This window comes from Bombilactobacillus sp. ESL1097 (assembly GCF_058107205.1).
Genome location: NZ_JBYLUB010000002.1, coordinates 692,058 through 749,728 on the forward strand (window position 1 = coordinate 692,058; position 57,671 = coordinate 749,728).

At 37.2% G+C, this 57,671-nt stretch carries 58 protein-coding genes (2 of these 58 cut by a window edge); 48 read left to right on the forward strand and 10 right to left on the reverse strand.

The genetic code is table 11. The features are described 5' to 3' along the window. From AC3B6D_RS07300 to AC3B6D_RS07360, 13 genes are all read left to right on the forward strand, one after another. Positions 1 to 1,383, forward strand: the 3' portion of a protein-coding gene (locus AC3B6D_RS07300; protein WP_489775278.1) for a penicillin-binding transpeptidase domain-containing protein. It extends 786 nt beyond the left edge of the window; only the last 1,383 of its 2,169 coding nucleotides appear in the window; its start codon lies off the left edge, out of view; its stop codon occupies positions 1,381 to 1,383. Positions 1,384 to 1,398: 15 nt separating this feature from the next. Then, positions 1,399 to 2,364 (forward strand): phospho-N-acetylmuramoyl-pentapeptide-transferase, encoded by a 966-nt coding sequence (mraY, locus tag AC3B6D_RS07305; protein WP_489775279.1) that lies wholly within the window; start codon positions 1,399 to 1,401, stop codon positions 2,362 to 2,364. Positions 2,365 to 2,374: 10 nt separating this feature from the next. Next, positions 2,375 to 3,724, forward strand: a complete 1,350-nt coding sequence (gene murD / locus AC3B6D_RS07310; protein ID WP_489775280.1) for a UDP-N-acetylmuramoyl-L-alanine--D-glutamate ligase — start codon at positions 2,375 to 2,377, stop codon at positions 3,722 to 3,724. Positions 3,725 to 3,735: 11 nt separating this feature from the next. Further along, positions 3,736 to 4,836 (forward strand): undecaprenyldiphospho-muramoylpentapeptide beta-N-acetylglucosaminyltransferase, encoded by a 1,101-nt coding sequence (gene murG, locus AC3B6D_RS07315; protein ID WP_489757821.1) that lies wholly within the window; start codon positions 3,736 to 3,738, stop codon positions 4,834 to 4,836. 4 nt (positions 4,837 to 4,840) lie between these two features. Continuing rightward, positions 4,841 to 5,644 carry a cell division protein FtsQ/DivIB gene (locus AC3B6D_RS07320; protein WP_489775281.1) on the forward strand — a complete coding sequence of 268 codons (804 nt, stop codon included), beginning with the start codon at positions 4,841 to 4,843 and terminating at the stop codon, positions 5,642 to 5,644. 77 nt (positions 5,645 to 5,721) lie between these two features. Further along, on the forward strand, positions 5,722 to 7,029 hold the full coding sequence (gene ftsA / locus AC3B6D_RS07325; protein ID WP_489757823.1) for a cell division protein FtsA: 1,308 nt from the start codon (positions 5,722 to 5,724) through the stop codon (positions 7,027 to 7,029). Positions 7,030 to 7,064: 35 nt separating this feature from the next. Continuing rightward, positions 7,065 to 8,264 (forward strand): cell division protein FtsZ, encoded by a 1,200-nt coding sequence (gene ftsZ / locus AC3B6D_RS07330; protein ID WP_489757824.1) that lies wholly within the window; start codon positions 7,065 to 7,067, stop codon positions 8,262 to 8,264. A gap of 14 nt (positions 8,265 to 8,278) precedes the next feature. Further along, the gene (locus AC3B6D_RS07335; protein WP_489757825.1) at positions 8,279 to 8,665 is read left to right on the forward strand and encodes a cell division protein SepF; all 387 of its coding nucleotides are present in this window, start codon (positions 8,279 to 8,281) and stop codon (positions 8,663 to 8,665) included. Positions 8,666 to 8,682: 17 nt separating this feature from the next. Beyond that, positions 8,683 to 8,946, forward strand: coding sequence for a YggT family protein (locus AC3B6D_RS07340; RefSeq protein ID WP_489757826.1), 264 nt, complete (start codon positions 8,683 to 8,685; stop codon positions 8,944 to 8,946). Continuing rightward, complete coding sequence (locus AC3B6D_RS07345) at positions 8,946 to 9,707, forward strand: YlmH family RNA-binding protein (protein WP_489757827.1); 762 nt, start codon at positions 8,946 to 8,948, stop codon at positions 9,705 to 9,707. Before AC3B6D_RS07340 ends, AC3B6D_RS07345 begins: the two co-directional genes overlap by 1 nt. Before the next feature lie 29 nt (positions 9,708 to 9,736). Next, a complete protein-coding gene (locus AC3B6D_RS07350) occupies positions 9,737 to 10,402 on the forward strand; it encodes a DivIVA domain-containing protein (RefSeq protein WP_489757828.1) in 666 nt (221 codons plus the stop codon). A 201-nt stretch (positions 10,403 to 10,603) separates the two neighbouring features. After that, positions 10,604 to 13,384: an isoleucine--tRNA ligase gene (ileS, locus tag AC3B6D_RS07355; RefSeq protein WP_489775282.1), complete on the forward strand. Its 2,781-nt coding sequence runs from the start codon at positions 10,604 to 10,606 to the stop codon at positions 13,382 to 13,384. After that, complete coding sequence (locus AC3B6D_RS07360; protein WP_489757830.1) at positions 13,381 to 13,599, forward strand: cold-shock protein; 219 nt, start codon at positions 13,381 to 13,383, stop codon at positions 13,597 to 13,599. Before ileS ends, AC3B6D_RS07360 begins: the two co-directional genes overlap by 4 nt. 177 nt (positions 13,600 to 13,776) lie before the next feature. Here the strand turns inward: AC3B6D_RS07360 and AC3B6D_RS07365 are convergent, their stop codons facing one another. After that, the gene (locus AC3B6D_RS07365) at positions 13,777 to 14,415 is read right to left on the reverse strand and encodes a DUF421 domain-containing protein (protein WP_489757831.1); all 639 of its coding nucleotides are present in this window, start codon (positions 14,413 to 14,415) and stop codon (positions 13,777 to 13,779) included. A 10-nt stretch (positions 14,416 to 14,425) separates the two neighbouring features. After that, positions 14,426 to 14,875, reverse strand: a complete 450-nt coding sequence (locus AC3B6D_RS07370; RefSeq protein ID WP_489757832.1) for a DUF3290 family protein — start codon at positions 14,873 to 14,875, stop codon at positions 14,426 to 14,428. Positions 14,876 to 14,962: 87 nt separating this feature from the next. On the opposite strand from AC3B6D_RS07370, the gene AC3B6D_RS07375 reads away from it, so the two are divergent. The 9 genes from AC3B6D_RS07375 to recD2 all read left to right on the forward strand — a co-directional run bounded on the left by AC3B6D_RS07375 (position 14,963) and on the right by recD2 (position 23,068). Further along, on the forward strand, positions 14,963 to 15,505 hold the full coding sequence (locus AC3B6D_RS07375; RefSeq protein WP_489775283.1) for an NUDIX hydrolase: 543 nt from the start codon (positions 14,963 to 14,965) through the stop codon (positions 15,503 to 15,505). 5 nt (positions 15,506 to 15,510) lie between these two features. After that, positions 15,511 to 15,684, forward strand: coding sequence for a hypothetical protein (locus AC3B6D_RS07380; protein WP_489757834.1), 174 nt, complete (start codon positions 15,511 to 15,513; stop codon positions 15,682 to 15,684). A 20-nt stretch (positions 15,685 to 15,704) separates the two neighbouring features. After that, complete coding sequence (locus AC3B6D_RS07385; RefSeq protein ID WP_489757835.1) at positions 15,705 to 16,394, forward strand: 5'-methylthioadenosine/adenosylhomocysteine nucleosidase; 690 nt, start codon at positions 15,705 to 15,707, stop codon at positions 16,392 to 16,394. A gap of 16 nt (positions 16,395 to 16,410) precedes the next feature. After that, positions 16,411 to 17,556, forward strand: coding sequence for a cysteine desulfurase family protein (locus tag AC3B6D_RS07390; protein WP_489775284.1), 1,146 nt, complete (start codon positions 16,411 to 16,413; stop codon positions 17,554 to 17,556). Positions 17,557 to 17,567: 11 nt separating this feature from the next. Continuing rightward, positions 17,568 to 17,912, forward strand: coding sequence for a cysteine desulfurase (locus AC3B6D_RS07395; protein WP_489757837.1), 345 nt, complete (start codon positions 17,568 to 17,570; stop codon positions 17,910 to 17,912). A 14-nt stretch (positions 17,913 to 17,926) separates the two neighbouring features. Beyond that, positions 17,927 to 19,036, forward strand: a complete 1,110-nt coding sequence (gene mnmA, locus AC3B6D_RS07400) for a tRNA 2-thiouridine(34) synthase MnmA (protein WP_489775285.1) — start codon at positions 17,927 to 17,929, stop codon at positions 19,034 to 19,036. Between the two features lie 303 nt (positions 19,037 to 19,339). Beyond that, positions 19,340 to 20,002 (forward strand): histidine phosphatase family protein, encoded by a 663-nt coding sequence (locus tag AC3B6D_RS07405; RefSeq protein WP_489757839.1) that lies wholly within the window; start codon positions 19,340 to 19,342, stop codon positions 20,000 to 20,002. A gap of 16 nt (positions 20,003 to 20,018) precedes the next feature. Continuing rightward, positions 20,019 to 20,690: a tetratricopeptide repeat protein gene (locus AC3B6D_RS07410; protein WP_489775286.1), complete on the forward strand. Its 672-nt coding sequence runs from the start codon at positions 20,019 to 20,021 to the stop codon at positions 20,688 to 20,690. Then, positions 20,687 to 23,068: an SF1B family DNA helicase RecD2 gene (gene recD2, locus AC3B6D_RS07415; protein ID WP_489775287.1), complete on the forward strand. Its 2,382-nt coding sequence runs from the start codon at positions 20,687 to 20,689 to the stop codon at positions 23,066 to 23,068. Before AC3B6D_RS07410 ends, recD2 begins: the two co-directional genes overlap by 4 nt. A gap of 14 nt (positions 23,069 to 23,082) precedes the next feature. Here recD2 and AC3B6D_RS07420 read toward each other — a convergent pair whose 3' ends face one another. The 4 genes from AC3B6D_RS07420 to def all read right to left on the reverse strand — a co-directional run bounded on the left by AC3B6D_RS07420 (position 23,083) and on the right by def (position 26,744). Then, positions 23,083 to 24,021 carry a diacylglycerol/lipid kinase family protein gene (locus AC3B6D_RS07420; protein WP_489757842.1) on the reverse strand — a complete coding sequence of 313 codons (939 nt, stop codon included), beginning with the start codon at positions 24,019 to 24,021 and terminating at the stop codon, positions 23,083 to 23,085. 101 nt (positions 24,022 to 24,122) lie between these two features. Then, entirely contained in the window at positions 24,123 to 25,811 is a 1,689-nt protein-coding gene (gene rnjA / locus AC3B6D_RS07425; RefSeq protein ID WP_489757843.1) for a ribonuclease J1, read from the reverse strand. 3 nt (positions 25,812 to 25,814) lie between these two features. After that, positions 25,815 to 26,036 carry a DNA-directed RNA polymerase subunit epsilon gene (locus AC3B6D_RS07430; RefSeq protein WP_489757844.1) on the reverse strand — a complete coding sequence of 74 codons (222 nt, stop codon included), beginning with the start codon at positions 26,034 to 26,036 and terminating at the stop codon, positions 25,815 to 25,817. 141 nt (positions 26,037 to 26,177) lie between these two features. Continuing rightward, the gene (gene def, locus AC3B6D_RS07435) at positions 26,178 to 26,744 is read right to left on the reverse strand and encodes a peptide deformylase (protein WP_489757845.1); all 567 of its coding nucleotides are present in this window, start codon (positions 26,742 to 26,744) and stop codon (positions 26,178 to 26,180) included. A 197-nt stretch (positions 26,745 to 26,941) separates the two neighbouring features. On the opposite strand from def, the gene AC3B6D_RS07440 reads away from it, so the two are divergent. From AC3B6D_RS07440 to holA, 14 genes are all read left to right on the forward strand, one after another. Then, positions 26,942 to 28,042 (forward strand): thiamine pyrophosphate-dependent enzyme, encoded by a 1,101-nt coding sequence (locus tag AC3B6D_RS07440; RefSeq protein WP_489775288.1) that lies wholly within the window; start codon positions 26,942 to 26,944, stop codon positions 28,040 to 28,042. Position 28,043: 1 nt separating this feature from the next. Continuing rightward, positions 28,044 to 29,021 (forward strand): alpha-ketoacid dehydrogenase subunit beta, encoded by a 978-nt coding sequence (locus tag AC3B6D_RS07445; RefSeq protein ID WP_489757847.1) that lies wholly within the window; start codon positions 28,044 to 28,046, stop codon positions 29,019 to 29,021. A gap of 26 nt (positions 29,022 to 29,047) precedes the next feature. After that, positions 29,048 to 30,319 carry a 2-oxo acid dehydrogenase subunit E2 gene (locus AC3B6D_RS07450; protein WP_489757848.1) on the forward strand — a complete coding sequence of 424 codons (1,272 nt, stop codon included), beginning with the start codon at positions 29,048 to 29,050 and terminating at the stop codon, positions 30,317 to 30,319. Positions 30,320 to 30,326: 7 nt separating this feature from the next. Next, a complete protein-coding gene (lpdA, locus tag AC3B6D_RS07455; RefSeq protein ID WP_489757849.1) occupies positions 30,327 to 31,748 on the forward strand; it encodes a dihydrolipoyl dehydrogenase in 1,422 nt (473 codons plus the stop codon). A gap of 117 nt (positions 31,749 to 31,865) precedes the next feature. Further along, positions 31,866 to 32,627: an inositol monophosphatase family protein gene (locus tag AC3B6D_RS07460; RefSeq protein ID WP_489757850.1), complete on the forward strand. Its 762-nt coding sequence runs from the start codon at positions 31,866 to 31,868 to the stop codon at positions 32,625 to 32,627. A 69-nt stretch (positions 32,628 to 32,696) separates the two neighbouring features. After that, positions 32,697 to 34,538: a translational GTPase TypA gene (gene typA / locus AC3B6D_RS07465; RefSeq protein ID WP_489757851.1), complete on the forward strand. Its 1,842-nt coding sequence runs from the start codon at positions 32,697 to 32,699 to the stop codon at positions 34,536 to 34,538. Positions 34,539 to 34,724: 186 nt separating this feature from the next. Continuing rightward, positions 34,725 to 35,897 carry an FtsW/RodA/SpoVE family cell cycle protein gene (locus tag AC3B6D_RS07470; RefSeq protein WP_489775289.1) on the forward strand — a complete coding sequence of 391 codons (1,173 nt, stop codon included), beginning with the start codon at positions 34,725 to 34,727 and terminating at the stop codon, positions 35,895 to 35,897. Between the two features lie 7 nt (positions 35,898 to 35,904). Beyond that, positions 35,905 to 36,213: a YlbG family protein gene (locus AC3B6D_RS07475; RefSeq protein WP_489757853.1), complete on the forward strand. Its 309-nt coding sequence runs from the start codon at positions 35,905 to 35,907 to the stop codon at positions 36,211 to 36,213. Continuing rightward, positions 36,213 to 36,764, forward strand: coding sequence for a 16S rRNA (guanine(966)-N(2))-methyltransferase RsmD (rsmD, locus tag AC3B6D_RS07480; protein WP_489775290.1), 552 nt, complete (start codon positions 36,213 to 36,215; stop codon positions 36,762 to 36,764). The genes AC3B6D_RS07475 and rsmD overlap by 1 nt, the downstream gene beginning before the upstream one ends. 16 nt (positions 36,765 to 36,780) lie before the next feature. Then, a complete protein-coding gene (gene coaD, locus AC3B6D_RS07485) occupies positions 36,781 to 37,281 on the forward strand; it encodes a pantetheine-phosphate adenylyltransferase (RefSeq protein WP_489757855.1) in 501 nt (166 codons plus the stop codon). Continuing rightward, positions 37,278 to 38,306: a SepM family pheromone-processing serine protease gene (locus AC3B6D_RS07490; protein WP_489775291.1), complete on the forward strand. Its 1,029-nt coding sequence runs from the start codon at positions 37,278 to 37,280 to the stop codon at positions 38,304 to 38,306. Before coaD ends, AC3B6D_RS07490 begins: the two co-directional genes overlap by 4 nt. Before the next feature lie 45 nt (positions 38,307 to 38,351). After that, complete coding sequence (locus AC3B6D_RS07495; RefSeq protein WP_489757857.1) at positions 38,352 to 38,957, forward strand: ComEA family DNA-binding protein; 606 nt, start codon at positions 38,352 to 38,354, stop codon at positions 38,955 to 38,957. After that, positions 38,950 to 41,154 (forward strand): DNA internalization-related competence protein ComEC/Rec2, encoded by a 2,205-nt coding sequence (locus AC3B6D_RS07500; protein WP_489757858.1) that lies wholly within the window; start codon positions 38,950 to 38,952, stop codon positions 41,152 to 41,154. Before AC3B6D_RS07495 ends, AC3B6D_RS07500 begins: the two co-directional genes overlap by 8 nt. Beyond that, the gene (holA, locus tag AC3B6D_RS07505; protein ID WP_489769718.1) at positions 41,141 to 42,172 is read left to right on the forward strand and encodes a DNA polymerase III subunit delta; all 1,032 of its coding nucleotides are present in this window, start codon (positions 41,141 to 41,143) and stop codon (positions 42,170 to 42,172) included. The genes AC3B6D_RS07500 and holA overlap by 14 nt, the downstream gene beginning before the upstream one ends. A gap of 22 nt (positions 42,173 to 42,194) precedes the next feature. Here holA and rpsT read toward each other — a convergent pair whose 3' ends face one another. Next, complete coding sequence (gene rpsT / locus AC3B6D_RS07510; RefSeq protein WP_489757860.1) at positions 42,195 to 42,446, reverse strand: 30S ribosomal protein S20; 252 nt, start codon at positions 42,444 to 42,446, stop codon at positions 42,195 to 42,197. Between the two features lie 200 nt (positions 42,447 to 42,646). On the opposite strand from rpsT, the gene rpsO reads away from it, so the two are divergent. The 5 genes from rpsO to tig all read left to right on the forward strand — a co-directional run bounded on the left by rpsO (position 42,647) and on the right by tig (position 48,662). Further along, the gene (rpsO, locus tag AC3B6D_RS07515) at positions 42,647 to 42,916 is read left to right on the forward strand and encodes a 30S ribosomal protein S15 (protein WP_489757861.1); all 270 of its coding nucleotides are present in this window, start codon (positions 42,647 to 42,649) and stop codon (positions 42,914 to 42,916) included. A gap of 254 nt (positions 42,917 to 43,170) precedes the next feature. Then, complete coding sequence (locus AC3B6D_RS07520; protein ID WP_489757862.1) at positions 43,171 to 44,868, forward strand: ribonuclease J; 1,698 nt, start codon at positions 43,171 to 43,173, stop codon at positions 44,866 to 44,868. An 88-nt stretch (positions 44,869 to 44,956) separates the two neighbouring features. Next, a complete protein-coding gene (locus tag AC3B6D_RS07525; protein WP_489775292.1) occupies positions 44,957 to 45,856 on the forward strand; it encodes a hypothetical protein in 900 nt (299 codons plus the stop codon). 183 nt (positions 45,857 to 46,039) lie between these two features. Further along, positions 46,040 to 47,230 carry an elongation factor Tu gene (tuf, locus tag AC3B6D_RS07530; protein WP_489757864.1) on the forward strand — a complete coding sequence of 397 codons (1,191 nt, stop codon included), beginning with the start codon at positions 46,040 to 46,042 and terminating at the stop codon, positions 47,228 to 47,230. A 142-nt stretch (positions 47,231 to 47,372) separates the two neighbouring features. Then, positions 47,373 to 48,662: a trigger factor gene (gene tig / locus AC3B6D_RS07535; RefSeq protein WP_489757865.1), complete on the forward strand. Its 1,290-nt coding sequence runs from the start codon at positions 47,373 to 47,375 to the stop codon at positions 48,660 to 48,662. A 100-nt stretch (positions 48,663 to 48,762) separates the two neighbouring features. On the opposite strand, the gene AC3B6D_RS07540 is transcribed toward tig, so the two are convergent. After that, complete coding sequence (locus AC3B6D_RS07540; RefSeq protein WP_489757866.1) at positions 48,763 to 49,686, reverse strand: lactate/malate family dehydrogenase; 924 nt, start codon at positions 49,684 to 49,686, stop codon at positions 48,763 to 48,765. 131 nt (positions 49,687 to 49,817) lie between these two features. Here AC3B6D_RS07540 and clpX point away from each other — a divergent pair, with 131 nt between their 5' ends. Beyond that, positions 49,818 to 51,071 (forward strand): ATP-dependent Clp protease ATP-binding subunit ClpX, encoded by a 1,254-nt coding sequence (gene clpX / locus AC3B6D_RS07545; RefSeq protein ID WP_489757867.1) that lies wholly within the window; start codon positions 49,818 to 49,820, stop codon positions 51,069 to 51,071. A 4-nt stretch (positions 51,072 to 51,075) separates the two neighbouring features. Next, positions 51,076 to 51,657 carry a ribosome biogenesis GTP-binding protein YihA/YsxC gene (yihA, locus tag AC3B6D_RS07550; protein WP_489757868.1) on the forward strand — a complete coding sequence of 194 codons (582 nt, stop codon included), beginning with the start codon at positions 51,076 to 51,078 and terminating at the stop codon, positions 51,655 to 51,657. Positions 51,658 to 51,735: 78 nt separating this feature from the next. Here yihA and AC3B6D_RS07555 read toward each other — a convergent pair whose 3' ends face one another. Next, a complete protein-coding gene (locus AC3B6D_RS07555; RefSeq protein WP_489775293.1) occupies positions 51,736 to 52,458 on the reverse strand; it encodes an SIR2 family NAD-dependent protein deacylase in 723 nt (240 codons plus the stop codon). An 85-nt stretch (positions 52,459 to 52,543) separates the two neighbouring features. On the opposite strand from AC3B6D_RS07555, the gene AC3B6D_RS07560 reads away from it, so the two are divergent. Both AC3B6D_RS07560 and galE read left to right on the forward strand, forming a co-directional pair. Further along, the gene (locus tag AC3B6D_RS07560; protein WP_489757870.1) at positions 52,544 to 52,951 is read left to right on the forward strand and encodes an iron-sulfur cluster biosynthesis family protein; all 408 of its coding nucleotides are present in this window, start codon (positions 52,544 to 52,546) and stop codon (positions 52,949 to 52,951) included. Positions 52,952 to 53,195: 244 nt separating this feature from the next. Then, entirely contained in the window at positions 53,196 to 54,185 is a 990-nt protein-coding gene (gene galE / locus AC3B6D_RS07565; protein WP_489775294.1) for a UDP-glucose 4-epimerase GalE, read from the forward strand. A gap of 89 nt (positions 54,186 to 54,274) precedes the next feature. On the opposite strand, the gene AC3B6D_RS07570 is transcribed toward galE, so the two are convergent. Continuing rightward, positions 54,275 to 54,421: an SPJ_0845 family protein gene (locus AC3B6D_RS07570; protein WP_489757872.1), complete on the reverse strand. Its 147-nt coding sequence runs from the start codon at positions 54,419 to 54,421 to the stop codon at positions 54,275 to 54,277. Positions 54,422 to 54,572: 151 nt separating this feature from the next. Here AC3B6D_RS07570 and uvrC point away from each other — a divergent pair, with 151 nt between their 5' ends. From uvrC to AC3B6D_RS07585, 3 genes are all read left to right on the forward strand, one after another. Then, positions 54,573 to 56,384, forward strand: coding sequence for an excinuclease ABC subunit UvrC (gene uvrC / locus AC3B6D_RS07575; RefSeq protein WP_489775296.1), 1,812 nt, complete (start codon positions 54,573 to 54,575; stop codon positions 56,382 to 56,384). A 178-nt stretch (positions 56,385 to 56,562) separates the two neighbouring features. Then, entirely contained in the window at positions 56,563 to 57,441 is an 879-nt protein-coding gene (locus AC3B6D_RS07580) for a hypothetical protein (protein WP_489775297.1), read from the forward strand. 74 nt (positions 57,442 to 57,515) lie between these two features. Continuing rightward, on the forward strand, positions 57,516 to 57,671 hold the start of the coding sequence (locus AC3B6D_RS07585) for a DUF4097 family beta strand repeat-containing protein (protein ID WP_489775298.1). 747 nt of this gene lie beyond the right edge of the window; only the first 156 of its 903 coding nucleotides appear in the window; it begins with the start codon at positions 57,516 to 57,518; its stop codon lies off the right edge, out of view.

Sequence of the window (57,671 nt, forward strand, 5' to 3'; positions counted from 1 at the left end):
TATCAACACTATTTAGAACAGTTACTGACCAAGGTTTATCAAGAATATCGGCCTCAATCCATGCAGGCTATTGTGACCGATCCTAAAACAGGACATATTTTAGCTATTTCACAGCGACCGACTTTTGATCCCCAAACTCAGAATAATCTGATGCATTCTTGGCGAAATATTAATTTACAAGATAGCTATGAGCCAGGATCAGTTTTTAAAGTTTTGACTTTGGCAGCTTCTATTAACTCACATCATTACAATCCTAATCAATATTATCGTTCCGGGGCAATCACTATTGGCGGACGAACTATCCATGATTGGAATACCAGTGGGTGGGGCGAGATCCCCTTTAATCAAGCTTTTCCACGTTCGAGTAATGTCGGAATGGTTGCTTTGGAGCAACAAATGGGTGCGAAAACTTGGCTAAAATATATGCATAAATTTAAAATTGGCCAGTTAACGCATATTAATTTGCCTGGTGAAGTAGCTGGTCAAATTAATTTTCAGCATGCTTCTGATCAAGCCATTACTGCTTTTGGTCAAAGTGTTTCGGTTACCGGCATGCAAATGGTGCAAGCTTTGGGCGCAATTGGTAATCATGGCAAAATGATGCAGCCCCAACTAGTTAGTCGCATTGAAAATCCCAATAACGGTTCTGTTCAAACGATTAAACCCAAACAAGTTGGACAGCCAGTGACGGACCAAACGACTAAACAGGTTCTAGCTGCAATGCGCGAAGTGGTCCAAGATAGTTACGGCACGGGAACAGTTTATAAAATTCCTGGTCAAGATGTTGCAGTTAAAACGGGGACAGCACAAATTTCGGGGACTAACGGCTATTTAACTGGCAGTAATGATTATCTATATTCGGTGGCTGGCTTAGCACCGGCCAAATCACCTAAGTATTTAGTTTATATTACGATGGAGAAACCGAGTGTGATGACTAAGGCTCCTGAACAAATGTTGTCTGAAGTCTTTAATCCGATGATGCAACGATTGTTAGGAACCGGTAAAATAGAAAATGTACAATCGGATAATACTGCAATTACGATGCCTGAATTATCCAATCAAAATTTAACTACGGTGCAACAAGCGCTGCAAAAGCAACAGTTAAAGGTTGGTATTGTCGGCACCGGTTCCAAGGTAGTACAACAGTTGCCGAGTGCTAAAGCAACTGTGACACCTGATCAACGTGTCATTTTGTTAACCAATGGCGCAATGACCATGCCTGATGTTCATGGTTGGTCGAAAAACGATTTATTAAAATTAGCCGATATTACTGGTAAAAAGATCGTGATTAAAGGTCAAGGTTATGCGGTGCGGCAAAGTGTGCCACCGCAGGCAGTGTTGAATAGTGTGAAGGAAGTAGTTATTCATCTGAAACAAAAATAAAGCGAGGATTGAGAAATGAATTTGGGTAAAATGATAATCCCATTAATTAGCAGTTTAATTTTGGTAGTAATTTTTATGCCACTATTTATCAAGGTGATGTTGTCTAATCGTGAAGGTCAACAAATCCGTGAAGAAGGGCCTAGTTGGCAAGAATATAAAGCCGGTACCCCGACAATGGGAGGCGTGATCTTTTTATTGGCGATGGTGCTGACTAATATTTGGGTTGGAACATGGTTGGAATTATTTACTAATTCCTTGATGCTGATTAGTTTAATTCTCCTACTGTTTGGCTTAATTGGTTTTTTAGATGATTTTATTAAATTAAAAAATCATCGTAATTTAGGTTTATTGGCTTGGCAAAAATCCTTATTACAGCTGTTATTTGCAATAGTTTTTTGCGGACTCTATCTTTACTATCAATTGCCAACAGATTTACAATTTTTTGGTTATATTTTTCATTCTCTGATTATTTATGTAATTTTTATGCTAGTTTGGTTGGTTGGCTTTTCTAATGCAGTTAATTTAACGGACGGTTTGGATGGCTTAGTAACTGGATTAACGATCATTGCTTATTTGACTTATGCTTATATTGCATACAAACAAACTAACTTTGATGTTGTTTTAGCTTGTTTAAGTGTTGTTGGCGCAATGATTGGCTTTATGATTTTTAACCATAAACCGGCTAAAATTTTTATGGGCGATGTTGGTTCCTTAGCTTTAGGTGCTGGCTTAGCAGCTGTTTCTTTGGTGTTAGGAATACCGTGGTCGTTATTGTGGATTGGAATTGTATTTGTTGTGGAAACGGCGAGTGTGATGATCCAAGTAGCTGTGTTTAAAACAACAGGGCATCGAGTGTTTAAGATGTCGCCAATTCATCATCATTTTGAAATGTTAGGCTGGTCAGAATGGAAAGTTGTGTTAGTTTTTTGGGCAGTTGGTCTATTGGCAGCATTAAGTTATATAATCATATTTGTGAGTTAAGGAGGACTTAATGAAAGAGATTAATGATTATCAAGGTCAAAAAGTGCTAATTTTGGGTTTGGCCAAAAGTGGTTTTAATGCAGCATTATTACTAAACAAATTAGGTGCAACTTTAACTATTAATGATCAACAAGACAGTTCGGAAGCCCAACAATTACGGGATCGGGGACTGAAAGTGCTTACGGGTAGTAATCCAGTTTCATTACTTGAGCAGGATTTTGATTTGATCGTTAAAAATCCGGGTGTTTCGTATGAATTACCTTTAGTCAAAGCGGCAATGGAACGCAATATTCCTATTATTACAGAACCGGAACTGGCTTACGAAGTATCGTCAGCACCTTTTGTGGGAGTAACTGGAACTAATGGTAAAACCACAACGACGACTTTAATTCAGTTAATTTTAGACCAAGAACGGGCAGCGGGACACGCTTATAAAGCAGGTAATATTGGCATCCCTGTCTCGCAGGTGGTGCAACAAGCAACTCCTGTTGATGATATTGTAGTTGAATTGTCCAGTTTTCAATTATTAGGCACTACCAAGTTACGTCCGAAGATTGCGGTACTAAACAATATTTATGAAGCACATTTGGATTACCATAAAACGCGAGAGAATTATGTGCGGGCCAAAATGAAAATTACACAAAATCAAACTGCAGCCGATTACTTTGTGGTGAATTTTGATCAAGAAGAGTGGCGAACTTTAAGCCAGCAAACCCAAGCACAGGTAGTGCCTTTTTCACGGTTGGACGTTAGTGAACAAGGAGCTTATCAAAAAGGGCAGACACTCTATTTCCGGCAAGAAGCAATCATTGATGTTGATCAAATTGTTCTACCCGGACAACATAACATTGAAAATTGTTTAGCAGCGATTGCTGTGGCTAAGTTAATGGGTAAATCGAATCAAGCTATTAAACAAGTTTTAACTACTTTTCAAGGGGTTAAGCATCGGATTCAGTTTGTTAAACAATTACATGGTCGTAAAATTTATAATGATTCTAAAGCAACTAATATTGAAGCAACCATTGTGGCATTGCAAGCTTTTAAGCAACCATTAGTTTTAATTGCCGGTGGATTAGATCGCGGTTTTGAATTTGATGACTTAGTTGAACAATTACGTCATGTCAAAGCCATTGTGTTATACGGTCAGACGAAATATTTAATGCAAAAGGCCGCACAAAAGGCGGGAGTCGCAACTATTAAACTAGTTGATAATTTAGATGAAGCGGTACCTTTAGCTTATCAATTAACGGCACCAGGGGATGTTTTGTTATTATCACCGGCAGCTGCTAGTTGGGATCAATTTGCAACTTTTGAACAACGGGGCGATCAATTTATCAGTGATGTTGAAAAACTGAATTAGGATGGTTAATTATGAGAATAATTGTATCTGGTGGCGGAACTGGTGGACATATTTATCCAGCTTTAGCTTTAATTAAGCGATTGAAAGAACGACATTTAGTGAGCGAAGTTTTGTACGTCGGCACTGAGGCAGGCTTAGAGCAAAAAATTATTACGCAAGAAAACATTCCGTTTCAAACTTTGCGTCTGCAAGGTTTCAAGCGTAAATTGTCCTGGCAGAATGTTCAAACTTTATGGCTATTTGCTAAAAGTATTCAGCAAGCTAAAAAAATTGTTACTGATTTTCAACCAGATATTGTAGTAGGGACTGGGGGCTACGTTTCTAGTGCAATTGTGTTAGCCGCCCACTTAAAAAAAATTCCGACGGTCATCCATGAACAAAATTCAGTGGCTGGTCTAACTAATAAATTTTTGGGGCATTTTGTGGATCGGATTGCGTATGCTTTTAAGGATGTGGTAGGACAATTTAAGGAAAAATCTAAATTAGTATTTACGGGTAATCCTCGGGCACAAGAAGTAGCTAAGTTGCAACCTAATCAACGCTTACAAGAATTTGGTTTGGATCCAAAACAACCTACTGTTATGATTTTTGGTGGTAGTCGTGGGGCTCGTCCAATCAATGAAGCAGTAGTTGCTAGCTGGGATTATTTCAGTCAAGCAGCATTTCAAGTTTTATTTGTAACTGGTCAAGTACATTATGATAAGGTACGTTCGCAGTTGCCACAGCAACTGGCCGCCAATGTGCAAGTAGTTGCTTATATTGATGATATGCCAGCTATTTTACCTGATTTAGCGTTGATCGTTGGGCGCAGTGGTGCGACCTCCATTGCTGAATTAACAGCTTTAGGAATTCCAGCGATTTTTATTCCTAGTCCTTATGTCACTAACGATCACCAAACTAAGAATGCCCAATCATTGGTCAAAGAGCATGCTGCTTTGTTGTTACCTGAATCAGAATTGACCGCTTTCAGTTTGGAACAATTGTTGACTAAAACAGTAAATGATTCTCAACTATTACACCAAATGTCCATGCATGCCCGCCAATTGGGGGTAGCTGATGCTAGTGATCGGTTAATTCAGGTCTTATTAGACTTGATTACTACTGAGAAGTAGATTGATGAAAAAAAATAAGTCCAATGAATTATTACAATTTAAAAATCAATATCATCGCTCACAATCGGAAGCCACTAAGTCGCAGACTTATCACCAGCGGTTGCGCAAAATATTACCCGGCAGTTTAATTATGCTAGGCTTAGTTAGCTTAATCTTAATGATTGGCTATTTATTTTCGCCGTTGGGTCATGTCCAAAAAATTTCAGTTGTGGGAGTTAACTATTTAGGTGCGCAACAAGTAATTGATGCCTCCAGAATTGATAAAAATACGTTAGTGCTGCAGACATTAGTTGAACGTTCCAAAATTGAAAAGCAGATTAAAACCAAAGTGCCTTTAATTAAAAAAATCAGTTATCATTATCAACAATTTAATCAATTAACTTTTACAGTTCAGGAATATCAAACCGTCGGTTTTATTACAAAAAAGCAAGGCTATTATCGTGTTTTGGAGAACCAGCAATTAGTTAATCAAAAGTTGAAACAACCCATTGGTAATTTTCCTGTTTACCAAAACTTGAATACTAAAGTTACGTTAAACCAAGTGGTTAAATTATACCTGTCTTGCTCGCCCAGTTTACGGAGTGATATTTCAGAAATTCACGGTAGTAAAAATACGAAGGAACATCCCTATCGGGTCAACTTATATATGAATGATGGTAATTTGGTCGTAGGGGATATTCGCACTTTAGCTGCTAAACTCAAATATTATCCTGCTATTTCGAAAACTATGTCTAAAAATGGTGTTATTAATTTGGAAGTGGGGGCTTATTCAAAACCTTTTGGTACAGCAGGTCTGAAGGTGGAATAGTTCTAAAAACTTTGGTATCATTAATTTAATAGGTTTATCCATTAGTAAATCTGAAAATGTTGTAGGAGGATCATAGAATGGATGATTCACGAATCATTGTTAGTTTAGACATTGGAACCACGTCAATGAAAGTAGTGGTGGCCAATGTTACAAACTCACAAGCTAATATTATTGGCGTGGGAAGTGCCCATTCGCAAGGAATGAATCGCGGAACGATAGTGGACATTGATCAAGCAGCAATAGCGATTGGTGAAGCCGTAAAAAAAGCTGCCTCGCAATCTAATACTGAAATCAGCGATGTAGTGGTTGGTCTTCCTGCTAATGGTTTACAAATATTTAAAGCACATAGCATGATTGCTTTAAATGAACCCTCTAAAGAGATTACTGCTGCTGATGTGCAAAAAGTAATTACAGCTTCCATGGTCCAAACTTTGACCCCTGAATTAGAATTTGTGGCGCTGTTACCAGATAATTTTTGTGTAGATGGTTTTAAAAATATTAAGGATCCGCGCGGCATGATTGGTAGTCGCTTAGAGTTTAATGGCATTTTATATGCGTTACCGAAATCTATCATTCATAATATGCAGCGTGCAATTCAAAAAGCAGGTTTAAATATTATTTATGAAGTTTTAGCGCCTTTGGCTTTGAGTAAGGTAGCTTTAGATAAAGGTGAGCGTAACTTCGGTGCAGTAATTATTGATTTAGGTGGTGGTCAAACTTCGGCCTCCATTATTCATGATAATAAATTGAAATTTACAGCGATTGATCCAGAAGGCGGTAATTTGGTAGCTCACGATATTTCTGTGGTTTTAAATACAACGTTGGACAATGCTGAAAAGTTACAACATTATTATGGTAATGCTGATGTGGGAGCAGAAATGGCAGAAGAAACCATCCCCGTGGAAGTCGTTGGTCAAGATCAACCGCAAAACATCTCCAGTCAGTACTTAGCTTCGATTATTGCTGCACGGATGCAACAAATTTTTCAACGGTTGCAGCAAGGATTAACTAGTATTCACGCTCAAGATTTACCAGGTGGAGTCATTTTGACGGGTGGTTTGGCTGAAATGGCGGGAGTCAATACTTTAGCACAGCAAATTTTAAAAATGAAAACTAAAACATTTATTCCGGAACAAATGGGATTACGGCATCCGGCTTTTACTGAAGGGCTAGGTTTGGTATTATATGCACAAGGGTTAAATGATTTGGATTTGATTGCTTATAATGTTGTTCATACTTCTAAAGGTATGACAGCAGTTAAAGCAGATACAAATCGTCCTGATTCTTTAGACAATATTAAAACAACGCCAGTCAAAGAAAAATCGCATAAATCAAGAACAACTAGTGAAAAAATTAAAAACTTTTGGAGTCGTTTTTTTGATTAAAAAAGCGTGAGGCAGATCAGGAGGAATTTGTTAGAATGGACAGTTCAATGGACAGGAAAGAAAAAAATTCGGCAGTAATTAAAGTCATTGGTGTTGGTGGTGCCGGTGGTAATGCTGTTAATCGAATGGTTGAAGAAAATATCAAGGGCGTTGATTTTATTGCAGCTAATACTGACATGCAAGCTTTAGATCTTTCACAAGCTAATACTAGATTGCAATTAGGACCTAAGTTAACACGAGGATTAGGAGCAGGTTCTGATCCCGATATTGGTCAAAAAGCCGCAGAAGAAAGTGAAGATGTGATTTCTGATTTATTAAAAGAATCAGATATGATTTTTATTACTGCTGGCATGGGTGGCGGCACTGGTACGGGTGCCGCCCCAGTGATTGCCCGGGTGGCTAAAGATTCCGGAGCTTTGACGGTTGGTGTTGTTACCAGACCATTTATGTTTGAAGGACCCAAACGTGCGAAGTTTGCTGATCAAGGTATTGAGGAATTAAAGCAACATGTTGATACCTTGGTGATTATTGCTAATAATCGTTTATTAGAGATAGTTGATAAAAAGACGCCGATGAATGAAGCATTACATGTTGCGGATGATGTTTTAAGACAAGGTGTTCAAGGTATTTCAGATTTGATTACTTCGCCCGGTTTTGTGAACTTGGATTTTGCAGATGTCAAAACAGTTATGTCTAATCAAGGCTCAGCCTTAATGGGTATCGGTACAGGCAATGGTGAAAACCGGATTGTGGATGCTACTAAAAAAGCTATTTCTTCACCATTATTGGAAGTATCGATTGATGGCGCACAGCAAGTTTTATTAAATATTACTGGTGGTCCTGATTTATCATTATTTGAGGCGCAAGAAGCAGCAAGTATTGTTTCTGAAGCGGCTACAGAAGACGTTAATATTATTTTTGGAACTTCTATTAATGACAGTTTGGGCGATGAAGTCAAGGTTACGGTGATCGCAACGGGAATTGATGATGAACACCAAAGTTCTAAAAATGCAGCTGTAACTAAAAAGCCGACGCCAACGACTGCAACAGAAGATAATGCAGATCAACAATTGGATGCTTGGGGAGTTGGTAGTGATAATTCTAATCAAAATCATAGTTCAAAGTCTGGAACGAATGACTTTGATATTTTCCGACAATCCAATGTATTAAATGATACGGATAATGAAGACGATGATTCCATGCCTCCTTTTTTAAGACACAATCCTAAGAACTAAGGAGAGATATTAAAATGGCCTTTGAAAAATTAGCTAGTTTTTTTGGTTTAGATGATGATTCTGAGATTCCAACTCAAAAAGAACCAGCAGAACAATCATCTAAAAATAATAATATTGTGGCGTTAAATGCCAACAAAGTAGCCAAACAAAGTGAAATTCAAATTGCACGGCCACTTTCTTATCCGGATGCTAAAAAAATCACGCAAGAATTGTTAAATCAAAATGCCGTTATTGTTAATTTTCAACAAGTCAATGATGAGCAAATGCGGCGAATTGCTGATTTTTTAACGGGTGCGGTTTATGCCTTAAAGGGTGATATTCGTCAGATTGATGAGCGGGTATTTTTATATACACCTTTGAATTTTCAGATTGATAATATAACGATGGATTTTAATGATTAAGTTGAGGTTAAGTTAACGTGGCCAATTTAATGTCTGGTCTGCCAGTTGTTTTAGTAAATTTGTTAGATCTTTATGAATGGTTGATTGTGATTTGGGCTTTGTTAACTTGGTTGCCCGGAGCTGCCCAATCAAAATTAGGCTTATGGCTGAGAAAATTAGTGGAGCCTTTTTTAGGTATTTTTGATCGGATTATTCCACCGATCTTTGGCCTTAGTTTTTCACCAATTTGGGCTTTTTTAGTCATTGGTTTAGTTAAGCAATTAATAGTACGGTTGTTTTAATGGATTTTAATTCGCAGAATAAGGCAATTTTATTTAAATTACAATCGCTCATGCAAACGGCCATGACAACCTATCAATCACAATTGAGTCCGTTTTTGAATCCTTATGAGCAGCGCTTGGCAAATCAATTATTGACGCAATTTACAGAATTAACTCCATATTGGTCCGGTGGTTTTCAAAGTGCCCAACGGAGAAGATTACTGGTAGTACCGCCTTATATTCCTTTTCAGTCCACGGATTTACAGTTACAATTATTTCAAATTAATTTTAATCATAAATTTATTGATTTACAGCACCACCAAATTTTAGGTAAGCTGCTTAATCTGGGGTTAGACCGGAACAATTTTGGCGATATCATTACTGATGGGACTAATTGGCAATTTGTTTCTGAGACAAATCTTACTGACTTATTAGTCAATGAGGTACACCAAATCGGTAAAAATACGGTTGGGCTGCAGCCAATATCTTGGCAACAGCTATTATTAATTAAAAATGACTATACAATGTTAACTCTGAATGTCCATTCCATGCGCTTAGATCAAATTCTCAGTACGGGTTTTAAACTGAGTCGTCAGAAGGCAAAAGAATTAGTGCAGCGTGGTTTAGTATCCATTAATTGGCAGCATGAAAAACGCAGTGACTATCTTTTGACAATTGGTGATACAATTAGTGTGCGTGGTAAGGGACAATTGAGTATTGTTGATTTATTGGGACAAAATAAGGATTATTGGCAATTGTACGTTCAGCTTTATCAGCATTAAGTTAATTAAAACCAAGGAGGCTCTTTAGTATGACTTTAACTCCCCATGATATTCAAACTCAGGAATTTAAAACACAGTTGCGTGGTTATGATAAAAATGAGGTTGATCATTTTCTGGAACAGATTATCCAAGATTATAGTGAGGAACTTAAGACCAATCATCGTTTAGAGTATGATCTCAAGGATTCCAAGGCTCAAATTGCTTATTTTAATGATTTACAAAATACAGTTAATGAGTCCATTATTATTGCCCAAAATGCTGCTGATCAGGTTAAAAAACAAGCTGATGAACAAGCTCAAACAGTAATTGCCCAAGCGCGAACTAACACTGAAAATATGGTTGATCAAGCAATTCAACAAAGCCGCCAAATTATTCAAGACGCCCAAACTCAGGCGCAAAATTTAGTCACACAAACGCAGACTTTGCAAAAGCAAATGGCTGAAAGTTACCAAGCTTTACAACAAGTTGTAGATGAGCAACAGCATTTATTAAGTTCGCAGTCTTGGCAAGGATTGTTAACTGCGGATGATAATCAAACGTTAGTTGATAATATTCATACAACTGTACAGAATTACTTAAACAAATTGGATCAAGTAGCGGCAGAGATTAAAAATGACGACTATGATGATTTGGTTCCAAAGAAAGATTCGACAAAAGTAGTTGACAAAGCAAATAATAATGTTGATAATCAATAATAAATATTACAAAAGATTCAAGTAACTTCTGATCTTGTCAGCGAATTTGGGATAGTGTAAGCCAAATCAAGCGCTCGAAGTTTACTTTATCAGCTTTTGTTTTACACATCTGTAATTTATATACTTACTTTTTGGGTGGTATAGCGAGTGATTCGTCCTAATTGAGGGACGAATTTTTTTATTTAAGGAGGTTTTTAAACGATGAAAATTAAAGAAACCCTAAATTTAGGTAAAACCGATTTTCCAATGCGTGGTAATTTACCCAAAATGGAGCCCCAGTGGCAAGCAGATTGGGAAGAAAATCAAATTTACCAACGTCGGCAAAAGTTAAATGCCGATTGTCCAACTTTTGTGTTACATGATGGACCACCGTTTGCCAACGGTAATATTCATATGGGCCACGCCATGAATAAAATTACTAAGGATTTTATTGTGCGTTACAAATCAATGGCTGGTTTTCGGGCACCTTATGTTCCTGGATGGGATACACACGGCTTACCAATTGAACAACAGTTGACAAAGCAAGGTGTCAATCGTAAAGAAATGACCTCGGCCCAATATCGCCAATTATGCTATGATTTTGCAATGAAAGAAATAGAAAAACAACGTACGGATTTTAAGCGTTTAGGCGTCAGTGGTGATTGGGATAATCCATATATTACATTGCAACCTAAGTATGAAGCTGAAGAAGTACGGGTTTTTGGTAAAATGGTGGAGCGCGGACTGATTTATCGTGGTAAAAAGCCGGTTTACTGGTCTCCATCTTCTGAGTCAACTTTAGCGGAAGCTGAAGTGGAATATCATGATATTAAATCCCCGTCTTTGTATGTGGCTTTTCCGGTCAAAGATGGTAAGGGTGTAGTAGATGATGATGCGGAATTTTTAGTTTGGACCACAACACCTTGGACGTTACCAGCTAATGAGGCGATTGCCGTTAACCCACGGTTTGAATACTCATTAATTAAATTACCAACAGGCAAAAAATATGTGGTAGCTAGTGACCGAATTGAATACTTGGCACAAACTTTAGAGTGGGATCAATGGCAAGTAATTCGTGAATATAAAGGTTCCGAGTTTGAATATTTAGTGGCCAGTCATCCTTTTTATGATCGTGATTCAGTCTTAATTTTGGGTGATCATGTTACCTTAGATGAAGGAACTGGTTTAGTGCATACGGCTCCTGGTCTTGGTGGCGATGACTTTAATGTCGGAATGAAATACCATTTAGACGTATTATCACCAGTGGATGGTCAAGGACGCTTAACTGATGAAGCACCAGGTTTTGAAGGTGTCTTTTATGACGATGCTAATAAGGTGGTCACAAAACTGTTGCAAGAAAAGCAGACATTAGTTAAATTAGACTTCTTTACGCATAGTTATCCGCATGATTGGCGAACCAAAAAGCCAGTGATTTTTCGGTCTACGCCGCAATGGTTTGCTTCCATTGACAAGATGCGGGATGAGATTTTAGATCAAATTGATCAACTAGATTTTCAACCAAGTTGGGGTAAAACTAGACTTTATAATATGATTAAAGATCGTGGTGATTGGGTCATTTCTAGACAGCGGATCTGGGGCGTACCTTTACCAATTTTCTATGCTGAAAATGGTGATGCAATCATGACTCCCGAAACAATTGAACATGTAGCGCAATTGTTTGAACAATATGGTTCCAATGTTTGGTTTGAAAGATCTGCCAAAGAATTGTTACCAGAAGGTTTTAGTTACCCGGGGAGTCCGAATGGCCAATTTACTAAAGAAACAGATATTATGGATGTTTGGTTTGATTCTGGGTCCAGTAATCAAGCAGTTTTGAAAACACGCCCGGACCTACATTTTCCATCAGACTTGTATTTGGAAGGTTCTGATCAATATCGAGGTTGGTTTAATTCTAGTTTAATTACTTCGGTGGCAGTTACGGGTCAAGCACCATATAAAAAGATTTTATCGCAAGGTTTCACCTTAGATGCTAAGGGACGTAAGATGAGTAAGTCATTGGGCAATGTCATTGTTCCTAGTGATGTTGAACGGCAGTTCGGTGCGGAAATCATTCGCTTGTGGGTAGCTTCAGTTGATACCAGTTCAGATGTTCCTGTTTCTATGGATGCCTTTAAACAAACGTCAGATGCGTACCGGAAGATTCGCAATACACTACGTTTTATGTTGGCCAATACCAGTGATTTTGACCCTCAAGTAGATACAGTGGAATATGCTAAGTTAAGTTCAGTTGATCAATATATTCTTGTTAAATTAGATCGCTTAGTTGCTAAGGTTTTGGCCAACTATGATCATTATGATTTTGTCGATATTATTAAACAAGTTAATGAATTTTTGATTAATGATATGTCTGCATTTTATTTAGATTTTGCTAAAGATGTGGTTTATATTGAATCCAAGAATTCGTTAGCCCGGCGACAGATGCAGACGGTTATTTACGAAGCGACAGTTAAGTTAACTAAATTATTGACACCTATTTTGCCACACACAATGGAACAAGTTTGGCTACAATTAAAAGAACCTGAAGATTATGCCCAATTAACACAGATGCCCACGGTTGAAAACTATGACAATGCTGAACAGATTTTGACTGATTGGCAAGAATTTATGGACTTTCGCACCGATGTTTTGAAGTCATTAGAAAATTTACGTGATCAAAAATTGATTGGTAAATCGATGGAAGCCGCAGTAACTATCTATCCTAATGATCATTTAAGACAACTTTTGACCAAATTAAAGGTTAATGTTGGACAATTATTGATTGTTTCGCAATTTAATATTTCTGACCAACCGTTAACTCAAGCTGATGAATATGATGATGTGCAGGTTAAAGTTACTCCTGCTAGTGGTCAAGTTTGTGAACGGTGTCGCATGACTAAGGAAGATGTTGGTCAAGACAAACAGTTAGCAATGTTATGTGCCCGTTGTGCACAAATTGTCCGTCAAGATTATCCAGAAGCTGTAGTAGAAGGATTGGAAAAATGATTACCGGAACAGTAGATTGGTTTGATGATAAAAAGGGGATTGGCGAGATTATTACTGCGAAAACGCAGCAAAGGGTATTTGTATATTTTACAGCTATCAGTGGTACGGGGTTTAAAACCTTAACCGCAGGCCAAAAAGTTTATTTTGAAATGGCGCAAGGATTTAAAGGCCCACAAGCGGTTAATGTCCACGTGCAACCGTCAGTCACAGATTAAATACAAATAAAAATGCTCTATGGCAGTTTTAGCTGCTATAGAGCATTTTTAGAGATTATCAGTCAGCATGGTGAGTTAATTACTAACTAAAAAGAAAATCTTACAGTATAATGGTAATGTTATTTGACTAATTTTCAAAAAAATAAACAATTAATCAAAAGTTATGTTTAGCAGAACTTAATGTTGAATACCGTAAGGAAAGATGCGCAGTCCTTCGTGGTCCACCATGGCGATATAAATGTCGGAAATTTGATAGCCTTGTTGGTTTAACTGGTCGGTGACCCATTGTTCAGTGTGATTAGTGTATTCCAAACCGAGTTGATCAAGTTGTCCGTCCATAATGACCGGAAATTGATATTTGAGATCTTTTTTAACGGTAAAACTAATTTGACCATTTTGTTCCCAAACGGCTTTATCAATATCGTTCAAATCATTGATACCAGCTTGACGTAACTTGAAAGCTAAGTCATGCGCGGATAGCCCCGCTTTGGCAGTTCTTTCAGATAAAATTTTGCCATTCGAAATAATAATTGTGGGTTCGCCGTCTACAAAATGTTTAATTAAGTGATTATGATTGGTTAAAAATTTCATCGTAAAGACCACCAAGGTCCAGATTAGCAAAACAATGAAAAATTGTAATAACGTAATTTCAGAGTTATATAAAACGCCACCAATAATTCCGCCTAAGACAAAATTTTGCATTTGATCAATCACGTTACTAGGAGCTAAATTGGATTTACCTAATAGATTAATTTGAATAATCATGGCAAAAAATCCCATAATGAGTTTAATAAAAGTTTGCCAATAAAAAGTCATTTGTTACCTCCTAGTGGTTAATAATGTGAATTTTCGGATTAGTTAAGTGGACGCGAACTAATTCAAAACTGGAATTGTCATTATTTAAATTGACTTTCATAATTTTAGAATTAATTTTGATTAACATACCGTTAGTTAGAATTGTTGAATTAGAATAAATGTGCTTGACTGGAATATGTTGATTGAGACTAACTTGTTTGATCAAGCTGGCAACTTGACTATTACCATTGGCAGAGTTGCGGTTTTGTTGCCAATTATCATATTGGATAGTTAATGTTAGTAGCAGAGCTAAAATCGTGATAATAGTCAATTCACGGTACTTGCCATCATCGCGATGGCTCAAAAAAAGTAATAATGATATGATGACAATAGTCAGTAAAATAACATTAATTAACAAGATAATATTGTTGACGTGGCTAGGTTGTTGCGTTAGGTAATGATAAGTATAAAAGTTAGACAAACTAGACCCCCCATTCTCTAACGCTGATTATAGCAAGAAAATTCGAATTAATAGGGATTAACGCATTATTTTAAACGGAGGGCTAAATTGGACTTCAAAGAAAAGAAATTAAGTACTAAGCAAATTTTTTCAGGACGGGTGATTGATGTCGCTGTAGAGACCGTGCTGTTACCTAATCAGAAACAAGCGACACGAGAAATTGTTCATCATCACGGAGCTGTTGGGATTTTAACGGTGATTGATCACCAAATTTTATTGGTGAAGCAATGGCGGGAACCACTCCGACAATTGACTTTAGAAATTCCAGCCGGTAAAGTGGAACCTGATTGTGTTGATCTCAAAAGTGAAGCTTTACGAGAATTGAACGAGGAAACTGGCTATACTTGTTCAAAGTTACAATTTTTGACGGGCTTTTATTCTACGCCGGGCTTTAGTGACGAATATATAACTTTATATTATGCGCCGACGGTCCAACCAGTGGCACACAAGCGGCCGTTAGATCCGGATGAATTTTTATCAATTGAATTGTTGACGTTAACTCAAGCCCAAAATCAAATTCAACAAGGGTTAATTTGTGATGCTAAAACGATATTAGCCATCATGTTTTGGCAACAATTAATGGGAGCTTAATTGAGATGAAAGAAACTACAGATTTAGATCAACAAGATACAACATCTGAGACCGTTCCAACTTGGAGCCGCTTTGATCCGCAAGCTAAGTCTAGTCGGTTAAAACAATGGTTGAATCGGTGCATTATAATAGTTGGCTTGTTAATTGTGTTAGTTTATTTAATTTTATTTTTTGTTTAACTTAATAGGAGGAATGAAGTATGAAAATTGGTGTTATTGTAGCAATGGCTGAAGAAATGGGTGTTTTAACTAATTCTTTGTCTAATAAAACGGTGGAAAAAATTGCCGGAATCGAGTTAATAGTTGGCTGTTACCAAAAACACCAAGTAGTGGTGGCACAAAGTGGTATTGGCAAAGTACAAGCGGGGATGGTTACGACCATCTTATGTAATAATTACCAACCAGATGTGCTAATTAATACTGGTTCAGCTGGCGGAATTGGTTCAGGCTTAAGTGTGGGTGATGTTGTGGTTTCTAAGCAGGTTGCTTATCATGATGTGGATGTAACAGCCTCTGATTATCCGAAGGGACAACTGCCACAACAACCGCTTTATTTCCAAGCTGATTCTAAATTGGTTCAGCAAGTAGTGGACGCCGGACAAATGGTTGGGCAAACTAGCCGTGTGGGCTTGATTGTTTCAGGTGATCAATTTATTGGTAGTCAGCAGCAAAAGGATCAAATTTTACAAGATTTTCCGGATGCTTTAACTGTAGAAATGGAAGGTGCAGCCGTCGGACAAGTGGCTACACAATTTAAAATTCCATTTGTCATCATTCGAGCAATGAGTGATGTTGGTGATGATCAAGCCAATGTTTCCTTTGATGAATTTGTCCAAGATGCGGGTCAACGTTCAGTACAGATGTTATTAAACTTTATGGATCATAATTAAGAAGGTAATAATAATCATGGAGCATGTTTATTTAGATAACGCCGCGACGACGCGGTTGGCACCGGCAGTTGTGACGACGATGGAACAACAATTAGCTAATAATTTTGGTAATGCCTCTACACCTAATTTTTACGGCCGCCAAGCACGAGCAGTTTTGGATGATACCCGAACGGTAATTGCTCAAAGTATTAATGCGCAACCGAGTGAAATTACGTTTAATAGTGGTGGTTCCGAAGGTGACAATACTGCGATTATTATGGCTGCGTTGAGCCAGCAACAGTTGGGTAAGCATATTATTACGACAGCAATTGAGCATGAAGCTGTTTTAAAATCTATGGCTTATTTAGAGCAAAAAGGTTTTGAAGTTACTTATTTGCCAGTCGACGAATTTGGCCAGATTAGTTTAACTGATTTTCGGCAAGCTTTACGGCCTGATACGATTTTAGTATCTATTATGACCGTTAATAATGAAGTGGGGACACAAAACCCAATTGCAGAAATTGGTCAAATTCTCAAATCACACCAAGCTTTGTTTCATACAGATGCGGTACAAGCTTACGGCCATCAAACTTTGGATGTACAGCAATTAAATGTCGATTTATTAACTACTTCGGCTCATAAATTGAATGGACCTAAAATGTTGGGCTTTCTGTATGAACGAACTGGTGTCAATTTACCGTCTTTGATTCATGGTGGTGATCAAGAAAACAAAAAGCGGGCTGGTACGGAAAATATTCCTGCGATTGCTGGTTTACAAACTGCTGTGCAATTTCACGATAATCAACAAATTCAGCAGGATCGAGAGCGTTTTACGGGCTATAAACAGTTAATCATTGATCAATTAACAGCACACAAGGTTGATTTTGCAGTTAACGGCCCCAAAATAACGGCAAGTGCGCCCAATATTTTGAATTTGTGGCTCAAAGGCTGGGCAACTTCGATTTTACAAATTAAATTGGACCTAGCAGGGGTCGTCATTTCGGGTGGTTCTGCTTGCACGGCGGGGAGCTTGGAACCGTCGCATGTGTTAACTGCGATGTTTGGCCCAACTAGTGACCGTGTTAATGAATCGATTAGGATTAGTTTTGACACTTTTACAACTAAAAGTGATATACTCAAACTTACTGATAATTTAATTCAAATTGTTCGTGAAAAAATTTAGGAGGTGGTTAAATGCCAATGTTAGCTCAAGTAACTGGTGATTCAGATCAGTATCAAGTTCATCCTCAGATTAAAGTGTATGCTCTGCAAGATATTGGCTTTACTAAATCAAGCCAAGGAAATTTTTCATGGGAACAACCACTGAGTGCGCTGTCGCCATACCAGGCTGCTTATGTGTTAAAAGTTAAAATTAAACGGGATTTAAAAACTTTGAATCTAGCAGTGACGGATAGTAGTGGTTTACAAAAAATTAATATTTTTAAATTGAAAGATAATGAAGAATTGCTGGAGCAGTATCATTATGCGTTAGATAATTTGCTCCAACGACAGATTATACAAAAAGTAAATAATAGTTAGAAAAGGTGAATTGATTGGCAAAAAAGCGTGTAGTTGTAGGTATGAGTGGTGGAGTTGATTCTTCCGTCTCAGCTTTATTGTTAAAGCAACAAGGTTATGATGTCGTCGGCGTGTTTATGAAAAACTGGGATGAAAGTGATGATTCCGGAGTTTGTACAGCAACCGAAGATTATGAAGACGTGGCTAAGGTAGCTAATCAAATTGGGATTCCGTATTATTCTGTGAACTTTGAAAAAGAATATTGGGATCGGGTTTTTGAATATTTTTTGGCTGAATATAAACTCGGTCGGACACCAAATCCTGATGTAATGTGTAATAAAGAAATTAAGTTTAAAGCATTTTTAGATTATGCGCTGCAGTTGGATGCTGATTACATTGCAATGGGGCACTATGCTCAATTACAACGTGATGAATCAGGATTAATTCATATGTTGCGGGGAGCTGATCCTAATAAAGATCAGACTTATTTTTTAAGTACAGTGGCTCAGGATCAATTACAAAATGCCTTATTCCCGATTGGTCATTTACAAAAATCGCAAGTTCGGCAAATTGCCGAAGAAGCTGGCTTAGCAACTGCTAAAAAGAAAGATTCTACTGGTGTTTGCTTTATTGGTGAGCGTAATTTTAAGCAATTTTTAAGTGAGTTTTTACCAGCTCAAAGTGGCCGTATGTTGACTCCTGATGGTCAAGAAGTTGGGACACATTCTGGCCTGATGTATTATACAATTGGTCAGCGCTCAGGTTTAGGTTTGGGCGGTAATGGTCAGTCTAATGAGCCGTGGTTTGTTGTGGGCAAAGATTTACAGCAAAATATTTTGTATGTAGATCAAGGTTATGATAATCCTTTATTGTATGCGGATAGTTTAGAGGCAACCGATGCATCTTTTATTCGACCAGTAGATCTAACACAACCATTGCATTGTAGTGCTAAGTTCCGTTATCGTCAGGCTGATACTGATGTCGTGGTCACCAAAACAGCAACGGGTCTAACAGTTGAGTTTGCACAACCTGTGCGGGCCATTACTCCTGGTCAAGAAGTAGTTTTTTATGACGGAGCAGAATGCTTAGGTGGTGCGACAATTAATCGGGCTTATAGTAAGCAACAACAATTGCAGTATGTTTAAGATCAGATTTACTTGCTAAAATTTAGAATTTAATTTAGATTGGAACCAAAGAGTCTGGCTGTTAGCAAAGCGGTTTAAATTTGAAAGTCTGGACTGAGACTTTGAAAATTTAATGCCGTGAAATGTTAATGAAGGACTTTTGTCAGACTAATGTTCGTTGCGCTGATGAACAACGATCGTAAATCTGATGGTTCCAATCTCTTTTTATTTACCATGAAAATCATTTGAACTTGAATAATTTAGTTGAATCAACGATAATATTAAGCATTAGTAAGGTAATTTGGGATTAGGGAGTTTGAGATTATGACTAAATTTTATTTTGTGAGACATGGTAAGACACAATGGAATTCTGAGGGGCGTTATCAAGGAGCAAAGGGTGATTCACCTTTACTAGAATCAAGTTATCGCGATATCAGTTTATTAGCACAACACTTATCCGACCAAAAGATTGATCATATTTATTCAAGTCCGATTAAAAGAGCATACATAACAGCCACTACTTTGGCTCAAGATTTGGGTGGGAGTATTCCGGTGACAACGACGGCGGCTTTGAAAGAGTTTGATTTGGGTCTGTTAGAAGGACAAAAATTTAGTTCAGCAGAACAAAAATATCCGCAATTAATTTGGGCTTTTCGCAACGATCCCAGTCAATATGATCCGCGCCTAATCAACGGTGAGACTTTTACGCAAGTTATTGCCCGAGCCGATCAATTTATTAAAGATTTAGCCCAACAAGATGTTCAAGGCGATCAAACTTATTTGTTAGTCAGTCATGGAGCAGCCTTAGTAGCAATGATTAAAGCTTTGTTAGGCGTATCATTAAAAGATATGCGCAAAGAAGGCGGCATGTCTAATACCGGTTTAACCACTTTAGCAACGCAAGATTATGGTCAAACCTTTGATTTAATTAAGTGGAATGATACGAGTTATTTACATCGTAACTTAGATCAGACGGATACTATTTAAAAATGGAGTTGACGAAATGAACCAACGAGCAGCTAAATTATTTCAAGCAGGTCACAAGCAGGCAGCAGTTGAATTGTTAGCTAAAGCATTGCAAACTGACTGGACACATTTAACTTGGTTCTTACAGTTAGCAAGTTATTTAGTAGCGGGTGGTGATTTAGCTGAAGCGGAAGAGCTGTTATTAAAAGCTAAACAATTATTTCCCAAGGCCCAAGAAATTGATTATAATTTGGCTGTGATTTATTACCAAGCGGGCAAATTAGACCGTGCCAAAGCTTTATTAATGACAATTAAGCAACCTGATTTGTTAAGTGATGCGTATTATTTATTAGCTCAAACAGCACAAAAGAATAATCAATTACAGCAGGCTTTAGTCTATGCTTTAACAGCGTTAGATCACAATAAGCAGGTGGTTGCTAATTTTTTGTTGGTGGGGGACTTATTAATACAATTACAACAATTCCAACAGGCGCAAACTTATTATCAACAAGCATTACAATTAAAGCCACAAGCGGAGAGTTACTTTAAATTGGCGTTGTGTGAAATGGTCAATGGTGATCGTCATTTTTCACAACATTTTCAACAAGCACAACAATTAGATCCTGCCTATGTAAAGCAGCATCAGCAGCAATTAGCGGAGATTGAACGTTACGTACAAGCACAGCAGAAAGATGATCAAGATAAATGAGTGAAGACTATGTAGTTGGCGCTGTTCAAGCGGTTTTTTTTGAAAAACCTGAAGACTTTTTTAAAATTATGCTCATCAAAGTTCAAGAAACTTCTTTTGCTTGGTCCGACAGTGAAATTGTTGTAACAGGTACCTTTGCAGAATTGACAGCGGAGCAAAATTATCGCTTCTTTGGACAATTAGTAACCCATCCTAAATATGGGCAACAGTTAAAGTGTGAACGCTATCAAAAGGAAACACCTAATGGTTCGAAAGCATTAATTGAATATTTTTCTGGTGAACAATTTCCAGGGATTGGTAAAAAAACAGCTGAAAAAATTGTTGATTTACTAGGTGATCAAGCTATTCAAGTCATTATTAATAATCCAGAAGTAGTACAACAGTTGCCGTTAAGTGCGGCTAAAAAAAAGCTCTTGCTTGATGTTTTGCAGGAATCTTATCAAACGGAAGAAATTATTTTACAATTAAATCAGCTGGGGTTTGGTAATAAATTATCATTTAAAATTTATCATCGTTATCAAGAGGAAACCTTGGATATTTTGCATCAAAATCCGTACCGGTTAATTGATGATATTAAAGGCGTTGGTTTTCGTCGCGCTGATCAGTTAGCACGGACTTTTGGTCTGGCAGCTGATGATCCGAAACGTATTCAAGCGGCGGTCATTCAAACGCTGCAAACAAATGTTAATACGACGGGCAATACTTATTGTTTACAAACAGAGTTAATTAATGGGACGTTACAATTAATTAATATTGCTAATTTGACTCCAGTTACACAATCGTCCATCATAACGGCTTTGAAAGCTTTAATTCAGCAAGGGCGTATTTGTGTTGAAGCGCCAGAGCGGTACTTTTTAAAATCTTTATACGAACAAGAATGGTCGATTGCTCAGCAATTAAAGTTATTACAGTCACAGTTTGTCCCGGAGAATTTGTCTGCTAAAAAATTAGCGGCAGTGTTACAGCAAATTGAACAACAGTTGCATATTAGTTATGATGACAATCAAAAACAAGCAATATATCAAGGACTAACGAATGCTGTTGTCCTATTAACGGGGGGCCCCGGTACTGGAAAAACTACGATTATTAATGGCTTAGTCAATGCTTTTGCTCAAGTTCATCATTGTTCGTTAGATCCCGATGATTATCAAGACAAGCCTTTCCCCATTGTGTTATCGGCGCCAACTGGTCGCGCAGCCAAACATCTGATGCAAAATACGGGGTTGCCAGCTGGAACGATCCATCGTTTACTAGGTTTGACTGGTCAAGAAGATCCGACAGAAATTACAGTTAATGAAATTCAAGGTCAATTGCTAATTATTGATGAAGTTTCGATGGTAGATACGGAGTTATTTGATTTACTAATTCAAGCGGTGCCCGCGGGAATGCAAGTGGTCTTAGTTGGTGATCGTGATCAATTACCGTCGGTTGGACCAGGACAAGTGTTTTCGGATTTAATTGCTAGTCAAGTTTTTGCAACAGTTTGTTTAACCAAAATTTATCGCCAAAATCAAGATTCAACGATTATTGAATTAGCACATCAAATTAATCAAGGACAAGTTACTGAACAATTATTTCAAAATTTTGCCGATCGCAGTTTTATTAATTGTGACGCGTATCAGGTGGCGCATGTTTTACAGCAAATCGTTTTAAGGAGTCAGCAAAAAGGCTTTGATTTGAGTAATATTCAGATTTTAGCACCTATGTATCGCGGAGCAGCGGGAATCGATCATTTAAATCAGGTGATGCAAGAAACATTGAATCCGTTAACGCCAGACAGTAAAGTTATTCACTTTGGCAAAATTGAATACCGGATTGGCGATAAGGTAGTTCAATTAGTTAATAATGTTGAAAAAAATGTTTTTAATGGCGAAACAGGATTGGTAACAGGAATTACTTTAGCCAAAGATAATCCCAACAAAAAACAGGGCGATTTAATTCATTTAAATTTTGATGGTCGTGAAATTTCTTATGCACGGGCTGATCTTAATAATATTACTTTGGCGTATTGTACCTCAATTCATAAAGCTCAAGGTAGTGAATTTGATTTGGTCATTGTGGTTTTAGTACAACAGCAATCGCGCATGTTGAAAAGAAACTTATTATACACAGCAGTTACACGGGCTAAGTCCAAGTTAATTCTGCTGGGCAATCAAAGTGCTTATCGGCAAGCCATTGCTGATCAGTCCAGTCAACGGCAAACTTGTTTAGCAGCGCGTTTGCAGGAAGTTTTTGCATTAAAAAAACCAGTAACTACTACGTCAGAAGTTACTGATCCAAAAACACAAACGTTAACTTTAAAAATGATTTTAGAACAACAAATTGACCCATTAATTGGGCTAAATGGATTAAAACCGACAGATTTTTTAAAAAATTAAGTAACACGAAATGATTATAACCAAAAGTTTTGTTCAGCACAATTGATGTCTAAGTCTAAGATATGCTCTTTGACTAATTCACCATCCACTTGGATGAATTGCTGAGAATTTATTTGCAGGTGTGCTTTTTGAAGAATAAAGTGGTGCACAGCTGGGTTTTGTAAGTGATCCCCTGTTAGAAAAACTTGTTTAACTAGTTTAAAGAGCGCTTTCCAGGAATGCGCCTGAGCCGTGGCTAAACTTAATTTTTTTTCTTGCAGATTTGCAGGGGGGATTAGGGGAACACCGCCGCCAAAATAAGGTTGATTAGCTAACACGCACAAAAAAATATTGTTTAAAGTGATAGATTGATTGTTAAATGTTAATTTAACCGAAAAAGTAGGACGCTTGAAAGCCTTGAAAATTTGGGAAACATAGATTAATTTACTTAAGTGGAGCTGATTAAATCGTTTTTTCCAAGGTGAAGTTAAGGTCAGTTGAATAATATTGGCATCAAAACCAATGCCAAAGTTATTAATAAAGAATAGTTTTTGCTGGTGATAAGTAACCTGACCTAAATTTAATGCTTTGCTGGTGGGCTGGTGACAAAGATTTTGTAAAATTTGTTTTTCATGATGCGGTTTGTAATTCAACGCGCGCGCAAAATCATTACCTGAACCAGCAGGTAAATAGGCGAGTGGTGTGTTGGGCCTATTAGACTGCTTGACACCATTAATGGCTTGATTTAAAGTTCCATCACCACCAATAATAATAATTTTTTGTTGTGATTGTAAGCGCCGATTGATTAAATTTTTAACTAATGTCTGTGCTCCTTGTGGTGGTGTGGTGAATACTTGATAGCTTTGACGCAATTGGTTTAAGTATTTGGTCGATCTTTTTAGACAATATTTAGCGTGATTGCTAGCAGCGTGTAGATTAACCACTATAAAAAAGTTTACACGGCTGTTGTCCATAAGCAACTCCCTTTCTAGTTTAATAAGTGATAGTCTTATTTTAGCAGACAAAAAGCTGAGAAGAAAAAACTTCTCAGCTTTTTTATGATTTTTGAATTTTTTTAAACTTCGACGGAAACAATCATCGGTAAAATGACTGGATGTCTTTCGGTTCGACGATACAAAAATTCTTGTAAATTATCAATAATATCCTGCTTTAAAGTTGCTTCGGAAAGATTTTGTTTGTTATCTAAGTGAGTTTTAATTGTGTGGAAAACATGCTTTTGTGCTTGATTGATTAAAGTACCAGATTCGCGCATATAAACAAATCCGCGCGAGAGAATGTCGGGTCCTGATAAAACGAGCCCTTTTTGATAATCAATAGTAGCTACCACAATTACCAAACCTTCCTCGGACAATATTTGACGGTCTTGGATAATTTTATTACTAATATTACCAATTCCATTTCCATCAATATAAACGTCGCCAGCAGGAACATGATCAGCTTTACGTGCTGAGTCTTTGGTTAACGCCAAGACATCACCATTTTCAAAAATAAAAGTATTTTCTTTGGGGACGTCACATAATTGTGCTAATTCGGTGTGAATCTTGAGCATGCGGTATTCACCATGAATGGGCATAAAATATTTCGGCTTGATTAAGCGCAACATTAATTTTTGTTCTTCTTGACCACCGTGACCAGAAGCGTGAATGTTATTAACTTTGCCATGAATAACATTGGCGCCAGCTTCTTCTAATTCGTTGATTAGATGGTTTACACTAATCGTATTACCCGGAATGGGATTGGACGAAAAGATCACTGTGTCATTGGGCTGAATCGAAATTTGGCGATGAGTGCCATTTGCAATTCGACTCAAAGCAGCCATGGGTTCACCTTGAGAGCCTGTGCATAATAACATGACTTTATTAGCCGGTAATTTACTAATTTCTGCGGAGTCTAATAATTCACTATCCGGGATATCTAAATAACCTAACTCTCGTCCATTAACGATGGCTTGTTCCATACTACGTCCAAAAACTGCGACTTTCCGTCCATTTTGCATGGCAGCATCGACTGCTTGAGAAACTCGATACAGGTTGGAAGCAAAAGTGGCGAAAATAATTCGACCATCAATGCGTTCAACAATTTGGTGAATCGTATTACCTACAAAGCGTTCAGATTTAGAAAAAGTAGGAATTTCCGCATTAGTACTATCAGATAGTAGTAGTAAAACACCTTCAGATCCTAACTTAGCCATTTTTTGTAAATTAGGGGCTGGTTGGTTACCTACGGGTGTCAAATCAAATTTGTAATCTCCCGTTTGGACAATAGTTCCTTGCGGTGTATGAACAGCAATACCTAACGTGTCTGGAATTGAGTGCGTGGTTCTAAAAAATTCGACACTCAATTTATCAAAGGAAACAACATCATCTTCTTGAAGAACATGCATTTCAGTAGAATTTAGTAAGCCATGTTCTTCTAGCTTCCCCTTAATTAAAGCCGTAGCGAGCGGACCCGCATAAATAGGAACATTTGGAACTTTTTGTAAAAAGTAAGGAATACCACCAATATGATCTTCATGACCATGAGTAATAAATAAACCCTTGATTTTTGCACGATTGTCAATTAAATATTGATAATCAGAGATAACATAATCAATTCCTAAAAGTTCATCTTCAGGAAATTTAATACCAGCATCTACGACAACAATCTCATCTTGATACTGAATAACGTACATATTTTTACCAATTTCGCCGAGACCACCAATGGCAAAAACTGCAACTTCATTTTGCTTAATATTCAAATTCATATACTAAAGCTCCGAGAGTTTAGTCAATTGAAAATTAGGACTTTTTTGTTCGTACTCCAAATAATTGCCAGTTAATTCTTCAATTGACTCAATATTGTAATCAGTTTGTTCTTCAATTGCAGAGCGAACATCAATGGCAGATTCAGCCTCTGTGTAAAGAGTCTCGGTAGTTTCTCGACGCGGATTTTGAACATTATTAGCTTGATATAAAACTTTGTAGATCAATGGAATTCTCCTTTAATTCTTAATTAAATAATTAAACGTTGTCAGTGGTTGATTAAATCAACAGTTAAATAAATGGTATCACATCTAGAGTTGCTTGTATATAAACAACTCCCTTCAAAATCAGAGCATTGAAAAGACTAATTAAGAAATGATAATCGTATTTTCTTCAGCAGCAAATGGGGCGGACATATTAATATGGTCGTAAAATAAATGTCCATTTAAATGATCAATCTCGTGCTGGCAAACAATTGCTGGATAATTTTTAACACGCATAGTTTGAGTTTGACCATCAAAGTCTTGGTAACGAATGGTAATTCGTGCACTTCGTGGCACATAGCCCGGAATATCTTTGTCGACTGATAGGCAGCCTTCGCCTTCAGCTAATTGGGCTTTTTGGACAGAATTGGAAATAATTACTGGATTAATTAAAGTAATTTTTAGTGCATAATCTTTGTCTGAGTCATTATCTTCATTAGGAACTAAAACGGCAGCCATTTGCTCTGAAACACCTACTTGTGGAGCAGCTAGACCCACACCAGCGCGTAAATGATGCTTTTGTGCAAATTCAGGATTTTGACTGTTGATTAAGTATTCCATCATATCATGTGCGAGTTGTTGATCTTTTTGACTTAAAGGAAATTGGACAGGTTGGGCTAATTGTCTTAAAACAGGATTACCATCACGGGTAATATCTTTCATCATATACATAAAAAATTAAACCTCTTTTGTTAGCATAATATTATTATGAATAATAATAGCATACTCAATTTATAGAGTGCCAATACTAAAAAAAATTTACCAAAATTAGTTGGAATTATCCCTTGGATTTAATTCTAAAAAATGTTAAAATACTTTCTGGAAACCCTTACAAATAAAATTGAAGGTTGCGAAAGGAATGGTAAAATATGGCAAATAAGTCTATTGTTGATTTTTCCAAAATTAAGCAAGATCTTTCAGAATTTCCTGATCCAATTCAAGTTGTCGATGAAAAGGCAAAGGTTGTTAATAAGACTGTATTTGACAGTTTTAGTGATGAACAATTAGTGGAATTTATGGAAAAAATGGTCTGGGAACGTGCACTACATGAACAGACGATGAATTTCTCTCGCCAAGGTCGGATGGGTTTTTATGCTCCGACAGCTGGTGAAGAAGCCACTGAAATGGGAACAGTTATGGCAATGAAGAAGCAAGATTTCCTTCTGCCTGCTTACCGTGATATTCCTCAATTAATTCAACATGGTGCTACAGTAACCGAAGGATTCTTATGGTCACGTGGTCATGTTAAGGGTAACGAATTTGAAGCTCGTGCTTTGATGCCACAAATCATCATTGGTGCGGCTTATCTAGAAACAGCTGGTGTAGCTTTAGGCTTAAAGAAAAATGGCGAAGATGCAATTGCCTTTAGTTATACTGGTGATGGTGGTACTTCTCAGGGTGACTCCTATGAAGGTATGAACTTTGCTGGTGCGTTCCAAGCTCCTGCTTTGTTTATCGTTCAAAACAACAACTATGCTATTTCTGTTCCAAGAGAAAAACAAACTGCTGCCAAGGCTTTAACCTTAAAGGCTGCTGCTGCTGGTATTCCTGCTGTTCAAGTTGACGGAATGGATATCTTGGCTTGCTATAGTGTTGCTAAAGCTGCTCGTGAGTATATTTTAGCTGGTAATGGTCCTGTTATGATTGAAACTTTGACAGACCGTTATGGTGCTCACTCTTCTGCTGGTGATGATCCAAGTCGTTATCGTTCTAAAGAAGCACAACAACCATGGTTAGACCGCGATCCATTAATCAGAATGCGCAAGATTTTGACTGATAAGGGATTGTGGACTGATGAACATGAAGAAGAATTAACTAAACAATATAAAGATTCATTTAAAGATGCATTAAAAGAAGCTGATGCAGTCAAACCAGACAAAGTTTCTGATATGTTGAAGCGGACTTTCGAAGTTCCTACTCCAGAAATGCAAGCTGAAATTGCTGAATTTGAAGAAAAGGAGTCCAAATAACATGACTAAAAAATCATATATTCAAGCTATTACAGATGCCTTAGATATTGAATTAAAAGATGATCCTAAGACTTTGATTTTCGGCGAAGATGTTGGTAAAAATGGTGGTGTATTTAGAACTACTCAAGGTCTTCAAGAAAAATATGGTGAGGACCGAGTATTTGATACCCCATTAGCTGAATCTGGTATTTTGGGTCTGTCAATTGGTTTAGGTTTAACTGGCTGGCGGCCATTACCAGAAATCCAATTTTCTGGCTTTACCTTAGAAGGTGTTGACTCTATTGCTGGTCAAATGGCCCGGATGCGTTATCACTTTAATGGTAAGAAGACAAGCCCAATTACTATTCGTTCACCATATGGTGGTGGTACACATACAGCTGAAATGCATTCAGATAACTTTGAAAACTTCTTTGTCGGCGTACCTGGATTGAGAGTTGTAATGCCAAGTAATCCATATGATGCTAAAGGCTTATTAATTTCTTCTATTGAAAATAATGACCCCGTACTTTATTTGGAAAACTTGAAATTATATCGTTCAATGAAAGATGATATTCCTGATGAAAAGTACTCTGTACCGCTAGATCAAGCTAATGTTGTTCAAGAAGGTAATGACATTACATTAGTTGCTTATGGTGCTCAAGTTCAAGAAGCTCAAAAAGCTGCTGAAGAATTAGCTAAGGATAACGTTTCTGCAGAAGTTATTGACTTACGGACTGTTTCTCCAATTGATACAGCAACCATTTTCAAATCAGTTGAAAAGACTCATCATGTAGTTGTAATCCAAGAAGCTCAAAAAATGGCTGGTGTTGGTGCACAAGTTGCCTCTGCGATTGCTGAAGATGCTATTATGTCTTTGGATGCACCAATTGGTCGGGTTGCTGCACCTAATTCAGTTTACCCATTTGCTTTGGGTGAAGAAGTCTGGATTCCTCGTAAAGATGCAATTGTTGCTAAAGCAAAAGAAATTCTAAATTACTAATCGGAATTGAAAGGTAGGATTAATTCATGGCATTTAAATTTACACTTCCGGAATTAGGCGAGGGAATGGCTGAAGGTGAAGTCGCTAACTGGTTAGTTAAAGAAGGCGACGACGTTAAAGAAGACGATTCTTTAGTCGAAATCCAAAATGATAAATCAGTTTCTGAATTACCTTCACCTGTTGCAGGTAAAGTTAAACAAATTGTTGCCCAAGAAGGTGACACAGTTGAAATTGGTGATCCGTTAGTTATTATTGATGACGGTTCACCTGACACACCTGATGATGATGTTTCTAAAGATGATACAGCTGATGCTGCTGAGAAACCTGCTGCTGATGATAAAAGTGCAGCGCAACCAGCTCCAGCAGCTGCACCAACAGGACAAGCAAATCAAGATTATTTAGCAATGCCATCTGTTCGGCAATATGCTCGTGATAAGGGTGTTGATTTGGCACAAGTTACTCCTTCAGGAAAACATGGTCAAATTACAAAAGCTGATGTAGATAACTTTAACGGTTCTGCTCAACCTGCTCCAGCAGCTGCAACTGCCGAAGTTGAAGCTACACCAATTAAGCCATATCAATCTGATGAACCTGAACTTGAAACTCGTGAAAAGATGAGTATGACACGGAAGACAATTGCTAAAGCAATGTCTGAAAGTAAAAAGATTACGCCACATGTTACAAGCTTCGATGATGTTGAAGTTTCAGCTTTAATGGCTAATCGTAAGAAATATAAACAAATTGCTGCTGATAAAGGTATTAAGTTAACATTCTTGCCTTATTTAGTTAAAGCAGTAGTTGCTGTTTTGAAGGAATTCCCTGAATTTAATGCTTCCATTGACAGTTCAACTAATGAAATTGTCTATAAGCATTATTACAACATTGGAATCGCTACTAATACAGATCATGGTTTATATGTACCAAACATTAAGAATGCTGATTCTAAGGGTATGTTCGAAATTGCTAAAGAAATTACTGAAAATACCCAAGCAGCTTATGATAATAAGTTAAGTGCTAAAGCCATGAGTGGTGGTTCAATTACTATTAGTAATGTAGGTTCTATTGGTGGTGGTTGGTTTACACCAGTTATTAACCAACCTGAAGTTGCTATTTTAGGTATGGGTAAGATTGCTAAAGAGCCTTACGTTGCTGAAGATGGTTCTATTAAAGTTGGTAATATGTTGAAACTCTCCTTGAGTTATGATCATCGTTTGATTGATGGTGCTTTGGCACAACAAGCTTTGAACATGATGAAGAGTTTGTTACACGATCCAGAAATGTTATTGATGGAGGGTTAATCAAAGTATGTCTGATGTAGAACAAAAAGATACTGTCATTATCGGTGCTGGACCTGGCGGCTATGTTGCAGCTATTCGAGCAGCTGAATTAGGACAAAAAGTTACTATTATTGAAAAAGAATATTATGGTGGCGTTTGTTTAAATGTTGGTTGTGTTCCTTCTAAATCTTTGATTCAAGCAGGTCATCGTTTACATGAAGCTCAAGATGGCTCAACTTATGGGATTGCCACTAGTAATGTAAAACTTGATTTTTCCAAGACTCAAGCTTGGAAAGATGATAAAGTTGTTAAACGTATGACTAATGGCGTTAAAATGTTGTTGAAAAAGCATAAAGTTGAAATGGTCGAAGGCGAAGCTTTCTTAGACAATGATCATCAATTACGGGTTATGTCTACTGGACCTAAACAATTTATGGATAATGGTGGCGGTCAAACTATTCAATTTAAGAATTTGATTATTGCCACTGGTAGTCGTCCAATTGAAATTAAAGGCTTTAAGTTTGGCGATCGTGTGCTTGATTCAACTGGTTTATTAAATGTTAAAGAAGTTCCAAAGGAATTAGTCATTGTTGGCGGTGGCTATATTGGAACTGAATTAGCTGGTGCCTTTGCTGATTTAGGGTCACACGTTACTATTCTTGAAGGTACGGATAAGATTATTCCTAATTTTGAACGCGACATGGTTAAAATTGTTGAAAAGAATTTGAAAGCTAAGGGTATTGATATCGTTACAAGTGCCATGGCTAAAGAGGCTAAATCTTCTAAAAATGATGTTGCTGTCACTTATGAAGTTGACGGTAAAGCTTCAACAATTAAAGCTGATTATGTAATGGTTTCTGTTGGACGTAAACCAAATACTGATAATTTTGGTTTGGAAATGACAAGTGTTGAATTAACTGATCGTGGTTTGGTCAAAGTTGATGAACAGGGTCGTACTAATGTACCAAATATTTATGCTATTGGTGATATTGTAGCTGGTCCTGCGTTAGCACACAAAGCCTTCTTTGAAGGTAAGACGGCTGCAGGTGCTATCTCTGGTGAAAAGACAGCCAATGATTTCTTAAGTGTTCCAGCAGTTTGCTTTACTGATCCTGAAATGGCTAGTGTTGGTTTAACTGAAGCTGACGCTAAAGAACAAGGCAAAGAAGTTAAGACTGCTAAGTTCCCATTTGCTGGTAATGCGCGCGCTGTATCATTAGATAGTGCTGATGGCTTTGTTAAATTAGTTGCTGATAAGAAGACCGGTACGATTCTTGGTGGACAAGTAGTTGGACCAAGTGCAAGTACTTTAGTTTCCGAATTAAGTGTTTTGGTAAATTGTCAATTGAATGAGGAAGATGTTGCTCTAACTATTCATCCACATCCAACTTTAGGTGAACCAATTCAAGAAGCAGCAGATGTGTTAATGGGTTACCCAACCAATATTTAATTTTATTGATTAATTCTGAAAAAATCGGCGTTATGCGTCGATTTTTTTGTTGTTTTGCCATAAAATTGGGTTGAAATGGTTATTATTTTATGACATATGACAAAGGATTTTCTATATATGATTGACTTATTGAGGATACAAAAGCAAGTTTTATATATATTGACACAGGTTCAAAAACAATTGAGAAGTAATCGTACTTTTAAGCAAGTACAAGAAAAATCGGGCCGAACAGATCTAGTAACTGAAAGAGATATTAATATTGAACAGTTGATCATTCAAAACTTGAAACAGCAATTTCCACAAGCACGTTTTGTGAGTGAAGAAGGATTTGGAGATCAAATTCATGATGTGCGTGGACTGATTTTTTATGTAGATCCAATTGATGGAACGATGAATTTCGTTAAGTTACATGATCAATTTGTGTCAATGATTGGCGTTTATTTTAACGGTAACCCAGTATTTGGAGCTATAGCGGATGTGATGGCAGACAAATTATATTACGGTGGTCCTAAAATTGGGAGTTTTATGAATGGTCAAACCCTAACAACATTAGCTAATAGCCATCTAAAAGAAGGCTTAGTGATGATTAGTAATCGCTTTTTAGATCAGACTAATTATCAAAAAATAAGACAAACAAGTTGTGGTTTACGTATTTATGGCAGTGCAGGCATTAGTTTTTTACATTTGATTAATCAACAAGAAATTCTGTATATCTCACAACTGCAACCTTGGGACTTAGCGGCTGGGTGGGCCATTGGTTGCTCGCTTGGGCTCCAAGTGCAAACCATTGACGACACCCCAATAAATATGTTACAATCACAAACTGTAATTATCGGAACAGAACGCGCAACAAAAGAAGCTAAGAAACTATTATCTTAGTTGATGAGCTGTGATCGTATGTATCACAGCTTTTTTATACACTGAGATCCAATGGAAGGAAGCTAAGTTTTGAAAACAAGAGAAGATATTCGCAATATTGCTATTATTGCTCACGTCGATCATGGAAAAACAACATTAGTTAATGAACTTTTAAAACAATCAGATACATTGCCTGAACATATGGAATTAGGCGATCGAGCAATGGATTCCAATGCCATTGAAAAAGAACGTGGAATTACAATTTTATCTAAGAATACTGCTGTTAAATATCAAGGAACGCAAATTAATATTTTGGATACTCCGGGACACGCCGATTTTGGTGGCGAAGTCGAACGGATTATGAAAATGGTTGATGGTGTTTTGTTGGTTGTTGATGCTTATGAAGGTACCATGCCACAAACTCGCTTTGTGTTGAAAAAAGCTTTAGATCAACATTTAACACCCATTGTTGTGATCAATAAGATTGACCGTCCTGGTGCCCGTCCGGAAGAAGTAGTGGACGAAGTTTTATCATTGTTTATTGATTTGGGTGCTGATGAAGATCAATTGGAATTTCCAGTAGTCTATGCTTCAGCTGTTAATGGAACTTCTAGTTATGACTCTGATCCTGAAGCACAAGAGCATACAATGAAGCCAGTTTTTGATACTATTTTAAAGACAATTCCCGCTCCTGTTGACAACAGTGATGAACCCTTACAATTTCAAGTTGCGATGTTAGACTATAATGATTATGTTGGTCGTGTCGGCATTGGTCGTGTCTTTCGTGGTAAGATTAAAATTGGTGATCAAGTTTCTGTTTTGAAGCTTGATGGTTCAAAACAAAACTTTCGGGTAACGAAAATTTTTGGTTTCTTTGGGTTAAAACGCGTTGAAATCCAAGAAGCGCAAGCCGGTGATTTAATTGGCCTATCGGGTATGGAAGATATCTTTGTTGGTGAAACGGTTACGCCAGTAGATCATCCTGATGCTTTACCAATTTTACGGATTGATCCACCAACCTTGAGAATGACCTTCTTGGCGAATGATTCACCATTTGCTGGTCGTGAAGGTGATTTGGTAACTGCTCGGAAAATTCAAGACCGTTTGGAACAACAATTGCAAACCGATGTTTCTTTAAAGGTTGAAGATGCTGGTACTGCAGGTGCTTGGATTGTTTCGGGCCGTGGAGAACTACATTTGTCCATTTTAGTTGAAGAAATGCGGCGTGAAGGCTTTGAACTGCAGTTATCTCGACCGGAAGTTATTTATGAAGAAGTTGATGGCAAAGTTTGTGAACCGTTTGAATTAGTGCAAATTGATACTCCAGATGAATATGTTGGAACAATTATTGATTCAATGGCTCAACGTAAAGGTGAAATGAAAAATATGGAAAGTACCGGTAATGGTCAAACACGGTTAACTTTCTTAACACCTTCACGTGGTTTAATTGGTTACTCTTCTGAATTTTTATCTCAAACGGGTGGCTACGGTATTATGAACCATGCTTTTGATTCATATCTTCCAGTTATTAAAAACTGGGAACCAGGCCGGCGCAGTGGCGCTTTAGTTTCCATTAATCAAGGTCCATCAACGACTTATAGTTTACAATCTGTGGAAGATCGGGGCCAGTTATTTATTGGTGCTGGTGTTGATGTCTACGAAGGAATGATTGTTGGTCAAAGTAGTCGGGATCAAGATATTGCGGTTAATGTTACTAAGGGTAAAAATTTGACGAATACGCGGGCATCTGGTAAGGATCATGCTGCTGCTATTAAAACACCAAAGAAGATGTCTTTGGAACAGTCCATCGAATTTTTGAATGAAGATGAATATTGTGAAGTTACTCCACAAAGTATTCGCTTGCGGAAAAAGATTTTAAATACTAATGAACGTAAAAAAGCTGATAAAAAGCGGAAAGTTGTTAAAGATTAAAACTTTAACTGCTATGAGCTGAACATCAACAAGTAATTAATTGATTATTTTTTATTTGTAATTCAGGCAATCTTTCGATCCAATTTGATTGAAAGATTGCTTTTTATATATCAGAATAAATCGTTTTAAAAATGATATAATAAAAAAAACTAAGAAAAGAGTGACAGTAGATTATTGAAGGTTAAATTGAAAAATTTGGATTATTGGATTTTAATTCCTTTTATTGTTCTTTCGGCTTTAGGGGTAATCATGGTCTATTCAGCTAGTTCTAATGCAGCGGTTTTGCAAGGAATGACCAACTTAGTTTATTTAAAGCGGCAATTAATTTATGTAATAATCGGATTCTGTTTATGTTTATTATTTTATTTATTTAAAATTGATTTGTTAAAAAGTCGGTTTTTTGTACAAATTTTTTTAATTGGTGTCACAGTACTGTTAATTTATTTATTACTACGAAAACATTTTCGACCAACTTCGATGATTAATGGTGCGTCAGCTTGGATTAAAATCGGACCGATTAATTTGCAACCGTTGGAATTGGCTAAATTAGCTTTGATTTTGTACTTGGCTAAAGTTTTGAGTGCTCGCACTTTAAGAATTCGCCAACAAAATTTAGTTCCAATGTTGCAAGAATTATTTCCCCCCATTTTGTTATCGGGCTTGATTATTTTACTGACGCTCTTACAACCAGATCTTGGGGGCGCGGCTATTTTAGCATCCATTGTTTTTTTACTGACATTTAGTTCAGGCGTTGATATGAAATATGTTGTGTCCGTAATCTTGATATTAGTGGCGTTATTTGTGATTGCTTATTTTTGGTTTAAGCATCAATTAGTCGTTGGCGCTAACTCGTCTTATAAGTTGAAACGGTTAATGGCTTTTTTCCATCCATTTGAGTTAGAAAAAACAGGCGGGATTCAATTGGTTAATTCTTATTATGCGATTAATAATGGTGGTCTGTTTGGTCGCGGCCTGGGTAATAGTATTCAAAAGTTGGGTTATCTACCTGAACCATATACCGATTTTATTCTTGCAATTATTAGTGAGGAACTGGGTGTGGTTGGTGTGATTTTAGTTTTAGGATTACTCTTTATTTTAATTGCCCGTATTGTTTATTTAGGGTTGCATTCCACCAATGCTTATTGGACATTGTTATGTTATGGCATTGCTACCTTGTTGTTTGTACAAACTTCGTTTAATGTTGGTGGCGTTGTAGGTTTATTGCCCATTACAGGTGTGACGCTACCGTTCATTAGTTATGGTGGTTCTAGCCAATTAGTGTTGTCAATTTGTATTGGAATTTGTTTAAATGTTTCTTTAAATCTTAAAAGAACCGCTAAGCTAGAGAAAGTAGGTTGATGAATTAATGAAATTAACACCACGACAGGAAATTATTGTCTGGATGTCTAATAGTCATCCTAGTAAGAGATTGCGCCGTTTTGGGACAGTAATATATGTGTCCTTTAAAATGAATTATGCCATCATGTATTTAGATCAAGCTAATCTCCAGAGTCAAATTAAGGTCATTGAAAAGTTATCATTTGTTACCAAAATTGAATTGTCACCCCGGCAAGATTTAGAAACGGATTTTGATGATAAGATTGGGAACGTGGCTAGTTTATTAATTCCGGAAGAACAAGATAAACGAATAAATAATAATGGGGGTAACGAGTAATGCGAGTGATCGCCGGAACTTTCCACGGGTTAAATTTATTACCAGTTAAAGGTCGTAATACGCGACCAACAGGGGCAAAAGTTAAAGAAGCCATGTTTAATATTTTGGCGCCATATTTATCCGCTGTTACTACTGGTTGTGATTTGTTTGCCGGCACGGGATCTTTGGGGATTGAAGCTGTTTCCAGAGGGGTCGAACAAATGTATTTAGTCGATTCTAGCCAGCAAGCTCAACAAACCATTCAAGCTAATGTTTTGAAAACACATGCTGAACCTCAGTTTCAATTGCTAAAAATGACCGCAGAAAAGGCTTTAACAGCTTTACAACAAAAACAAGTCCAACTAGATCTGTTACTCCTCGACCCACCTTATGCACAACACGTTACTGTAAAATTAGTTCAACAAGCGATACAATTAGGCTTAATGGCATCGGGAGCCCTTATTGTGATTGAAACGGATTATGCTTTACAACCACCTGATTTGCAGCAATTTACAGTCATTGCAAACAAGCAATATAATCAGACCTATGTTCAAGTATGGCAATTAAATTAAAGAGGTAATAACGGAAATGGTGAAAAAAATTGGTGTTTATGCTGGTAGTTTTGACCCTGTAACTAATGGTCATTTAGATATTATCACGCGTGCGAGCCGTTTATTGGATCAGTTATATGTAGTGATTTTAAATAATACGAGTAAAAAATATACTTTTTCTTTTACAGAAAAATTAACGTTATTAAACCAAGCAGTTGCTTCCTTACAGTTAGATAATGTTCATGTACAATTGGCTGCTGATCAGTTATTAGCCACGGTTGCGCAACAATTACAAGCACATTGGTTGGTGCGCGGCTTGCGCACAGCGGATGATTTAAATTATGAGATTTCAATGCAACAAATTAATCAATTGCAAAATGCTGATTTAGAAACAATTTATTTAGTAGCTAAACCCCAGTATATGTATTTATCTTCCAGTATGGTTAAGGAAGTGATTGCTTACGGTGGGCAAGTGGATGGGTTGGTTCCCGAGGTCGTAGCCAAAGCATTAACGCAAAAGTTGCAGTCTCAACAATGAAAGCTAAACATTGGTTAATAACTTTGATAGTTGTGGGATTATTAATGTTACTATTTTTTTGGCCCTTGCCCGCTTTTATTGAGTCTCCCGGCTCAGCTAGTCATACTGATCAGGTGATCACCGTTAATCATCATAGCAAGTCGTCACCGTTATTATTTACGACAGTACAAGTGATGCAGGCGACGCCTATCACTTGGCTAATAGCGCACGTTTTACCTTATCATGAGGTCTTGAGTCAACAAGATTTAATGGCTAACGATAATACAACTGAATATGCGCAAATGCAGAAGTATTATATGAGAAATGCCAGTAATAATGCCATTGCTGCCGCCTTTAAAGAAATTCATCGGCCGGTTAAGCAACACTATCAAGGTGTTTATGTTTTGTCAGTTTTAAAAAACTCCCATTTTCAGCATTCTTTACACGTGGGTGATGTCATTACTAAAGTTAATGGCCGGGCTTTTCAAAGTTCTCAGGGATTAATGCATTATCTTCAACGTAAAAAAGCCACTGAGAAAGTAGCAGTTACTTATCAACACCGAGGCAGAATCCAAACAGCACATCAAAAACTGATGCGTTTGCCACATGAAAAGAAATCTGGTTTAGGGATTCAATTAGTTGATAAAGTTCAAGTTCAAACTAATCCTCAGGTGAAAATTAACGCTGGTTCTGTTGGGGGACCATCGGCAGGACTGATGTTTACGTTGCAAATTTACGAGCAATTAACTCAACAAAATTTGACCCAAGGGCAAATAGTAGCTGGCACGGGTACTATTACGCCACAAGGTCAAGTGGGGCCGATTGGCGGGATTGATAAAAAGGTGGTGGCAGCTGACCGCAAAGGTGCTAAGATCTTTTTGGCACCACGTGATCCAGTAACGCCAGCTAAATTAAAACTTGATGCACATTACCAAAGTAATTATCAATTGGCTAAAAAAACGGCTCAAAAGTTGCATTCTTCGATGAAGGTTGTACCAATCTCTAATTTAAAACAGGCCATTCATTATTTAAAAACGCATCCTTAGAAAAAAAGGGGCGTTTTTTTTGTAATTAAAATTGGGTGATGAAGAATGCAGAAAATAAAAAATTGGTTAGTAGCTTATTGGCAGTGGTTAGTTGGAGGACTAATAATTTTGGCAGTAGTATTGTGGAAATTTTGGCCCAGCTCCTTAACACCTACGAAAAATGATCCGCCAACAGTGCAACAGACAACCATGGTTAAATCTACTCCTAAAAAATCTCCAACGACGATTGTCGTTGATGTGCAAGGTGAAGTGAATAAACCGGGAGTTTATCATTTATTAGCATCGGCGCGGATTTATGATGCTATTCAACATGCCGGGGGACCCACGGCTAATGCCAATCTCAAGGGTATTAATCAAGCCCAAAAATTACACGATCAAAGTCAAGTCATTGTCCCAGATCAAACCACAGCTGCACCGAATGCGAATGCCGCTGCCACAACCGCGACTACGACAGCCAATGCAAGTGTTAATTTAAATTCTGCAACGGCTGAAGAATTGCAGCAAGTTAATGGTTTAGGACCGAAAAAAGCACAGGCAATTATTCAGTATCGGCAAGATCATGGTAGTTTTACTAAAGTGGAAGATCTGACTAATGTCAAAGGATTTGGTGAAAAGACCGTGGACAATTTGAAGGATCAATTGTGTGTTTGAACGAGGTTGGTATTTATTTGGAGCTCTTTTTTTACAATTAACCATTGCTTTTGTAATCACTCAGAATGTTTGGTGGCTGATTTTAGGTATCGGTGTGATTGGCATTGTCTTACGCCATCAAAAATATTCAGTTTTAGTGCTGCTAACGGTGATGGGAGTGCTGGGGTGGATAATCGGTCAACAACCGCATATTGCTCAACCACAAACTCATGTCATTACAGTTTATCCTGATCAAGTTACCAACCGAACTAATTGGTTGTATGGTCAAGGACAAATTAATGGTTCACAGAAAGTTAATGTTGGAATCAATAGTAATTTTCAAGTGAAATCCCCCCAAATTATTATCCTACAGGGAGATTTTGTTTGGCAAAAAATCAAGCCCGCCACTAATCCAGGAGAATTTGATTTTCAAAAATATGAACGAACGCAAAAGATTTATTATCAAGCTACCGCTCAACATGTTCAAATCAAGTTACGAGCTCCCCGGGGAATAATTGAGTGGTTACACATTTGGCGTTATCGCTTGTTGTTACAAGTGTACCATTTACCACATTGGTTACGTTTAAATGCTAGTAGTTTGTTATTGGGACAATTTGATAATCAAGAGCAAGATTTGCGGCAAGGATTAACAAACTTAGGTATTATTCATATCTTTAGTATTTCGGGGTTGCATATTTACTTATTGGTTAATTGGATCAGCCAATTGGCAGGGGCTTGTAAACTTCGTAAAGAGTATGTTGATTGGCTAATTTTAGTCAGCTTACCAGCGATTGTTGTATTAACCGGTAGTGGTATAGGTGTTTGGCGAGCTTGTATCAGCCAAATTTTAAAAATGTTAAATGAGAAATATCGTTGGTATTTATCCCGCAATGATATCTTTGCGGGGACTTTGATTATTCATAGTTTTTTGATGCCACAAGTCCTGTGGACATTGGCAGGACAATTGAGTTATTTATTAGCTTATGGCTTAATTGTCTTGCAACAGAAAACGGTGTGGCAACAATCATTGCTGATGAATTTATTGAGTTTACCAATTTTAATTTTTCATAATTACAGTTTTAGCTGGTTAACGTTTTTAGCTAATTTATGTTTGACACCGATCTTTGAAAAAATGATTATCCCGCTAACTTTAATTAGTGTTTTTTTAAGGCAAGCTAATTGGTTGATTACTCCGCTGGAATCTTTGTTTACTTTGATTTATGCGCCAATTCAAGTATTAGCCCATGCTTCCTGGTCGCAAGTGACGGTTGGTAAAATTAATCTGGTAGTTTTATTACTGCTGTTATTTATGACCTTAGTTATCGCTCAACATCCCACCAAAACAGTTTTATTAGGCTTGCTGATTGGTTATTGTTGCATTATTTTGTTTAACCGCTATCCAATGACCGGTGAAGTTAGTTTGATAGACGTGGGACAGGGCGATAGTATTTTAATTACGACGCCTTTTTTTAAACGCACCTATTTGATTGATACTGGTGGAAAATTAAATTTTGGTCACTATCATTCGACTAATAATCGGGTTCAATCTATTACCATTCCATACTTGCGGTATCGAGCTATTACGCATTTGGATGGGGTGTTTTTATCACATCAAGATGCTGATCATATTGGTGATTTGAAAGTTTTATTACAAAATTTTCCGGTTAAGCATGTTTATTTAGCAGACGGGATGCAAAAAATACCGGCAGTTGTGCGGCAATTACAACCGTTTATGCATAAAATTGCAATTGTTAGATTACATGTCCATGATCAAATTTTATTACCCCATCAAGATTTTATGCAAGTGGTCTGGCCTCCACATTTATCTAATGGAAAAAACGAAGATTCACTGAGTTTAATAGTGAGTTTACAGGGCAAGAAATGGCTTTTTACGGGTGATTTAGATCGTGCCCACGAATTAAAATTATTTAAGCAACATGCTCCTAGAATTGATTTTTTAAAGGCGGGGCATCATGGTAGTAAAACAGCCAGTTCTCAACGCTTTTTACAACAAATTAAACCAAAATTAGTATTAATCTCTGTCGGGCGCCATAATCGTTATGGTCATCCTAGTCCGGAAACACTACGGACACTCAAAAAATTGCACATTCCTAATTTAAGTACAGCAAAACATGGTATGATTACTTGGAATTACAATTATGACCACCAGCAGAAATGGCGAGTTTTTTCAAGGAAAGAATTAAATGAAAGTCAATGAATTACAACAATCATTAAAGCAACAACAAATCGCACCCTTGTATTTAGTCGTGGGTTCTGAAAGTGAACTGATGCAACAAGTACGACAAATTTTTGTGCAATATTTGACGCCGGAAGAACAAGAGTTAAATGTGGCGGAATTTGATTTAGAGCAAGTCGATGTGCAAGAAGCTGTCGGTGAAGCTAATACTTTACCCTTTCTAGGTGAGCATCGTTTGGTACTAGTTACTAATCCAATCTTTTTGAGTGGTAATAAAAATAAAACGGGAATTGAGCAAAATGTGGCAGCACTCATAGACTATGTACAAGATCCACAATCAACAACTATTTTTGTGATTTTTGCGCCATATGAAAAATTAGATCAGCGTAAAAAAATTACGAAAGTATTGAAGCAAAAAGCACAAGTAATCGATGTGCAAAAATTAACCACTCAGTCTTTACAAAGTACTCTGCAAAAACAGATTACGGCTCAAGGCTTTACGATTGTGCCGGCGGCTTTAACAGCATTAATTCAACGAACCAAAGGGGACTATTCACTCGCCAATTCAGAATTAAAGAAATTGTTTTTATATGCGCAAAAGCAAAAAATTATTGATTTAGCTATGGTGCAACAATTAGTGCCCCAGTCTTTGGATGATAATGTTTTTGATTTGTTAGATGCCATTTTACAGCATAATTTACGGCAAGCTGAAAATTTATACCAACAATTGTTGATCCTAAATAATGATCCAATTTTGTTGACAGCATTAGCTCAAAGTCAAATTCGGGTATTGTTGCAAGTGAAGATTTTGGCTGGTCAGGGAATGTCACAAGGAAAATTGGCACAGTTTTTACAGATTCATCCTTATCGAGTGAAATTAGCGTTACAGCGAATTAAAAATTACGATTTAGGACAATTAAAAAAAGCCCTTTCCGACTTAATCGAAATGGACTATCAAATGAAGACAGGTCAGGCCAATAAAACGCAATTATTTGAATTGTTCATGATTGCGTTCATTACAAATAAAAAGACGGGCTAAGGTCCGTCTTTTTTAGGGTTAATTATTTAATTTTAGCGGCCAAACGTGATTTATCACGTGCAGCTTTGTTTTGTTTAATTAAGCCCTTGGACTTAGCCATATCAATGGCACGTGCAGCTTGACGATATAATTCTTGAGTATCTTCAGCGCCATTAGCAGCAGCAGTTTCAAACTTCTTAATAGTAGAACGCATTGCACTACGTTGAGCAGTATTACGTTCATTTGCTTTGGCAGATGTCCGTACACGCTTAATAGCTGATTTAATTTGTGGCATGTTCAATTCACCTCCGTGACCATCCCAATACCCTAAAAGTATACTAAAATCAGCTTCGATTTGCAATCATTCTGAAATAAATTCTTGATTTTTTCGACAGCTTAAGTTATATTCAACTATGTATTAGCTATGCTTTGTTTGTTGTGACACCGGCGCAAGCACAGTTTAGCTGAATTAATTTTATGAAGGTGGTTTTTGACATGGCAATAACTAAAGCAAAGAAACAAGAATTAATTGAAAAGTACGGTCGTAAAGCAGGCGATACTGGTTCTCCAGAAGTCCAAATTGCAATTTTAACTTATGAAATTAACAATTTGAACGATCATTTGAAGATCAACAAGAAGGATCATCATTCTTATGTTGGTTTGTTAAAGAAGATCGGTCATCGTCGTAATTTATTAGCTTACTTACGGAAGAGCGATATTAATCGTTACCGTAATTTGATTCAAAGTTTAGGCTTACGTCGTTAATAATTATCCGAAATTTAAGGAACTGTTCGAATTTATTCGAACAGTTTTTTTGTGGTTTGGATTTGAGAATTCTTTGCTGACAATCCCCCAGTCAAATTTTGAAATTTTACAGTGATAAGTCAATTCCAGATTGGTGTTTTGTATAAAAAATTAGAGAGTTGTGCTACAATGAGACAAACGCATTCAGGTAGTCACGAAGTGACAGCAAGATCTTGCAAGATTTTGAAATACTTAACAGCAGAAGGGTGAGATATTTGGCAAATTTAAAAATAATTCCGTTAAGTGGCTTACGAGAAAACGGAAAAAATATGTATGCCGTTGAATACGGGGATGAAATTGTTATTTTAGATTGTGGATTACAATATCCGGAAAATGAATTATTGGGAATTGATGTGGTGATTCCAGATTTTACTTACATTCAAGAGAATATCGATAAAGTAGTCGGGGTCTTTTTAACACATGGTCATGCTGATGCAATTGGAGCTTTACCTTATTTAGTCGGAGACTATGATATTCCCGTTTTTGGTTCCAAATTGACAATTGAGTTGGCCAAAATTGCAATTAAAAATAATAAAAATAGTCGTAAATTTAATAATTTTCAAGTAATTGACGCGCAAACGGCGATTGATTTTGAGCAATTGAGTATTTCCTTTTTCAAAACAACGCATTCGATTCCTGATTCTTTGGGAGTAGTGGTTCGGACACCAGTTGGTCAAGTGGTTTATACGGGTGATTTTAAATTTGATCAATCAGCAGATTCAATTTATCAAACTGATTATCAGCGTTTGGCCGATATTGGTCGAGAACCAGTTTTAGCCTTATTAAGTGATTCGGCTAATGCCGAATCACCTTATCCAGCAGCGGATGAGCGGGATATCTATAATTATATTTGGGAAACTTTTGAATACCAAACGGGGCGGATAATTGTCGCTTCGGTCGCTTCTAATATTTTACGGATGCAACAAATCTTTAATGCTGCGCAGAAGACGCAGCGCAAAGTGGTGTTGACAGGTCAAAGTGCATCAAAAATTGTACGGACGGCGATTAAGTTAAATTATTTGACGGTGCCAGATGGTTTATTAGTCAGTGCGCGTCAAGCTGAAAAATTACCCAAAAATCAAGTTGTCATTATTGAAACTGGCCGCATGGGCGAACCAATCAAGATTTTACAAAAAATGGCTACTAGTCATCATCATTTTTACCATATTGAAGAGGGCGATTTAGTCTTTCTAACGACGACACCATCACATGCAATGGAAACGACGGTTGCCAAAACGCGGGACTTGATTTTTCGTGCGGGCGGTGAAGTTAAAAGTTTAAGTGACTCGGGGTTGTATACCTCGGGACATGCTGCCAAAAGTGATTTGCAGTTGATGATTAATATTTTACGACCTCAAAATGTAGTTCCGATTCAAGGTGAATACCGTAATTTGGATGCACATTTGCATATTGCTTTAGAAACCGGATTAGATCAAGATCATGTCTTTGTTTTAAAAAATGGTGATGTTTTAAGTTATGAAAAACAACAGTTTCATTTAGCTCAAGCAGTAACTGCTGGTGATACTATGATTGATGGTGTGGGCATTGGTGATATTGGAACCATTGTTTTGCGCGATCGGCAATTATTGTCCCAAGATGGTGTCTTTATTGCTGTAGTAACTATTGATCGCAAGAAAAAGAAAATTATGTCTCAGCCACAGATTACAGGCCGTGGTTTTGCTGGTTTGGAAGAAAAGCCGGAATTACTGGCTGGCAGTCGCGAGGTGGTTGTGCGAGCAGTAGAACATAATTTATTGCATAAAGACTTTGATTGGTCGGAACTGAAACAAGACGTTCGTGAAGACTTGAATCATTATTTATGGGAACAAACTAAGAGTCATCCAGTTATCTTGCCAGTTATCATGGAAGTTAACCAAAATCGGCATCGTAAAGCGCAGCATAGTCATCAATAATTAATGAAGTTATGTGTAAAGAAGTCAAATGCTAAAGAAGCTTATCGTTTAGTAATTTGACTTTTTTACTACCTAGAGGTAATTAAACTTGGAAGAAAAAAGCTATCAAGCTCTATTACAAGCAGCTCAAGAATATCAACGAACAAAGAATTATTTAGCCGCTGCGGAATCGTTAGATCAGGCTTATCTACTCCAACCGAGCTTTTCCGTCCAATTGGCGTTAGTTAAAGCAAGACATCAAGCCCAACAGGATCAATTGGCTTGGCAATTACTTCAGCCTGATGTAGAGCGTTTTTTAACTACGGCATCGAATTTAGCCTTGGTGATTGATGTTTTGATTGGAATCAATAATTTCCTTCAGGCCCAACAATTATTATTACAAGCGCCGTCGGATTTAAATTCTATTAAAAAAAAGTTACAAATAGTAATTGACCAACATCAACAGCGTTACTATCAACGACATTTAACTGAAATTAAACAGTTAAAACAGCAGATTTTATCCATTGTAACCTTGCCTTTAATGCAACAATCTAATTTGATTTTACAATTACATTGTTTAACGAGTTGGGATTTTGAACAAAGCAGTCAAGTGCTTTTGCAAAACCCTTATTTGCATCCGTTATTGAAAGCGGGCTTGACGGAAGATTTAGTCAAGTTACAAATTCAACATCTCGTTAAAATTAATTTTTATGGTACTGACAAAAAGTTTTTGCCAGCAAAAACCCCGTTAATTTATCAATTGAATAGTTTAGTTAGTTGGCAAAAACAGCTAGTGGATAATCGTTTAAAGGATGAAACCAATTTATTAGCGGCAATGTTATATCCGTTTACGGATCAGATTATTTGCGATCCAGATTTATGGTTGCAGCGGATCAAATCTCGCTGGGAGAATGAAAAAAATACCCAATCACTTGAAAAACCAGCAAAAGCTGTTAAAGTAGATAAGTGGTTGGATAAATTAGATGAATTATTAAGTTTATTCAATTAATTTAGAAAATTGGTTTACATTTGATAACTCAGTTTGTATACTACTAAGAGTATATTTTTGGTCGGTATCGCTTTGTTTTTGGAACCAAAAGTAGTATAATTCTTGCATAAAGAGTTGTCTTTGCAATACTCTTTATATTTTTTTGTGAAGATAATTCAGATGACAAACAGGAGGTTTCTTTTCATGGCAGAAAAAGAACATTATGAAAGAACTAAGCCCCATGTAAATATCGGTACAATCGGTCACGTTGACCACGGTAAAACAACTTTAACAGCTGCAATTACTAAAGTTTTGGCTGATAAAGGTTTAGCTAAAGCTGAAGATTATTCTGATATTGACAAGGCTCCAGAAGAAAAAGAACGTGGGATTACAATCAACACTGCTCACGTTGAATATGAAACTGAAAAGCGTCATTACGCTCATATTGATGCCCCAGGACATGCTGACTACGTTAAAAACATGATCACTGGTGCTGCTCAAATGGACGGCGCAATTTTGGTTGTTGCTGCAACTGACGGCCCAATGCCTCAGACTCGTGAACATATCTTGTTAGCTCACCAAGTTGGTGTTGACTACATCGTAGTCTTCTTAAACAAGACTGACTTAGTTGACGATGACGAATTAGTTGACTTAGTTGAAATGGAAGTTCGGGAATTATTATCCGAATACGATTATCCTGGGGATGACATTCCAGTTATCCGTGGATCCGCTTTGAAGGCTTTGGAAGGTGACCCTGAACAAGTTAAGGTCATTGAAAAGTTAATGGATACGATTGATGACTACATTCCTACACCTCAACGTAGTAATGACAAGCCGTTCTTGATGCCTGTTGAAGATGTCTTCACAATTACTGGTCGTGGTACTGTTGCTTCTGGTCGTATTGACCGTGGCGAAGTTAAGATCGGTGATGAAGTTGACATTGTTGGCTTGCATGATGAAGATGGTCATTCAACAGTTACTGGTTTGGAAATGTTCCGTAAGACGCTTGATTTAGGTGAAGCCGGCGATAACGTTGGTGTCTTGTTACGTGGTATCAACCGTGATCAAATCGAACGTGGTCAAGTTTTGGCTAAGCCAGGTTCCATCCAAACTCATAACAAGTTTAAGGGTGAAGTCTACATCTTAACTAAAGAAGAAGGTGGACGTCATACTCCATTCTTCTCTAACTATCGTCCACAATTCTATTTCCATACAACTGATGTTACTGGTGTTATTGAATTACCTGATGGCGTTGAAATGGTTATGCCTGGTGATAATGTAACTTTTGAAGTTGACTTAATTGCTCCAGTTGCTATCGAAAAAGGTACTAAGTTTACTGTCCGTGAAGGTGGACGTACTGTTGGTGCCGGTGTTGTTACTGAAATTTTAGACTAATTTTCATGGCAACTAAAAGTCTGGTGCGCCAGACTTTTTTTGTACATAAATTTTGGTCTAATAACGCTTTGGAACATTTACAAGTTATTTTATTTAGGGTAAGATGGATAAAGTATGAGATAATTAGTACCGGAGGGATATTATGGCTGCTAAAGCTGAATGGACGAAAGAAAAAGATCAAGATGGCAAATTAACTTTTGAAATTGATCAAGAGACAATTAAACAAGGATTAGATACCGCATTTAAACGTGTACGCAAAACTTTAAATATTCCGGGTTTTCGGAAGGGTAAAGTGCCACGTGTGGTCTTTGATCAAATGTATGGTGAAGAAGCATTATATCAAGATGCTTTAAATGCCGTTTTACCAATGGCATATTCTCAAGCAATTGATGAAACTGAAATTAAACCTGTTGGCCAACCAGAAATTTCAATTGATAGCATGGAAGCTGATCAACCTTGGAAAATTTCTGCAACCGTCGCTGTGGAACCAGAAGTAACTTTGGGTGACTATAAAGGTTTAGAAGTTAAGAAGCAAGATACTACAGTTTCTGCTGAGGATGTTGACAAAGACTTAGAACGTTTGCAAAAACAACAAGCTGAATTGGTCTTGAAAGAATCCGGCAAATCACAAAAAGGTGATACTGTTGTGATTGATTATAAAGGAACAGTTGATGGCAAAGCTTTTGATGGTGGTAGTGCCGAAAATTATTCATTAGAATTAGGTTCGAATTCTTTCATTCCAGGCTTTGAAGATCAATTAATTGATCATGAAAGTGGCGATGAAGTGGATGTCAAAGTTACTTTCCCAGAAGACTACCAAGCTAAAGATTTAGCGGGTAAAGAGGCTCATTTTCAAACGACAATTCATGAAATTAAAACCAAAGAATTACCAAAATTAGATGACGATTTTGCGAAAGACGTTGATGAAGACGTTGATACTTTGGCAGAATTGAAAACGAAGATTGAAGATCGTTTGAAAAAGCAACGGAAACAAATGGCTGAAGATGCAATTGAAACTGAAGCTGTTGATAAAGCTATTGATAATGCAACCTTCGAAGCAATTCCGCAAGCAATGATTGATACTGATGTTCAAAATCAAATTGATCAATACTTGGGCAACATGCAACGTCAGGGTATTAATCCCCAAATGTATTATCAAATGACTGGTACCACTGAAGATGATTTAAAGAAGCAATTTAGTCAAGATGCTGAAAAGCGCGTTAAGACTAACTTATTGTTAGAAGCTATTGTTAAAGCTGAAAATATTGAAATTACGGCTGAAGAACGTGATCAAGAAGTTAAAGAATTAGCAGCTGATTATGGCATGCAAGAAGATGCTGTCAAGAATGCTTTGTCTGAAGAAATGCTTGACCATGACATTGCAATCAAGAAGGTCGTTGATTTAATGACTGATTCTGCCGTACAAAAATAATCATTTTGATCAAATAAAAAGCATTTTTCATTTCCCAGAATTTTTGTGGAGGAATTGAAAGATGCTTTTTTTTTATTGACTAATTATTGTCAGTAGCTATTTACTTTGCAACTTTAGCATAATTAGCTTTAATGGCAGTTACTGATTTTTGATAAGCTTGTTGTTCAGTTGCATCTAAAGGTACTGGTACGATGGCGCTAACACCGGTTTGGCCGACTACGGCAACTTGTCCAATATAAATTCCATTGTGTGCGTCATAAGAACTAACGGGCATCGCAACCTGAGCGTCAGTCAAGACAGCTTCTATAATCTGATTAACAATCGTGGCAATACCGTTGTTAGTATATTCTTTGCCAAAGAAGATTTCATAACCACCGTTGGCTGTGTCATGGGTTAGTTGTGGTAAATCTAACGTCCAATTGTCAAGCGTTTGACCAGCAACCTTGACACTAGACCAAGCGACAAATAATGTGTCCCCGTGTTCTCCTAAAACGTAACCGCTAACATCATGAGGATTATGATTAGTGGCTTTGCCAACTACCCGGTGCATCCGCGCAGTTTCCAAACCGATACCCGTACCAATAATTTTCTGTGGCGCTAAACCAGTTTCTTCTTGTAATAACTTGGCGATCACATCGCAAGGATTGGTGATTGTGACGATGACACCATTGAAACCGGAGGCTTTAATTTTAGGTGCAATTTCATGAACCATCTGACTAGTTAAACCTAGTTCATAGTCCCGCTCGCCACCATGATCTAGTAAAGCTGAGATTTTACCAGGACAAAAAACTAACGCATCTAAATCGCTTAACTGAGACCAATTCTCGGCTTGATAATCTTGAATTTCAATTGTCATGTCGTTAGGTAATAATGCAATTTGATCTTGTAAGTCCAATTGCTCTGACTGAGCCTTTTTCATATTCTTATCGACCAAAACTAATTTGCCGACTTGTCCTCTTTGCGCCATTACTAATGCCGTCGTGGCTCCAACATGACCTTGTCCAATAATTCCAACCTTATTCATATCTGTGCTCCCTACTTTCGTGTATAATTAAGAAGAGTAAAAGTTTCTTTTTTTACTTTTCTTAAGGTCTATGCTAAGCTTTTTATTGCAAAAAAGATAGCTTGAGACTGAAATTGGGAGGAAATAATTTTATGTTTGATAGTACCAGTGATAACGGGGCAATTGTTTGCTCGTTTTGTGGTAAGTCCCAAGACCAAGTCCAACGAATTGTTGCTGGTCCTGGAGTTTATATTTGTAATGAATGTGTTGATTTATGTAAACAAATTATTGATGATGCAGTCGATGAAGAAGAAACTCTCGAAATTACGGATTTACCTGCACCCAAAGAAATTATGGCCATTTTGGATCAATATGTCATTGGTCAACAACAAGCTAAGAAAAATTTGGCAGTGGCAGTTTATAACCATTATTTACGTGTCAATAGTCAAGTTAAAGATGACGATCAAGCCGTAGAAATGCAAAAAAGTAATATTGCGTTAATCGGACCAACAGGTTCTGGCAAAACGTATTTAGCACAAACTTTAGCCAAAATTTTACAAGTTCCTTTTGCTATTGCTGACGCTACTACGTTAACAGAAGCGGGCTATGTTGGTGAAGATGTTGAAAATATTTTGTTGAAGTTATTGCAAAATGCGGATTTTGATGTCGACAAAGCCGAACACGGCATTATTTATATTGATGAAATTGATAAAGTTGCGAAAAAAAGCGAGAATGTTTCCATTACCCGTGATGTTTCTGGTGAAGGAGTGCAGCAAGCTTTATTAAAGATTTTAGAAGGTACAATTGCTAATGTTCCACCACAGGGCGGTCGGAAACATCCACAACAAGAAATGATTCAAATTAATACGCGCAATATTTTGTTCATTGTTGGTGGGGCTTTTGACGGCATTGAAGAAATTATTAAAAATCGCCTGGGTGAAAAAACGATTGGCTTTGGCATGGACAATAGTCAACAAGTAAATGTCGATGATTCAGCCCAGTTAATGAGTCAAGTTATTCCGGAAGATTTAATGAAGTTTGGGATTATTCCTGAATTTATTGGCCGGATTCCAGTTATTACGACTTTGGATCAATTAACCCGGAATGATTTAGTTCAAATCTTAACCCAACCTAAGAATGCCCTAGTTAAGCAATATCAACGCTTATTTGCTTTAAATGATGTCAAGCTAGAGTTTAATCAAAATGCTTTAGAAGCAATGGCCGATTTAGCTTTGAAGCGCAATACTGGTGCGCGGGGCTTAAGATCAATTATTGAAGCCACTTTGATGGATACGATGTATGAAGTGCCTAGTCGGGACGATATTAAGCGCGTGGTGGTTACGAAAAAGTCAGTTGAAGGTTCACAAAAGCCTTCACTATATGATAGTAAAGGTAAGGTTGCCTAAACTAATGCAGATTAAAGATGTTACTATGGACTTAAGTGCCGTGAGTGCTAGTCAGTATCCTACTGATGGTTGGCCTGAAATTGCCTTGGCGGGGCGGTCTAACGTTGGCAAATCATCCTTAATTAATACTTTAATTCAACGGAAAAATTTTGCACGTACTTCTAGTACTCCCGGTAAAACGCAAACTTTGAATTTTTACGGAATTAATCAGCAGTTATACCTGGTTGATGTTCCCGGTTATGGTTATGCGAAAGTTTCCAAACAAAAGCGGGCGGCGTTTGGCGCAATGATTGAAGAATATTTGACCACGCGCAAACAATTACGGGGAATGATTATTCTAGTAGATGGTCGCCGGGCGCCCAGTGCAGATGATGTTTCTATGTATCAATTCGTCAGTTACTATAAAATTCCGACATTGGTAGTGGCCACGAAGATGGATAAGGTTAAACGCAATCAATGGAATAAAACGGTCTCACTAGTTAACCATACGTTAGACTTGAATCAACGTGATTCATTACAATTATTTAGCTCAATGACCAAAGCAGGCCGCGATGAAGTTTGGACTTGGATTGCAGATCATTGTTAACTGATATTAGTATATTTAAAAAAAACTAGAACTAACTGGCAAAGTGGTTCTAGTTTTTTTATGGTGGGGCTTAATAATTTATAAACTGGCTTTTAAATCAGTTAAAATCTGGTCAAGTGAACCATTGATGAAGAGATGGATCTGTTGTGGGACATTAATAGGTTGATCATTTAAAACGACTAATTGAGCTTGATTAGCGGGTAAGCCGTGTCCCAATTTTGTTCCTAAAGCAATAATTAAATCGGCTGTTTGGATTAATTTGTTTCCGGCTAAGACGCGTTCTTTGATTGCCACCATATTCCGTAAAACAAAAACCGGTAAAATTAGTGAATGATCAATGGGACAATAGGGGACAGTGTGTTGTTGGATGAAGTTCATATCAAAAAGGTGATGCTGTTTGACACAATAGTTTTCATTAATACTGCCCCAATATTCAACGACGTTTTGCGTCCCAGCTAAAGCGTGTAGATGATCTAAGTTATAAGTGATAATACCTTGAAAATACTGTTGTTCAGTTAATTGATTAATAATTTTGTGAGCAATGCTGGGTTGACTAGCGGGACGAAAATGGGTCAAGCGGTATAATTGATAAAACGTTTGAGGCTGCTGTTGAGCAAACCGGTTCGTCAAAAGTTCCATTAAAGGTACGCAAGCAATTGGATTGTGCAAAGCTAGCTGGTTCATGGCGTTTAAATCAGGATAACCGCTAGCAGTTGATAAACCCGCACCTGTAATTAAAACGGTCTTGCGTGCAGTTAAGAGCATTTGCTTTAATGTGCTCAGTTGCTGTTCATAGTTCATTTTTGAAGGCCTCCCACCAGTCTTAAAGTAATTATGGTGTTATAATAACGCCATTCTAGTTAGAAAACTACAAGGAGGTTGCAGGATGTTTGTAAAGCTTGATCAGTCTGTTCAGAAAAGGTTACAACAGTATGCAGATAATTCCAAACTAACAATTTTACTAAATTTTGATGATGGGGTCGGCGTTTATTCAAAAGTGCAAGCAACTTGTGGACTGGAAGTTAGTTTTAATTTAACGATTGTTAACTCCAGTGCGGATTTAATTGATTTTAACGACCACGTTGAAACTAGCTTAGGGAACTTCTTAGTTAAAGGTTATTCGAAAGAATTCTTAGATACCAATAACCGTTTAATCCAAGACGCTGCTGGTACGATTCAATTAATTGGTGATAATTCTGGTGTGATTGATAATAGTGTGCCAATTATTGACTTATCTAAGGAGCAACAACCTCCTCAAACGCGTTTGGAAAAGATTGACAATATTGCCAATTAGGGTTGGGTGTTTGGTCAAATGATGTTAGTTGTACGAAATAATTGGTCAGATTCGTAGAAATTAAAAATCCCCGAAATGAAACTTAATTTCGAGGATTTTTAGTTATGTAGAGTCAATATCTTTTGCTAAATCCTAAATTGATAGGCTTTTGGTATGAAACTGGAATTAATTGGTATTCATTCTGGGAAGTGATTATAATAAAATTAAATGAAATAATAGACGTTTTCTCAATGGAGGTTTGACAATGGCAGTTTTAGTTTTAGGTGGTGCGGGTTACATTGGCTCACACATGGTAGACTTATTGGTGCAAGAGCAAGAGGACGTGGTCGTGGTCGATAATTTAAGCCGCGGTCATCGTGATGCGGTTCCGGCCAGTGTGCCATTCTACCAAGGCGATATTCGTGACCGGGACTTTTTGGAGCAAGTTTTTACAGAACAAGATATTGAGGCAGTTTTTCATTTCTGTGCTTATATTCAAGTACCCGAATCAATTGAAAAGCCTAATGACTATTTTGATAACAATGTAGTCGGTCTAATTAATTTGATTCACGTGATGAATGACCATCAAGTTAAAAAGTTGATCTTTTCATCTTCAGCCGCGGTTTATGGTACGCCAAAGCAAGTTCCAATTAAAGAAGATGACCCCAAAGATCCCATTAATCCTTATGGACTAACGAAATTGATGATGGAGCAAATCATGCGTTGGGACGGCGCGGCATATGACATTCAGTGGTTAGCTTTTCGGTACTTTAATGTGGCAGGGGCTCGGTTAGATGGTGACTTGGGTGAAGATCATCGTCCGGAAACACATTTGATTCCAATTGTACTGCAAGCTGCTTTAGGCCAACGTGATCATGTCGATATGTGCGGTAATGATTATCAAACTCGTGATGGTTATAATGTGCGCGATTATGTACATGTCTTAGACTTAGTTCAAGCTCATTACTTAGGTCTCAAATATTTACGGCAAGGTGGTCAAAGTGACTACTTTAACATTGGTTCTAAACAAGGTTTCACTGTTAAGGAAATCGTCGAGGCAGCGCGCAAAGTTACCGGTGTGAATATCAAAGCTATGGATGCGCCCCGCCGTGGTGGTGATCCAGATTCTTTAGTAGCTGATAGTAGTAAAATTCAAACCATTTTAGGTTGGAAGTCCCAGTATACGGATATTGATACTATTATTGATTCCGCTTGGCGTTGGTTACAAAGACACCCTGAAGGTTATGCTAAATAATTAATGCAATAGTAAAAAAATAGAGGTTGAATTCAAAGTCATTTGGCAGTTGAGTGCTAGAACTTTGATTTCGACCTCATTTTTATTAATTATTTTTTCTTGTGATCTTTAGCCTGTTTCAATTTGTTTTCAGTTTGTTTAACGGCATCTAGATTTTTTTGAGTTTCATCTGGTAAAGAAGCAAATTTATCAAATAAACTTTCAAAATTATTTTCTTGTTTGACAGTTAGACCCACAATTTCACCTTCTTTAACTAGGTTAATTACTCTGTCAGTATAGCATATTTCAGCTATTTATTGTTGAAACTCAGATTTGGTAAATCAATTGGTATTTTGTTAAACACGGGTTAAAATATAAACAATAGTTGACGCAATTAGGAGATAAAAAATGGCGACAGAATATTTAGAGCATAAACTAGCATTATTGCCAGATCGACCGGGCTGTTATTTGATGAAAGATATTAATGCGAAAATTATTTATGTAGGTAAAGCCAAAAATTTAAAAAATCGGGTTCGCTCTTATTTTAAAAGTTCGCATGAAGGTAAAACGGCTAAGTTAGTCAGTGAAATCCGCGATTTTGAAACAATTGTGACGTCAACTGATAAGGAAGCTTTTTTACTGGAAATTACTTTAATTCAAAAGCATCAGCCCTACTTTAATATTAAATTAAAAAAGGGGACTGGGTATCCATATATTAAAATTACTAATGAACGCACCCCCCAGATGATTATCACTGGTCAAGTCAAAAAAGATGGTGGTTTTTATTTTGGCCCTTATCCGAACGTGTATGCGGCAGAAGAAACCCTGAATTTTTTACAGAAAGTCTATCCTTTAAGACGGTGTAGTGGTTATCAAGGCCGACCGTGTTTATATTACCATATGGGACAGTGTTTGGGAGCTTGTTTTCAAGAAGTACCAACGCAAAAATATGAACAGCAAATCAAAAAAATTAAAAGTTTTTTGAATGGTAATGTCGGGACCATCAAAAAGCAATTAACACAAAAAATGAACACCGCGGCGGCTGATTTAAAATTTGAACGGGCAGCGGAATTACGCGATCAAATCCACTATATTGAACAGACCGTGGAAAAGCAAAAAATTATTTCGAATGATCATACACCGCGTGATTTATTCAACTTTTATGTTGATAAAGGCTGGATTTCTATTCAAGTGTTTTTCATTCGACAAGCTCGCTTAATGAAACGTGAAAAACGAATTTTTCCTTGCATTAATACGCCCGAGGAAGAATTGGCAACGTTTATTTTACAATTTTATAATCGGAAAAATAATGTGTTACCGCGTGAAATTTTAGTTCCGAAAGAAATCGATCAAGCTTCATTGACAGAAATTTTGCATGTCCCTTTTCGAACCCCGCAACGGGGGACCAAACGTGATTTGTTGGTAATGGCTAAAGACAATGCTAAATTGTCATTGGAAGAAAAGTTTCGGCTATTAGAATTAGATAATCGCCAAACAGTTGGGGCTCAAAAGCAAATTTTTGATGCTTTAAGTTTACCGTATGGACATGTGATTGAGTCCTTTGACCATTCGCATATTCAAGGTGCTGATGCGGTTTCGGCCATGGTGAGCTTTGTTGATGGTAAGCCGGTTAAGTCCAATTATCGCAAGTATAAAATTAAAGATATTTTAGAACAACATAATGGAGCGGATGAAGCTGCTAATACGCGGGAAGTGATTTATCGTCGGTATTCACGGTTATTAAAAGAACATAAGCCCTTGCCGGATTTAATTTTGATGGACGGGGGCTTGATCGAACTACGCGTAATTTTAGATGTTTTGCATAATGAATTAGGGATTCACATTCCGGTGGCAGGCATGGTTAAAGACGACCATCATAGTACGTCACATCTGATTACTGGTGAGGACGGGGCTGTGGTACCGTTAGATCGTAAAAGCCAAGGCTTTTATTTGTTGCAACGGATTCAAGACGAAGTGCACCGTTTTGTTATTACCTATCACCGCCAAACGCATAGCAAAAATGCGCTGTCTTCACAATTAGAAAGTATTAAGGGTGTGGGGCCAAAAACGCGGATTAAATTATTGAAAAACTATGGTTCAGTTAAAAAAATTAAGGATGCTCCTGTCGAAGATTTGATGAAACTAGGAATTTCGCAAACGACAGCACAAACGATTAAATTATCGTTGTCTCTGACACCAACGCGCAAGATTGGTAAGTAAATTAGTTGCATCAAAGAGTAGTTATAATTGCTAGCGAGGAAAGAAATTCTGAAAAATAAAGCGGACAAAAGACAACTGCGTTTTGGTGTAAGCTTCAAAGAAAGCGTTGACAAAAATGAGTGATTTTATTTACATTTTTAAGTAAAGGTTAATTTTACGTCTTTAGGAGTGATTGTTAATGAAATTAAAGCATATGCAAGGAATGCTGTCGTTTTTGTTAGTACTTTTAGCTATTTTATTGGCGTCAAACAGTAATCTTGTCTCTGCTGCTAGTGCCACTAAGTATGAGAGTTATCAGTCGTTTAACCATGCTTATATCAACATTGCTGATGTAAACATCAATTTTAAATTAGGCAAAAAGTTTCATGTGGTGCTGCCGACCAAGTATCATACGTTAACTTTTCGTGATAAAAATAATTATCTTTATATTAATCAAGAAGATGAAGTTCAAAAAAAATTTCCTAAACCTACTTTGACCATTACTGTACCGAAGCAAAATGCTATTCACAAATTAAATCTAGATATAGATGATTGTGATCACGTGTCTATTAGTGGCTTGTCAATTAAGCAAATTAAGCTGGATACCTCAAATACTCATTATGATTTGAACAAGGTTTCGGTATCCCAAAAATTCAAAATTAGTAGCGATGATAGTAGCTATCATTTCCAGCAAAGTCAGCTACAGCATCTTACTTTTGATGATGATAATGGGCGATATCAGTTTGCTAATTGTCAGTTAGATAACGTCAAAACGATTAGTGATGATATGGATGATACACATTTAAGCTTGAATCATTCTAGTTTAAAAAATGCGCAGGTCAATTTTGACGAGTTATATGCAAAAGCTACTAATGGTGCCCAATTTCTGGGGGAAAATGTTTTTAATGGTGATGAGATGCACCTAACTTTGGGCAAGATTAATCCTGATGTACGCTTAATGGACGATGACATATTAACAGTCAATGCACCAAAACGAAAATTAATTAAGAATTTAAAGAATAATCAGAGCAAAGATAACCGATTAAAAATTGAGGTTGAAGAAGGAACAATTAAATAATGCTTAATTCGCTTTTATTGTTGCCTTAACCTTTTTATGTTTATCATTTGAATTATTTGGGGAGAAAATTTTTAATGAAGTCAAAATATTATATTCAATACTTAATATCAATTGTGCTATTATTGTTTGCTGTCTTGATAGGCGTAAACAATAATTGTGCAACGTCCTTAGCTGCTAATGTGCAAACATATCAAAGTAATCAGCCCTTTGATCATGTTCATATTGGTATT

Coding starts and splice junctions, on each gene's coding strand:
- mraY (WP_489775279.1), top strand. CDS start 1,399: ATGAATTTGGGTAAAATGATAATCCCATTAATTAGCAGTTTAATTTTG.
- murD (WP_489775280.1), top strand. CDS start 2,375: ATGAAAGAGATTAATGATTATCAAGGTCAAAAAGTGCTAATTTTGGGT.
- murG (WP_489757821.1), top strand. CDS start 3,736: ATGAGAATAATTGTATCTGGTGGCGGAACTGGTGGACATATTTATCCA.
- AC3B6D_RS07320 (WP_489775281.1), top strand. CDS start 4,841: ATGAAAAAAAATAAGTCCAATGAATTATTACAATTTAAAAATCAATAT.
- ftsA (WP_489757823.1), top strand. CDS start 5,722: ATGGATGATTCACGAATCATTGTTAGTTTAGACATTGGAACCACGTCA.
- ftsZ (WP_489757824.1), top strand. CDS start 7,065: ATGGACAGTTCAATGGACAGGAAAGAAAAAAATTCGGCAGTAATTAAA.
- AC3B6D_RS07335 (WP_489757825.1), top strand. CDS start 8,279: ATGGCCTTTGAAAAATTAGCTAGTTTTTTTGGTTTAGATGATGATTCT.
- AC3B6D_RS07345 (WP_489757827.1), top strand. CDS start 8,946: ATGGATTTTAATTCGCAGAATAAGGCAATTTTATTTAAATTACAATCG.
- AC3B6D_RS07350 (WP_489757828.1), top strand. CDS start 9,737: ATGACTTTAACTCCCCATGATATTCAAACTCAGGAATTTAAAACACAG.
- ileS (WP_489775282.1), top strand. CDS start 10,604: ATGAAAATTAAAGAAACCCTAAATTTAGGTAAAACCGATTTTCCAATG.
- AC3B6D_RS07360 (WP_489757830.1), top strand. CDS start 13,381: ATGATTACCGGAACAGTAGATTGGTTTGATGATAAAAAGGGGATTGGC.
- AC3B6D_RS07365 (WP_489757831.1), bottom strand. CDS start 14,415: ATGACTTTTTATTGGCAAACTTTTATTAAACTCATTATGGGATTTTTT.
- AC3B6D_RS07380 (WP_489757834.1), top strand. CDS start 15,511: ATGAAAGAAACTACAGATTTAGATCAACAAGATACAACATCTGAGACC.
- AC3B6D_RS07385 (WP_489757835.1), top strand. CDS start 15,705: ATGAAAATTGGTGTTATTGTAGCAATGGCTGAAGAAATGGGTGTTTTA.
- AC3B6D_RS07390 (WP_489775284.1), top strand. CDS start 16,411: ATGGAGCATGTTTATTTAGATAACGCCGCGACGACGCGGTTGGCACCG.
- AC3B6D_RS07395 (WP_489757837.1), top strand. CDS start 17,568: ATGCCAATGTTAGCTCAAGTAACTGGTGATTCAGATCAGTATCAAGTT.
- AC3B6D_RS07405 (WP_489757839.1), top strand. CDS start 19,340: ATGACTAAATTTTATTTTGTGAGACATGGTAAGACACAATGGAATTCT.
- AC3B6D_RS07410 (WP_489775286.1), top strand. CDS start 20,019: ATGAACCAACGAGCAGCTAAATTATTTCAAGCAGGTCACAAGCAGGCA.
- recD2 (WP_489775287.1), top strand. CDS start 20,687: ATGAGTGAAGACTATGTAGTTGGCGCTGTTCAAGCGGTTTTTTTTGAA.
- AC3B6D_RS07420 (WP_489757842.1), bottom strand. CDS start 24,021: ATGGACAACAGCCGTGTAAACTTTTTTATAGTGGTTAATCTACACGCT.
- rnjA (WP_489757843.1), bottom strand. CDS start 25,811: ATGAATTTGAATATTAAGCAAAATGAAGTTGCAGTTTTTGCCATTGGT.
- def (WP_489757845.1), bottom strand. CDS start 26,744: ATGTATATGATGAAAGATATTACCCGTGATGGTAATCCTGTTTTAAGA.
- AC3B6D_RS07440 (WP_489775288.1), top strand. CDS start 26,942: ATGGCAAATAAGTCTATTGTTGATTTTTCCAAAATTAAGCAAGATCTT.
- AC3B6D_RS07445 (WP_489757847.1), top strand. CDS start 28,044: ATGACTAAAAAATCATATATTCAAGCTATTACAGATGCCTTAGATATT.
- AC3B6D_RS07450 (WP_489757848.1), top strand. CDS start 29,048: ATGGCATTTAAATTTACACTTCCGGAATTAGGCGAGGGAATGGCTGAA.
- lpdA (WP_489757849.1), top strand. CDS start 30,327: ATGTCTGATGTAGAACAAAAAGATACTGTCATTATCGGTGCTGGACCT.
- AC3B6D_RS07460 (WP_489757850.1), top strand. CDS start 31,866: ATGATTGACTTATTGAGGATACAAAAGCAAGTTTTATATATATTGACA.
- AC3B6D_RS07475 (WP_489757853.1), top strand. CDS start 35,905: ATGAAATTAACACCACGACAGGAAATTATTGTCTGGATGTCTAATAGT.
- rsmD (WP_489775290.1), top strand. CDS start 36,213: ATGCGAGTGATCGCCGGAACTTTCCACGGGTTAAATTTATTACCAGTT.
- coaD (WP_489757855.1), top strand. CDS start 36,781: ATGGTGAAAAAAATTGGTGTTTATGCTGGTAGTTTTGACCCTGTAACT.
- AC3B6D_RS07490 (WP_489775291.1), top strand. CDS start 37,278: ATGAAAGCTAAACATTGGTTAATAACTTTGATAGTTGTGGGATTATTA.
- AC3B6D_RS07495 (WP_489757857.1), top strand. CDS start 38,352: ATGCAGAAAATAAAAAATTGGTTAGTAGCTTATTGGCAGTGGTTAGTT.
- holA (WP_489769718.1), top strand. CDS start 41,141: ATGAAAGTCAATGAATTACAACAATCATTAAAGCAACAACAAATCGCA.
- rpsT (WP_489757860.1), bottom strand. CDS start 42,446: ATGCCACAAATTAAATCAGCTATTAAGCGTGTACGGACATCTGCCAAA.
- rpsO (WP_489757861.1), top strand. CDS start 42,647: ATGGCAATAACTAAAGCAAAGAAACAAGAATTAATTGAAAAGTACGGT.
- tuf (WP_489757864.1), top strand. CDS start 46,040: ATGGCAGAAAAAGAACATTATGAAAGAACTAAGCCCCATGTAAATATC.
- tig (WP_489757865.1), top strand. CDS start 47,373: ATGGCTGCTAAAGCTGAATGGACGAAAGAAAAAGATCAAGATGGCAAA.
- AC3B6D_RS07540 (WP_489757866.1), bottom strand. CDS start 49,686: ATGAATAAGGTTGGAATTATTGGACAAGGTCATGTTGGAGCCACGACG.
- clpX (WP_489757867.1), top strand. CDS start 49,818: ATGTTTGATAGTACCAGTGATAACGGGGCAATTGTTTGCTCGTTTTGT.
- yihA (WP_489757868.1), top strand. CDS start 51,076: ATGCAGATTAAAGATGTTACTATGGACTTAAGTGCCGTGAGTGCTAGT.
- AC3B6D_RS07555 (WP_489775293.1), bottom strand. CDS start 52,458: ATGAACTATGAACAGCAACTGAGCACATTAAAGCAAATGCTCTTAACT.
- AC3B6D_RS07560 (WP_489757870.1), top strand. CDS start 52,544: ATGTTTGTAAAGCTTGATCAGTCTGTTCAGAAAAGGTTACAACAGTAT.
- galE (WP_489775294.1), top strand. CDS start 53,196: ATGGCAGTTTTAGTTTTAGGTGGTGCGGGTTACATTGGCTCACACATG.
- uvrC (WP_489775296.1), top strand. CDS start 54,573: ATGGCGACAGAATATTTAGAGCATAAACTAGCATTATTGCCAGATCGA.
- AC3B6D_RS07580 (WP_489775297.1), top strand. CDS start 56,563: ATGAAATTAAAGCATATGCAAGGAATGCTGTCGTTTTTGTTAGTACTT.